At 33.2% G+C, this 57,671-nt stretch carries 58 protein-coding genes and 3 pseudogenes (1 of these 61 only partly in view); 19 read left to right on the top strand and 42 right to left on the bottom strand.

Annotation, left to right across the window (positions count from 1 at the left end; translation table 11 throughout):
• Nucleotides 1–73 precede the first annotated feature (73 nt).
• Both BHU61_RS04170 and BHU61_RS04165 read left to right on the top strand, forming a co-directional pair.
• Nucleotides 74–628, top strand: coding sequence for a TetR/AcrR family transcriptional regulator (locus BHU61_RS04170; protein ID WP_111714853.1), 555 nt, complete (start codon nt 74–76; stop codon nt 626–628).
• A gap of 22 nt (nt 629–650) precedes the next feature.
• A complete protein-coding gene (locus tag BHU61_RS04165) occupies nt 651–1,151 on the top strand; it encodes a phosphoribosylanthranilate isomerase (RefSeq protein WP_111714851.1) in 501 nt (166 codons plus the stop codon).
• Between the two features lie 151 nt (nt 1,152–1,302).
• Here the strand turns inward: BHU61_RS04165 and BHU61_RS04160 are convergent, their stop codons facing one another.
• From BHU61_RS04160 to BHU61_RS04145, 4 genes are all read right to left on the bottom strand, one after another.
• Nucleotides 1,303–2,040 (bottom strand): class I SAM-dependent methyltransferase, encoded by a 738-nt coding sequence (locus BHU61_RS04160; protein WP_170122446.1) that lies wholly within the window; start codon nt 2,038–2,040, stop codon nt 1,303–1,305.
• Between the two features lie 174 nt (nt 2,041–2,214).
• On the bottom strand, nt 2,215–2,673 hold the full coding sequence (locus BHU61_RS04155; RefSeq protein WP_111714848.1) for an NUDIX hydrolase: 459 nt from the start codon (nt 2,671–2,673) through the stop codon (nt 2,215–2,217).
• 84 nt (nt 2,674–2,757) lie between these two features.
• A complete protein-coding gene (locus BHU61_RS04150; RefSeq protein ID WP_111714846.1) occupies nt 2,758–3,144 on the bottom strand; it encodes a substrate-binding domain-containing protein in 387 nt (128 codons plus the stop codon).
• Between the two features lie 241 nt (nt 3,145–3,385).
• Nucleotides 3,386–3,778, bottom strand: coding sequence for a sporulation protein (locus BHU61_RS04145; protein ID WP_111714845.1), 393 nt, complete (start codon nt 3,776–3,778; stop codon nt 3,386–3,388).
• Between the two features lie 218 nt (nt 3,779–3,996).
• Here BHU61_RS04145 and BHU61_RS04140 point away from each other — a divergent pair, with 218 nt between their 5' ends.
• Both BHU61_RS04140 and BHU61_RS04135 read left to right on the top strand, forming a co-directional pair.
• Nucleotides 3,997–5,001, top strand: coding sequence for a cation diffusion facilitator family transporter (locus tag BHU61_RS04140; RefSeq protein ID WP_111714843.1), 1,005 nt, complete (start codon nt 3,997–3,999; stop codon nt 4,999–5,001).
• A gap of 12 nt (nt 5,002–5,013) precedes the next feature.
• Entirely contained in the window at nt 5,014–5,199 is a 186-nt protein-coding gene (locus tag BHU61_RS04135; RefSeq protein WP_099577929.1) for a 2-hydroxymuconate tautomerase, read from the top strand.
• Nucleotides 5,200–5,242: 43 nt separating this feature from the next.
• Here BHU61_RS04135 and imm48 read toward each other — a convergent pair whose 3' ends face one another.
• Both imm48 and BHU61_RS04125 read right to left on the bottom strand, forming a co-directional pair.
• Entirely contained in the window at nt 5,243–5,695 is a 453-nt protein-coding gene (gene imm48 / locus BHU61_RS04130) for an Imm48 family immunity protein (protein ID WP_099577927.1), read from the bottom strand.
• A gap of 87 nt (nt 5,696–5,782) precedes the next feature.
• On the bottom strand, nt 5,783–6,724 hold the full coding sequence (locus BHU61_RS04125) for an LCP family protein (protein WP_111714839.1): 942 nt from the start codon (nt 6,722–6,724) through the stop codon (nt 5,783–5,785).
• Between the two features lie 120 nt (nt 6,725–6,844).
• Here BHU61_RS04125 and msrA point away from each other — a divergent pair, with 120 nt between their 5' ends.
• A complete protein-coding gene (msrA, locus tag BHU61_RS13350; protein ID WP_133423106.1) occupies nt 6,845–7,360 on the top strand; it encodes a peptide-methionine (S)-S-oxide reductase MsrA in 516 nt (171 codons plus the stop codon).
• Between the two features lie 28 nt (nt 7,361–7,388).
• Here msrA and mprF read toward each other — a convergent pair.
• From mprF to glcT, 4 genes and pseudogenes are all read right to left on the bottom strand, one after another.
• A pseudogene (gene mprF, locus BHU61_RS13545) lies at nt 7,389–9,899 on the bottom strand (bifunctional lysylphosphatidylglycerol flippase/synthetase MprF); the annotation flags it as partial.
• Nucleotides 9,900–10,022: 123 nt separating this feature from the next.
• Nucleotides 10,023–11,180 (bottom strand): AI-2E family transporter, encoded by a 1,158-nt coding sequence (locus tag BHU61_RS04115; RefSeq protein WP_111714836.1) that lies wholly within the window; start codon nt 11,178–11,180, stop codon nt 10,023–10,025.
• 172 nt (nt 11,181–11,352) lie between these two features.
• Nucleotides 11,353–13,407 carry a glucose-specific PTS transporter subunit IIBC gene (gene ptsG, locus BHU61_RS04110; RefSeq protein ID WP_111714835.1) on the bottom strand — a complete coding sequence of 685 codons (2,055 nt, stop codon included), beginning with the start codon at nt 13,405–13,407 and terminating at the stop codon, nt 11,353–11,355.
• 160 nt (nt 13,408–13,567) lie between these two features.
• Nucleotides 13,568–14,422, bottom strand: coding sequence for a glucose PTS transporter transcription antiterminator GlcT (glcT, locus tag BHU61_RS04105; protein WP_111714833.1), 855 nt, complete (start codon nt 14,420–14,422; stop codon nt 13,568–13,570).
• 135 nt (nt 14,423–14,557) lie between these two features.
• Here glcT and BHU61_RS04100 point away from each other — a divergent pair, with 135 nt between their 5' ends.
• Nucleotides 14,558–15,532: a DUF1002 domain-containing protein gene (locus BHU61_RS04100; RefSeq protein WP_111714831.1), complete on the top strand. Its 975-nt coding sequence runs from the start codon at nt 14,558–14,560 to the stop codon at nt 15,530–15,532.
• Between the two features lie 76 nt (nt 15,533–15,608).
• On the opposite strand, the gene alsT is transcribed toward BHU61_RS04100, so the two are convergent.
• The 3 genes from alsT to parE all read right to left on the bottom strand — a co-directional run bounded on the left by alsT (nt 15,609) and on the right by parE (nt 21,692).
• Nucleotides 15,609–17,114: a glutamine transporter AlsT gene (alsT, locus tag BHU61_RS04095; RefSeq protein ID WP_111714830.1), complete on the bottom strand. Its 1,506-nt coding sequence runs from the start codon at nt 17,112–17,114 to the stop codon at nt 15,609–15,611.
• 148 nt (nt 17,115–17,262) lie between these two features.
• Nucleotides 17,263–19,674 (bottom strand): DNA topoisomerase IV subunit A, encoded by a 2,412-nt coding sequence (parC, locus tag BHU61_RS04090; protein ID WP_111714828.1) that lies wholly within the window; start codon nt 19,672–19,674, stop codon nt 17,263–17,265.
• Nucleotides 19,674–21,692, bottom strand: a complete 2,019-nt coding sequence (gene parE, locus BHU61_RS04085) for a DNA topoisomerase IV subunit B (RefSeq protein WP_240837664.1) — start codon at nt 21,690–21,692, stop codon at nt 19,674–19,676. Before parE ends, parC begins: the two co-directional genes overlap by 1 nt.
• A gap of 307 nt (nt 21,693–21,999) precedes the next feature.
• Here parE and plsY point away from each other — a divergent pair, with 307 nt between their 5' ends.
• A complete protein-coding gene (gene plsY, locus BHU61_RS04080) occupies nt 22,000–22,587 on the top strand; it encodes a glycerol-3-phosphate 1-O-acyltransferase PlsY (protein WP_111714826.1) in 588 nt (195 codons plus the stop codon).
• Nucleotides 22,588–22,595: 8 nt separating this feature from the next.
• Nucleotides 22,596–22,898, top strand: a complete 303-nt coding sequence (locus tag BHU61_RS04075; protein ID WP_111714824.1) for a HesB/YadR/YfhF family protein — start codon at nt 22,596–22,598, stop codon at nt 22,896–22,898.
• A gap of 20 nt (nt 22,899–22,918) precedes the next feature.
• Here the strand turns inward: BHU61_RS04075 and BHU61_RS04070 are convergent, their stop codons facing one another.
• From BHU61_RS04070 to BHU61_RS04060, 3 genes are all read right to left on the bottom strand, one after another.
• Nucleotides 22,919–23,347 carry an acyl-CoA thioesterase gene (locus BHU61_RS04070; protein WP_111714823.1) on the bottom strand — a complete coding sequence of 143 codons (429 nt, stop codon included), beginning with the start codon at nt 23,345–23,347 and terminating at the stop codon, nt 22,919–22,921.
• Between the two features lie 101 nt (nt 23,348–23,448).
• Nucleotides 23,449–26,157, bottom strand: a complete 2,709-nt coding sequence (acnA, locus tag BHU61_RS04065) for an aconitate hydratase AcnA (RefSeq protein WP_111714821.1) — start codon at nt 26,155–26,157, stop codon at nt 23,449–23,451.
• Between the two features lie 162 nt (nt 26,158–26,319).
• Nucleotides 26,320–27,873, bottom strand: a complete 1,554-nt coding sequence (locus BHU61_RS04060) for a glycine betaine uptake BCCT transporter (RefSeq protein ID WP_111714820.1) — start codon at nt 27,871–27,873, stop codon at nt 26,320–26,322.
• 307 nt (nt 27,874–28,180) lie between these two features.
• Here BHU61_RS04060 and mscL point away from each other — a divergent pair, with 307 nt between their 5' ends.
• Nucleotides 28,181–28,549 (top strand): large conductance mechanosensitive channel protein MscL, encoded by a 369-nt coding sequence (gene mscL, locus BHU61_RS04055; RefSeq protein WP_111714818.1) that lies wholly within the window; start codon nt 28,181–28,183, stop codon nt 28,547–28,549.
• Nucleotides 28,550–28,593: 44 nt separating this feature from the next.
• Here mscL and BHU61_RS04050 read toward each other — a convergent pair whose 3' ends face one another.
• The 5 genes from BHU61_RS04050 to BHU61_RS04030 all read right to left on the bottom strand — a co-directional run bounded on the left by BHU61_RS04050 (nt 28,594) and on the right by BHU61_RS04030 (nt 34,094).
• On the bottom strand, nt 28,594–29,220 hold the full coding sequence (locus tag BHU61_RS04050; protein WP_111714816.1) for an SCO family protein: 627 nt from the start codon (nt 29,218–29,220) through the stop codon (nt 28,594–28,596).
• A 109-nt stretch (nt 29,221–29,329) separates the two neighbouring features.
• Nucleotides 29,330–32,437, bottom strand: coding sequence for an AAA family ATPase (locus BHU61_RS04045; RefSeq protein ID WP_111714815.1), 3,108 nt, complete (start codon nt 32,435–32,437; stop codon nt 29,330–29,332).
• Complete coding sequence (locus tag BHU61_RS04040) at nt 32,427–33,542, bottom strand: exonuclease SbcCD subunit D (protein WP_111714813.1); 1,116 nt, start codon at nt 33,540–33,542, stop codon at nt 32,427–32,429. Before BHU61_RS04040 ends, BHU61_RS04045 begins: the two co-directional genes overlap by 11 nt.
• A 101-nt stretch (nt 33,543–33,643) precedes the next feature.
• Complete coding sequence (locus tag BHU61_RS04035) at nt 33,644–33,868, bottom strand: DUF2922 domain-containing protein (RefSeq protein WP_170122445.1); 225 nt, start codon at nt 33,866–33,868, stop codon at nt 33,644–33,646.
• A 22-nt stretch (nt 33,869–33,890) separates the two neighbouring features.
• Nucleotides 33,891–34,094, bottom strand: a complete 204-nt coding sequence (locus BHU61_RS04030; protein WP_111714810.1) for a DUF1659 domain-containing protein — start codon at nt 34,092–34,094, stop codon at nt 33,891–33,893.
• Nucleotides 34,095–34,188: 94 nt separating this feature from the next.
• Here BHU61_RS04030 and BHU61_RS04025 point away from each other — a divergent pair, with 94 nt between their 5' ends.
• Nucleotides 34,189–34,686 carry a DUF2621 domain-containing protein gene (locus BHU61_RS04025; RefSeq protein ID WP_111714808.1) on the top strand — a complete coding sequence of 166 codons (498 nt, stop codon included), beginning with the start codon at nt 34,189–34,191 and terminating at the stop codon, nt 34,684–34,686.
• A gap of 39 nt (nt 34,687–34,725) precedes the next feature.
• Here BHU61_RS04025 and BHU61_RS04020 read toward each other — a convergent pair whose 3' ends face one another.
• Complete coding sequence (locus tag BHU61_RS04020; protein ID WP_111714807.1) at nt 34,726–35,193, bottom strand: CcdC family protein; 468 nt, start codon at nt 35,191–35,193, stop codon at nt 34,726–34,728.
• A 14-nt stretch (nt 35,194–35,207) separates the two neighbouring features.
• Nucleotides 35,208–35,882, bottom strand: a complete 675-nt coding sequence (locus BHU61_RS04015; RefSeq protein ID WP_111714805.1) for a cytochrome c biogenesis CcdA family protein — start codon at nt 35,880–35,882, stop codon at nt 35,208–35,210.
• A 197-nt stretch (nt 35,883–36,079) separates the two neighbouring features.
• Between BHU61_RS04015 and BHU61_RS04010 the strand changes: the two genes are divergently transcribed.
• Complete coding sequence (locus BHU61_RS04010) at nt 36,080–36,817, top strand: hypothetical protein (protein WP_111714804.1); 738 nt, start codon at nt 36,080–36,082, stop codon at nt 36,815–36,817.
• A 55-nt stretch (nt 36,818–36,872) separates the two neighbouring features.
• Here the strand turns inward: BHU61_RS04010 and BHU61_RS04005 are convergent, their stop codons facing one another.
• From BHU61_RS04005 to BHU61_RS03990, 4 genes are all read right to left on the bottom strand, one after another.
• A complete protein-coding gene (locus BHU61_RS04005) occupies nt 36,873–37,103 on the bottom strand; it encodes a YneF family protein (RefSeq protein WP_096076599.1) in 231 nt (76 codons plus the stop codon).
• 124 nt (nt 37,104–37,227) lie between these two features.
• On the bottom strand, nt 37,228–39,210 hold the full coding sequence (gene tkt / locus BHU61_RS04000; RefSeq protein ID WP_111714802.1) for a transketolase: 1,983 nt from the start codon (nt 39,208–39,210) through the stop codon (nt 37,228–37,230).
• Between the two features lie 92 nt (nt 39,211–39,302).
• Nucleotides 39,303–39,539, bottom strand: coding sequence for a DUF896 domain-containing protein (locus tag BHU61_RS03995; RefSeq protein WP_111714800.1), 237 nt, complete (start codon nt 39,537–39,539; stop codon nt 39,303–39,305).
• Between the two features lie 88 nt (nt 39,540–39,627).
• Complete coding sequence (locus BHU61_RS03990) at nt 39,628–39,849, bottom strand: hypothetical protein (protein ID WP_111714799.1); 222 nt, start codon at nt 39,847–39,849, stop codon at nt 39,628–39,630.
• A gap of 145 nt (nt 39,850–39,994) precedes the next feature.
• Here BHU61_RS03990 and lexA point away from each other — a divergent pair, with 145 nt between their 5' ends.
• A complete protein-coding gene (gene lexA, locus BHU61_RS03985; RefSeq protein ID WP_111714797.1) occupies nt 39,995–40,612 on the top strand; it encodes a transcriptional repressor LexA in 618 nt (205 codons plus the stop codon).
• A 407-nt stretch (nt 40,613–41,019) separates the two neighbouring features.
• Nucleotides 41,020–41,229, top strand: coding sequence for a PspC domain-containing protein (locus BHU61_RS03980; RefSeq protein WP_111714796.1), 210 nt, complete (start codon nt 41,020–41,022; stop codon nt 41,227–41,229).
• Nucleotides 41,230–41,325: 96 nt separating this feature from the next.
• On the opposite strand, the gene BHU61_RS13345 is transcribed toward BHU61_RS03980, so the two are convergent.
• Nucleotides 41,326–41,481 carry a hypothetical protein gene (locus BHU61_RS13345; RefSeq protein WP_170122444.1) on the bottom strand — a complete coding sequence of 52 codons (156 nt, stop codon included), beginning with the start codon at nt 41,479–41,481 and terminating at the stop codon, nt 41,326–41,328.
• A 153-nt stretch (nt 41,482–41,634) separates the two neighbouring features.
• On the opposite strand from BHU61_RS13345, the gene BHU61_RS03975 reads away from it, so the two are divergent.
• Nucleotides 41,635–42,411 (top strand): metal-binding protein ZinT, encoded by a 777-nt coding sequence (locus BHU61_RS03975; protein WP_111714794.1) that lies wholly within the window; start codon nt 41,635–41,637, stop codon nt 42,409–42,411.
• Between the two features lie 43 nt (nt 42,412–42,454).
• On the opposite strand, the gene BHU61_RS03970 is transcribed toward BHU61_RS03975, so the two are convergent.
• The 8 genes and pseudogenes from BHU61_RS03970 to BHU61_RS03935 form a co-directional block, all read right to left on the bottom strand.
• Entirely contained in the window at nt 42,455–42,706 is a 252-nt protein-coding gene (locus BHU61_RS03970) for a hypothetical protein (protein ID WP_111714793.1), read from the bottom strand.
• Nucleotides 42,707–42,726: 20 nt separating this feature from the next.
• Nucleotides 42,727–43,107, bottom strand: coding sequence for a VOC family protein (locus BHU61_RS03965; RefSeq protein WP_111714791.1), 381 nt, complete (start codon nt 43,105–43,107; stop codon nt 42,727–42,729).
• A 20-nt stretch (nt 43,108–43,127) separates the two neighbouring features.
• On the bottom strand, nt 43,128–43,544 hold the full coding sequence (locus tag BHU61_RS03960) for a hypothetical protein (RefSeq protein WP_111714789.1): 417 nt from the start codon (nt 43,542–43,544) through the stop codon (nt 43,128–43,130).
• Nucleotides 43,504–44,583: a CAP domain-containing protein gene (locus tag BHU61_RS03955; RefSeq protein WP_111714787.1), complete on the bottom strand. Its 1,080-nt coding sequence runs from the start codon at nt 44,581–44,583 to the stop codon at nt 43,504–43,506. The genes BHU61_RS03960 and BHU61_RS03955 overlap by 41 nt, the downstream gene beginning before the upstream one ends.
• Nucleotides 44,584–44,666: 83 nt before the next feature.
• Nucleotides 44,667–45,650, bottom strand: a complete 984-nt coding sequence (gene guaC, locus BHU61_RS03950) for a GMP reductase (protein ID WP_111714786.1) — start codon at nt 45,648–45,650, stop codon at nt 44,667–44,669.
• 186 nt (nt 45,651–45,836) lie between these two features.
• On the bottom strand, nt 45,837–46,106 hold the full coding sequence (gene rpsN, locus BHU61_RS03945) for a 30S ribosomal protein S14 (RefSeq protein WP_099577858.1): 270 nt from the start codon (nt 46,104–46,106) through the stop codon (nt 45,837–45,839).
• A 15-nt stretch (nt 46,107–46,121) separates the two neighbouring features.
• A pseudogene (locus tag BHU61_RS03940) lies at nt 46,122–46,766 on the bottom strand (CobW family GTP-binding protein); the annotation flags it as partial.
• A 121-nt stretch (nt 46,767–46,887) separates the two neighbouring features.
• The gene (locus BHU61_RS03935; protein WP_111714784.1) at nt 46,888–47,826 is read right to left on the bottom strand and encodes a metal ABC transporter solute-binding protein, Zn/Mn family; all 939 of its coding nucleotides are present in this window, start codon (nt 47,824–47,826) and stop codon (nt 46,888–46,890) included.
• Between the two features lie 265 nt (nt 47,827–48,091).
• On the opposite strand from BHU61_RS03935, the gene BHU61_RS03930 reads away from it, so the two are divergent.
• Nucleotides 48,092–49,288 (top strand): GTP-binding protein, encoded by a 1,197-nt coding sequence (locus BHU61_RS03930; protein ID WP_111714782.1) that lies wholly within the window; start codon nt 48,092–48,094, stop codon nt 49,286–49,288.
• 33 nt (nt 49,289–49,321) lie between these two features.
• Nucleotides 49,322–49,471 (top strand): 50S ribosomal protein L33, encoded by a 150-nt coding sequence (gene rpmG, locus BHU61_RS03925; protein ID WP_096076614.1) that lies wholly within the window; start codon nt 49,322–49,324, stop codon nt 49,469–49,471.
• A gap of 342 nt (nt 49,472–49,813) precedes the next feature.
• On the opposite strand, the gene BHU61_RS03920 is transcribed toward rpmG, so the two are convergent.
• Nucleotides 49,814–51,292, bottom strand: a complete 1,479-nt coding sequence (locus BHU61_RS03920; protein WP_111714781.1) for a catalase — start codon at nt 51,290–51,292, stop codon at nt 49,814–49,816.
• Nucleotides 51,293–51,556: 264 nt separating this feature from the next.
• Between BHU61_RS03920 and BHU61_RS03915 the strand changes: the two genes are divergently transcribed.
• Nucleotides 51,557–52,996 (top strand): amino acid permease, encoded by a 1,440-nt coding sequence (locus BHU61_RS03915; RefSeq protein ID WP_111714779.1) that lies wholly within the window; start codon nt 51,557–51,559, stop codon nt 52,994–52,996.
• A 74-nt stretch (nt 52,997–53,070) separates the two neighbouring features.
• Nucleotides 53,071–53,387 (top strand): annotated as a pseudogene (locus BHU61_RS03910) (hypothetical protein).
• A 26-nt stretch (nt 53,388–53,413) separates the two neighbouring features.
• Here BHU61_RS03910 and panD read toward each other — a convergent pair.
• The 3 genes from panD to panB are packed head-to-tail and all read right to left on the bottom strand — an operon-like array spanning nt 53,414 to nt 55,476.
• A complete protein-coding gene (panD, locus tag BHU61_RS03905) occupies nt 53,414–53,797 on the bottom strand; it encodes an aspartate 1-decarboxylase (protein ID WP_111714777.1) in 384 nt (127 codons plus the stop codon).
• The gene (gene panC / locus BHU61_RS03900) at nt 53,798–54,652 is read right to left on the bottom strand and encodes a pantoate--beta-alanine ligase (RefSeq protein ID WP_111714775.1); all 855 of its coding nucleotides are present in this window, start codon (nt 54,650–54,652) and stop codon (nt 53,798–53,800) included.
• 2 nt (nt 54,653–54,654) lie between these two features.
• Nucleotides 54,655–55,476, bottom strand: a complete 822-nt coding sequence (panB, locus tag BHU61_RS03895; RefSeq protein WP_275542448.1) for a 3-methyl-2-oxobutanoate hydroxymethyltransferase — start codon at nt 55,474–55,476, stop codon at nt 54,655–54,657.
• A gap of 112 nt (nt 55,477–55,588) precedes the next feature.
• Here panB and BHU61_RS03890 point away from each other — a divergent pair, with 112 nt between their 5' ends.
• Nucleotides 55,589–56,452: an oxidoreductase gene (locus BHU61_RS03890; RefSeq protein WP_170122443.1), complete on the top strand. Its 864-nt coding sequence runs from the start codon at nt 55,589–55,591 to the stop codon at nt 56,450–56,452.
• A 44-nt stretch (nt 56,453–56,496) separates the two neighbouring features.
• Here the strand turns inward: BHU61_RS03890 and BHU61_RS03885 are convergent, their stop codons facing one another.
• Nucleotides 56,497–57,297 carry a Cof-type HAD-IIB family hydrolase gene (locus tag BHU61_RS03885; protein WP_111714770.1) on the bottom strand — a complete coding sequence of 267 codons (801 nt, stop codon included), beginning with the start codon at nt 57,295–57,297 and terminating at the stop codon, nt 56,497–56,499.
• Nucleotides 57,298–57,344: 47 nt separating this feature from the next.
• Nucleotides 57,345–57,671 carry the 3' portion of a homoserine kinase gene (gene thrB / locus BHU61_RS03880; RefSeq protein ID WP_111714769.1) on the bottom strand. The gene runs 558 nt beyond the window's last position, so only the last 327 of its 885 coding nucleotides appear in the window; its start codon lies off the right edge, out of view — the gene reads right to left on this strand; the stop codon is at nt 57,345–57,347.

Below are 57,671 nucleotides of genomic sequence, written 5' to 3'. Positions count from 1 at the left end.
TTATAAGAAAAACTCAATACTACTTAATTAAGTTCCACATAATTCAATTTTTGTTGCATAGGAGAAAATAGAAATGAAAAAATCTAATAATCCATCAGTAATTAGATCTCAACAGTGGCTATATAATAGTTTAATAATGCTAATGAAAGATAAACCATTTGATAGCATTACAATTGGTGAAATTACAAAAAATGCTGATCTTGATAGGACGACGTTTTATAGAAATTTTGACTCTAAAGAAGATATTTTGAATGTAGGCATTTCAAAAATTAAAAATAAATACATGGATGTATTAAAAAACACACAATCATTAAATATGGAATTTTTATCTCTCGCCTTTTTTAAAATTTGTTATGAAGAAATTAATTTATTAAGACTGTTACATTCTCAAGGACTGTCCTTTTTATTACTTAATCAGTTTAATGAAATATTGCCTCAACTCCATATATCTGTTAAGAATAAATTTAACTATCAAATAAGCGACGAACATCTTATTTTTGCTTTATATTTTAATACAGGAGGATTCTTTAATATTTTAATGAAATGGATGGAGGGTGGATTTGAAGAAAGTACTCAAGAATTAGTAGAGAGTTTCATTGAAATTACTAAATTTAATGTTTCTAAATAATCAACACCAAAGGAGAGAAAATATGAATAATCAGCTATTCAATGAATTTATTAAGGTTTGTAAAGATTTAAATAAGGTAGATATAAAACCTACTTTGATGGGATCTTTGGGGTTAGAATTAGTTAGTAATACAGACTGGCAACCGAGTGATATTGATATTCATGTTCCAGGAGATCCACGAGGTTGGGATGCACCTGATGAAGATAGAATATATAATTTTAATGTTATTTATTCAGTTATGAACAGGTTAGATTACCGTTTAGTAGATCGGCATGAACATGAATTCACTAATGGCATTATAAGTATAGAATATGGTTGTATTGATACCTTACCTGAGTTCGCTGGTATACCACTATCTGATTTACAAGATATGCATATAGATGGCGCTCATTTTTATGTCCCAAGTTTGGAGCAGTATTTGAAAATTTATGAGTCATCTTCTAAGGATAGTTATAGAAATAATAATAATAACAATAAAGATTTCGAAAAAATATTGTACTTAGAACGTGTACTTAATAAGTAATTGTAATTAGATAAAGTTACCATGCAAGATAATAATAAAAAGCCACCTCTCGAATAATTTCGAGAGGTGCTATATATGTCAATATAACAATGATATTAACGTATTGAGAACTGTGGTGAACGACGAGTGCCTTATACCCAAGCTTCTTACATTACGATTTTTTCGCTTTTATCACTAAAAACGGTGGTCTATGATTTACTTTCATAATATGTTCCTCATCCCAAAACTTTCGTGATATTTCTGTATTTCCAGTATCTATAACGCGTTCAATTTGAAATCCATTTTCAATCAAAGTATTCATTAACGTCCCTATCGTTCGATGATATCTTATGACTTCTGTATCTAACCACTCTATCGGCCTTGCGCTTTCTTCAAAATAATGATCTAATTTATAGTGATTAAACTTACTTTCTACATGTGACCAGATTTCTTCCTGCTTTGTTGCAGTTGTAACTGGATGTTCTGTTGAAAACTGTAATATCCCACCGTTATTTAGCATTCCAAATAGTTTTAGAACGAGTGCTTCATACTCTTCTATATAGTGAAATGCCAGACTTGATACTATCACATCAAATTTAATGTCTGTTTCATATGAAAGTATATCAGATACAACAAATGACACGCGTTCATCATTTACATGCTCTTTCGCATAAGAAATCATATTGTTCGAAATATCTAACCCTACAATCTGTTTTGGGTTCAATTCGAGCATATATTGAATAAATTTCCCCATACCACAACCAATGTCTAATACCGTTTTCCCTTTTATATCTGGCAACTCTTCTTTCATTACCGGCATTTCAATCATTTCGTTATAACTTAACTTATTGTTACGAATTTTTGTATAACCTTTGTAGAAATGCTCATTATCATAAATATTTTGTGACATTCTATTCATCTCCTAATTATACTTGGGCCCAGTAATTTAATTGTAACGATGACTACAAAAAAGAATAGACTTATATTATAAAAATATGTATGATGTATTATAGAAGTAACAAAAATAATTTTACAATAATTTACATAAATTTTAACAGCCATCGTTTATCGATGGCTGTTTTTCTTATTCATGATTAATAATATGTTCAAAAATTTTATTCTCACCTAACAACTTGTCTTTTAATACGGCAGGTTGAAGATTAATCTTTTCGATTTCATTTAGTGGAAACCATCGATACGCCATATCTTCTCCATTTTCACATCCGATTATAGATATTCCTCTATCCCATAATAATTTGGAGTGACAAAAATAATAAACGCCGAGCTCATGGAATGACTTTTCTTGTGAATGATATGTTTGTTCAATGAAAATAGCACTTTGTTCAATCGCTATGTCAGTAGAAAGTTCTTCAAATATCTCTCTTTTCAACGCTATTCTAGAATCTTCCAGCATTTGAACTTTGCCTCCCGGTGGTGCCCAGTAATTTTTGATGTTTTGAAGTAAAATATGATTATTTTCTATAATTAAAGCTGAAGCTCTGTATTTGAAACGCTTATTATCTTTAGTAAATGTGATGTCCATAAGTTACTCCTTGAGATTTATTAATATTTTCAATAAATCCGGCTAAATAAACGAATTCACTTCTTTTCGCCTATTTAGCCGAATTCAAGTTGACTTTCTAATAATCAATTTTGACGACAATTCCTCTGATGTTGCCGAGTCAGACAGTATTAATTCCACACTACGATCTCCCATTTGTAATAATGGCAGATCGATACTTGTTATGTTATTTACCTGTGATAGTTCACCGTTTTCGTAGGATATGAGTGCAATGTCTTCTGGCACTTTAATGCCTTGATTCTGAAACTCTGCATATAGTCCTGCACAGTGGGCATCATTGGTCACAATTAACGCATCAGGTAAGTTCGTTTGTTTCAGTATTTTTTGTGCGAGTTGTTTCTCTTCTGTAACATATGGATGATTATTTATTACTCTGGATACAGTGGTTACTGACACACCTGCTTCCTTTGCGATATCACGAATATTTGACATGAAGCAATTCCCCCTTGCTATGAAAATCGTTTCATACATTACAATCGACTTAAGAAAGAGGTGATTGTAATGTATGGCTGTTTATCACTGATTATTTTATGTGCCATTGAACGCTTATTTGTAAGTATTGTACCGGAAGTTGAAGATAAATATTAAGGCTTATGAAGGTATGTATAAAGCTTAATTGATAATAAAAATAGACAGGCGGCAATATTTGATTTGCGTCCTGTCTATAATAATATTAACTTGATTGTACACTTTCAAAATAAATTTGATCTTCATCATAATAATCTACTGCATTATCAACAAATACGTGTGTCATGATAAAGAATTCATGGTTATAGTCTTCTATTTCTTCGTGTGTATCAAATATAAATGGTACTTCTTCTGTTCCGTCATGTTGAAGAATTATTTTAGAAACAGGAAGATCGATTGTATGGAAGTCACTTGTTTCATCAGTATTTTCTTTTCTTTCGATTAAAATAAGTTCAATACGATCAATATCTTGCTCAGCTAAGTTTTCTAATTTTACGATACCAGCAATCTGTTCCTCAGGATGAAATGTTGTTTTCTTAACAAGTGTATCAACTTTTGCATCTCCAATTCCTATTGATGTAAGAAGTTCTTTAAACATGATATACCTCCTTATTGCGTATATGAATTTTTAATATAATCTCTCTTAAATTAAATTAATCGTACCATAATGCATGTTAGACTTAAAATAATATCCTTATTCTATTGAAATAATGTTTATTTCTTTTCAATTATGGTTACAGTTATACAACGATTATTAAGGTTTTTCACTTTAATTTCGGTTACAATATAATAATAAAATGAATAAAGGAGTTTTCTATGTCACGTTTATTTAATTTACTCAAAAAAGGTAGTAAGTCTTCTCTAATTGCAGCAATCGTAAATTTTATTCTAGGTTGTTTAAAGTTCGGAGCTTACGTATTTACTGGTAACGTCGCTATGTTCGCTGAAATGATGCATTCATTCGGTGATGCTGCAAACCAATTATTCGTATGGGTTGGTTCAGCGGTTTCTAAGAAAGAACCGAACGAGAAATTCCCATTTGGTTATGGTCGTCTTGTTAATATCGTTTGTTTATTTGCAGTGATTATCGTTGCAATTTTAGCGTACGAGACAATTTTAGAAGGGATTCACCATATTCAGCACCCTGCTGCTGCGGGTGATCACAATCCTACGCACTTCTTAATCAACGTCGGTGTATTATTAATTGGTGTTGTGTTAGAAAGTTCAGTTTTATATAAAGCTGGTAAAGAAGTGTTAGAAGAAGTTAATAAACCAACAACTGGTCTTCACCCTTTCACTACGAGTTATGCCAATTTAGCTAAAGCTAAGCCTGCAACGAAGTTAGTATTTATGGAAGATACTGTTGCAACGGGTGGCGGTGTTATCGCTTTAATCGCCGTTATTGTTTCTCGTTTTACAGGATTCACAATGATTGAAGGTATTGTATCTGTTATTATCGGTTTAGCGATGTTCTACGTTGTATTTAAAGTGTTTATGGAAAATGCAGCTGGTGCTATCGGTCGCGCTGATGAAGATATGGAAGTTTATGCTTCTAAAATCATTTTAGAACATCCTGAAATCTCTGATATTAAACGTTTAGTCGTTATGAAAGAAGGAGAAGATAAGCATATTGAAGCGACTGTGGAAACATTAGGTCATCAATTTAATCTACGTGAATTATCTGCAATCAAGAAAGATTTAGTTACAAAGTTATTACAACAACCACACGTTACAGATGTCAATATCGAAATCATGGAAGATGACGGTACGGATGACTGGATCAGTGGTAAAGGATCATCAGTAAATATAGTACACAAATAAGGAGAGAATTATATGCCATTTATTACAGTAGAATTACTAGAAGGTCGTTCAGAAGAACAGTTAAAGAAAATCGTTGAAGAAGTAACAGAAGTTGTTGCTACAAATGCGAACGCACCGAAAGAAAATATTCATGTATTTATTAAAGAATTGAAAAAAGAGCGCTATGCAGTGGCTGGTAAATTAAAATCAGAATCTTAATTCAAAGAAAAAACCTGTTTGTCCTTAGCGGACAAGCAGGTTTTTATTGTTCATTCGGATTGATTCGTGCAGCCATATTAATACGTTTCGGAGCAGGCTCAGGTTCTACAACTGCTTTTATATCATTTAGTATCATCGAATAATCATTTTGGAAGTCGACAACGCGTCCCCCATCTAAATATTGATCGAGTCCTTTATGGATAATGATATAGATTGATTCATTTTCTTCTTTGTTTGTGCAAGAGATAATATATTGTGTTAAAGCTTCAGCGTAATCAACTGGATAGCCGATAAATTCTGAGATTAATCTGACCATAACAACTTGTATTTCTTCTGCGCCAAAGTCATTTTTTTGTGCATAACCATTGAGTACACCGAAAGTATACGCCACCATTGCCTGATCATCTGCATCACTATGTTCATCGTATACAGGTGACGCTTGTAATGTATCAGCAACTTTCACAGCATACTGGTACATTGCTTCTAAATCATTCATTTTAAATCCCTCCATTTAATTCATAATTTATTTTATCATTGTTATATTATGAATGCATATAATAAAAACTCAGTCTTCTGACTGAGTTTATTCCTCTAGAAATTTCTTAATGGCTGCTTTATTTTTCTCTTTATCAATTTCTAATACTGCGCCAGCTTCAGGATAACTCATCTGAGTATAACTATCTTTCACTGGAATAACTAGTGTATTAGGGTCTTTACTCCCTCTAATTACAAACGAAGTGCCTGTTCTAAATATTTCTCCATCAGTCATGTCTGTATTGATATACCCTCTTGCAATACCAGCAAGTTTAGGTGTTTTTAAGATTACTGGAAGACTAACCATTTCTTTCTTTAAAGCACGGATTACTTGCTGTTGACGTCTAACGCGACCAAAGTCAGCTTCAGCATCATTTCTGAATCGTGCATAGCCAAGTAACTCTTTACCATTTAGATTGTGTTTACCTTCAGTCAGCGTGACACCGATTTTTTCTGACATATCCTTTTCAACATCAATAGGTACACCATTCGGTGATATTTCATCAACCATTGCAGAAAATCCTTTAAAATCAACAATCGCATAATGATCAATATCGATATCTAGATTCTGTTTAATCGTTTGGCGTAAAAGTTCCGGTCCACCTAATGTATATGCTGTATTAATCTTATAATTTCTGTAACCTGGTATTTCAGCATAAATATCACGCATCACGGAAATAACTTTCATCTTTTTATTTAAGTAGTTATACTGGCCAATCATGATTGAATCAGTTCTTGCAGATCCATCAACCGCACGGTCTTGACCTAATATTAATATATTAATTTTCCCATCTTTTTTATTTACACCATTAAATTCATATTGTTCATGTTTCGGTTCGTGTTTTTCTGCTTGTTTTAAACCACTTTCATAACTCGATTTTATGTATAAAAAACATCCTAATAAAATACAAATAATAAATAATAATATAAACGGTAACTTACGAATACGACGCTTTTTTCGGCGACGTACAGGTGGCGTTTGTCCATCCATAATAAAACACCCTACTTTCCATTCTCCAGTATATTAAACTTATAAAAAATAGGACTAAATTGCAAGCAAATACCTATGGTAATTGTACATTATTATCGTAAAATAATTAAAAGGAGGTAGATTGAAATGAAAACGATATATTTTGCCGGAGGTTGCTTCTGGTGCATGGTAAAACCTTTTGATTCATTTGATGGTATTGAAAGTGTAAAGAGTGGTTATATGGGTGGACATATTGAAAATCCAACTTATGAACAAGTGAAAACAGGTACGACAGATCATCTTGAAGTCGTTGAAATAATTTATGATGATGCTGTATTCTCATTTGATAAATTATTAGAGATTTTCTTTGCTCAAATTGATCCGACAGATGCTGGCGGTCAATATATGGACAGAGGCACACAATATAGTACTGCTGTATTTTATACTGATGAAACGCAAAAAATGAAAACAGTAGATTACATAGAAAGTATTCAAGATAGATTTGATAAGCCGATTGTAACTGAAATACGTGCCGCTGAAGTGTTCTATTTAGCTGAAGATGAGCACCAGGACTTCTATAAAAGAAACCCTGAACGTTACAAACAGGAACAAATTGATCGTGAAAATTACATAAGGACACAAAAAAATCTGAGCTAATGCTCAGATTTTTTGATCGATTGATGATTGCATTAATACGAATCATCTGTGTGATGAGTGAACTATCTTTTCGGTAGACTAAATATCTTGATTGCCAGTCAGGATTGAACTTTTCTTTATATTTACGTAATCCTTTAAAACTATAAAGTCTTGAGATAGAATCAAATATCTTACCTGCCAGTCGTTCACGATAAAATGCATGTTTATGACTGCCTACGTTTGATAGTGGTGCCATTCCCATATTAAATGAATGATAGCCCTTCTCTTTCATTAATAGCATTGTATTTAAATATAGACCATCCATCATTTGGAGTTCATTATCTTTCCAGCGTATCATGTCTACTGAGAATGAATGATTATAATGTGTTGGCATGAATGAGACGAAGCCAATGATTTCAGCATCATTTCTAATCACTCCGATCGGTGCTTTGCTTAAATAATCAGGATTAAACTGCCCTACTGAGAAATTCATTTCGTTACGTCCATTTAACCATTCATTCGAAACTTCTTGTAATTGTGCAATTAAACAATCATCAAATGGAGGCTCTAGCACTTCGTAGCGATATCCTTCTGTTTCGAATTTATTGACAGTTGCTCGAAATGCACGTTTTTTCTTTCCGCTGATTGTAAAGTCTTCAAGCGGAATGACTGCTTCCTCACCTAGTTTAAAGAATATATTTCCGAAATCATGATACATCGGTAACAGATGCGGTTGAACCTGATAGAATGCCACGTCATAACCATAATATTCTGTCTTATCATAGAACTGTGTCAGTAAACATTGAAAAGATGCCTTATTCCCTATTGGATCACCTAATACGATAATACTATCATTTTTAAATTGAAACATGACAAATGCATCACGCTCATCATTTGTAAAGAATAATTTGTCTCCAGTGAATGCCAGATGACTTACAAAATTCCCGCCATAAGACTGAATAATTTTGTCTATCTCCTCTGTTGACATTTGCATATCAACTTTAGTTTTAAATTTTTTATTGAAAAGATAAGAGAGTGTATACGTCACACCTGCAAATAATACGATTAAAAGCAGGAAATAATATTTTAGTAAGTTACTATCGAAATCAATATTTTCTGTGCGAATCAAACCTTCTAATTGTAATGAAAGTAACCATCCGTTGATTGATAATAACACGATTGATGAAAGAATGGTTAATCCAGCTCTTTTTAATGTTATTGGTCTTCTAATCGAACTGACATTCCGATTGCCGATAAACAATAGTATTAACACAATAAATAGCCAGATATAAATGAGAAAGTTTCCATATGTCAGATATACGACAATCAGTAAAATACTTACTGCGACCATACTCATTACATGCGAGCGTCTTGTGTCATGCATAATACCCTTAGCATTAATGATTAATATCAGCGCAGCCACTCCATATAATGCGGCTAGAAATAAATACGTATTATGTTTCACATCATAGATAGCTTCTATGATTACTAAACCGTTACTTAAAAATAATAAGAGACCAGTAATACCAACAATAACTCCTAATGCAATTGCGGGAAGTTTTACAATTACGTCACGTAAAATGCTTAAAAACAAATTGCTTGTCTCAATTGCTGGTCCAACATATTTATGATCTTCAAATCGATCTTCAAATTGTTTTCTCGCCACACCTCTATACTCGAAAGTCGATAATGCAAGTGCAAGCAGGAATGGTACAAAGTAATAAACTACGCGATAAATAAGTAAAGCAAGTAATACTTGTTCTTCTGTAATTCCAATAGCTTTAAAACCTACAAGAATCATTAAATCAAATGCACCAAATCCACCTGGTACGAGTGATATTAATCCTGCTAAAGCTGCTACAACAAATATGCCGATGACAACTGCAAATGGTACGGGATTACCAATACATTTAAAGATTAAGTACATTACGCCACTCGCTGCAATCCACTCCAATGCAGAGACTAAAGTAAATTTTAATCCTAATAATTTATCCTGATTGACCGGTTTTATAAATGTATATACTAAAAACACAGGTAAGAATAAAGCAGTGATAATTAATGCAATGTTATACCATGGGTAGTGATCAAAGGCATGCGTGTTATTAAATAAATTGAATATGATACCTAGACTTAAAATGCTCATTCCCGAAATCATTGATATTAACAACAAGGAGATTGCTTTAACTAAAGTTCTTTCGTCATCAGCATAATTTCTATAAACTAGTAATCGCAGTCCAGCACCAATTATGCCTCCGAATCCAATTACAGCGTTTAATGCATTCGCTATAAAACTTGTGTTCAATAACTTTTTCTTAGGAATTGATAAATTTAAATTTTTAGCCAATACAAAGTCATATAACGATAACAACATTACTGCTAAAAACCCTGATATAATCAGACCAGCGAGTTCATAAGACTGCAACGATTTAAACGCAATATAGGTTGCTTTATAATCAATAGATGATAATTCACCGATTAATTTATAAAAAATAAAAACAAATAGTAAAGATATAAATAATATTTTTAGTTTGTTTTGGTGGTAATTTAAAAATGTTTTCATATTTACCCACTTTCTATGTTAAAAAATGTATTTAAATATTGTTTATGTAAAAAAACGATATTACTATTGTACATGTAAATAACATTTTTGCAAAATCACAAAAAAATGAAGCATAAACAAGAGTTATGCTTCATTTTTATTAATCTCATATGGACCATGTGCATCCTGAAAATATTTATTATATCGTATTTTAAATTTATGGAAGAAAAATTGTACTAAAACTTTCATAATTGCGTATAGCGGAATACCAAGAATAACACCGATGATACCGAGCATGTTTCCTGCACATAGCAGAACGAAGATAATTGTAAGTGGATGAATCTTCATCGTTTTACCCATAATACTTGGAGAAATAAAATGACCTTCTAAAAATTGTACCGCCATCCACACAACAGCTAACTTCAATAGCATAAGTGGTGAGTCAACAAGTGCGATGATGATTGCCGGACTGATGGCAATCATAGGTCCTAAATAAGGCACAACACTTGTAACTGCAGCAATACACGCTAAGATAAGTGCATATTCCAGTCCTATAATTTTATAACCGATAAACAGTAACACTCCTATACAAAAAGCAACAATCATTTGTCCCTGAATATATGAACCAACCTGGACATTCATCTTCTCCAGAATTTCATTGAAATCACTGCGATAGCGTGGGGGTAATAATTTGATCAAATAGCTTTTAAATTGTTTACCGTCTTTAAGTAAAAAGAATAATACAAAAGGAAATGTCATAATTACCACTGCTACACTAGCAATTGTGCCGATAATAGATTTTAAACGAGATGAAAAGCTACCGAGATAATCCCCTACTTTATTAGGTAGATCACTTAAGTTCGTATTCACCCACTTCTGAATATCCTGCATATATGGAGCAATGCGTGAATTAGAAGCAATATCATTAAACTTATTAAGGAGATGTTTCATATAATCCGGAAAGTTTGCTACTAGACTTAATATTTGCTGTTCAATTAAAGGTATTAATACAGTAATAAGTATTGTGAATACACCGATAATCAATAAAAACAAAATAATAATCGCATAAAGTCTTTTGACCCTATTGCGTTCCAGTAAATCTACGATTGGATTTAATAGATAAAAAAGTATAAAAGCTAAAATGATTGGACCAATAATCGTATTAAAGATAATGAGAAGTGGTTTAAATACAAATGATACTTTAGCAAAAACAAAGATTAATATCCCTACTAAAATAAGGACACATAATGAAAAGATGAGATTTTTTCCACCTAAAAAACGCATAAATCGATTATCCTGCATAGATTGTTTCCTCCTTATGTTTTTTATTTTGATTTTAACAAATTAATTAAGGTTTACATAATCAAGTTATTGTATTCTTTAGTGTTAAATATAATATCAAATTTAACCATAATTATCATAAAAAAGCAAATTAGGGACCAGCGCATGCTAGTCCCTAATCGTTTCAATATAATTATTTGATATCTAAAATTGCATCTCCTGCAACTGTATGACCATATTTAATATTGTGCATTGATTTGTCTGTTAAGTTTGTGAAAATGATTGGTGTGATATCACTATCAGCATTTGCACGAATATATTCTAGGTCTACTTTTAATAATGTTTGACCTTTCGTTACATGATCACCAGGTTTAACTAACATTTCAAAACCTGCACCTTTTAATCCAACTGTTTCTAATCCGAAGTGGATTAAAACTTCAATACCATCATTACTTTCAAGACCAAGTGCGTGTTTTGTCGGGAAGTCCATCTTAACCTCACCGTCAAATGGTGCAACAACTAATCCTTCTTCTGGTTTAATCGCTACCCCGTCACCCATCATTTTTTGACTGAATACTTGATCAGGTACCGTTGAAAGTTCAACCACTTCACCAGTAATTGGTGCATAAATTGAAGTTGCTGTAGATGTTGAAATATTTGATGTTGCTGGAACAGCTTCAATTGTTTCTTCTGCTTTTACAGCACCTGGGTCTTCGATATGCACTTGTTCTGGACGTGTAACTTCACCAGACATAATACGTGCCATTTCATGTTTAATCTGATCTGACTTTGGACCGAAGATAGCTTGCATGTTGTTTCCAACTTCTAATACCCCTGCAGCACCTAACGCTTTTAATTCTGGTACATCAACTTTAGATTTATCTTTAACTTCCACACGAAGACGTGTAATACAAGCATCTAAATGTTTGATATTTTCTTTACCACCCATTGCATCTAACACACTGAAAGGTAATTCATCATTAGAAGTTACTTTATTCACAACCTCTTCATCTTCTCTTCCAGGTGTTTTTAGATTCAATTTTACAATAAAGAATCTAAATACTGAGTAGTAAATAACTGCATATACTAATCCCACAGGAATTACTAACCACCAAGGTGTTCTGCCTTGTAAAATACCGAAAGTGAAGAAATCAATAAATCCTCCTGAGAACGTATAACCTAAATGTAAATCCATTAAATACAAGATTAAGAATGATAATCCATCTAATACTGCATGAATAAAGAATAATACTGGTGCAACAAATAAAAATGAAAATTCTAATGGCTCAGTAATACCTGTTAAGAAAGATGTTAAGGCTGCAGACGCCATTAAACCACCTACGAATTTTTTCTTTTCAGGTTTAGCAGTATGATATATTGCTAAAGCTGCTGCTGGTAAACCAAACATCATGACTGGGAATTCACCCTGCATAAATGCACCTGCTGTTAATGGGACTTTATCTTGAATTTGAGCCATGAAAATATTTAAATCACCATGAACAACTTTTCCTGCTGCATTTGTATATGTTCCAAATTCGAACCAGAATGGTGCATGGAAGATATGATGAAGACCAAATGGAATTAGTAATCGTTTAATCATACCAAATGCGAAGACTGCTAATGCTTTATTTTCTTCCATTAAGTAAAGTGATAAGCTATTCATTCCACTTTGTATTGCCGGCCAAATAAAGAACATTGCAATCCCTAGTATAAAAGCACTAAAAGCTGTAACGATTGGTACAAAGCGTTTTCCGGCAAAAAATCCTAAAAATGGCGGTAGTTGGATATTATAAAATTTATTGTATGCCCAAGCAGCTAAAATACCAATAATAATACCACCAAACACACCTGTTTGTAATGTTGGAATACCTAATACAGTAGCATAACCAGGACTAGAACCAACATTTTCAGCATTAATGCCTCCAATTTGTCCCATTGTAACGTTTAACACTAGGTAACCAACGAATGCTGCTATAGCTGCAACACCGTCACCACCAGCTAAACCTACAGCGACCCCGAGTGCAAAGAGCAGTGGCAAGTTATCAAAAATAATTCCACCTGCGGCTTGTAACATAGAAGCAACTTTGACGATAATGTCATTGCTTAAAAACGGGAAAAAATTAACTAATGATTCAGTTTGTAGCGCAGCACCAATCCCTAAAAGTAAACCGGCTGCTGGCAAGATTGCTACCGGTAACATCAATGCTTTACCGATACGTTGTAATTGACCGAATAACGTTTTGAACATATTTTATTCCTCCTAAAATGTTTTGTTTAGATTGTTAGATGTGATAAGAAGAAGATAAAAGCAAATTTACATACATATTCATAAAATACTAAGCTAACAAAAAAGGCATAAGTATATACTGGTCCCTTTGTACCAGTAATAACTCATGCCTGCTTATCAGTTACACGTTATCTACTTCAGTATTAAATGCTTGAATATGCATAGTAAGATATACAAGCTCTGATTCATAAACCGGCTTGTTTAAATGCGTCTGCATCATCTTAACAACCTTTACAGCCGTATTGTAACACAATGGATATTGTACTTTCAATAGGTTTTCTAACTTTTTTTGTTCAGGCATACGATCATCAGCCATCACGCGTTGAACAGCAAAACTAATATGTCTAACAAATCTTGAATAAGCTATAGAATCCTTATCTATATTAACTTTCAAATCCTGTTCTATCATATGAATCGCTTTTGTAATCACTTCGGCCATCATATTCATATCACGAAGCGAATGATTATTAACGGATGAATGGATATGTAACGCAATAAAACCTACTTCCGTTCTTGGAAAATTAACTTGTAGCTTATCATTTAACATTTGAACAACTTGTTCAGCAATTAAAAATTCTTTCTGATATAGTGCTTCTGTTTCTTTTAAAAATGGATTTGCAACAAAAATACCATCTTTATAACGTTTCAGAGCAAAAATGATATGATCCGTTAATGATAAAATAATTTTATCGTCCATCTGTCCATCTGTTCGCTTATCGATAAATTCCACAATCTCGATGACTGTTGCAATAACATGGTCATCTGTTAACGTCATTAAATCTTTATAGCGTTCTTTTTCCTGTTCCGTTTTAAGTTCGAACATTTTTTCTATCTTGTTTAAATCCTGATCTATAATTGTATGCCCAGCTTTTTTATTGAAGCCTATACCTTTACCGATCAATACAACTTCCTTATTATTTTTAAGTGCAATTAACACATTATTATTCAACACTTTTTCGACAATATATTGTCCCATATTAAATACCTCATTCCAAAGACCTATGTGTTCAATTTAGTTACATGGTAAAATAATGTTAGCTATATATATAGCTGCTATATTATAAGTAAATATAGTGAAACTTAATATTAAATAAAAATTGGAGGGATTAAGTTGAAATTATACAAAAAGTTATTATTCATTTCAATAGCATTATTACTACTTGTAGTTCCATTTAAAAATGCTGACGCTGTTACTGAAGAAGCCTGGTCTGAAGCTGTTACTGTTTACGGTGCTGCCCTTGAACAAAATAGTGATCTGCAAAGTAAAACTAAATCATTACTCGGCACAGATGATAGTGATAAGACAACATATGTCCATGCTGCAGATTTAACAAAATATTTAGGCTTACAATCTAACGATAGTGTTTTAAAATCTAGTATTCGAATCAAAAAATTATCAGCTGGATCTGGTCTTTCTTTAAATATAAACCAATCAGCAGGTAAAATCACTAAAATTACCGAAGATACTTACAAAAATGCATTACTCACTGCTGGTGTAACGGATGCTGAAGTTACGATTGCAGCAGCAGAAGATGTTACTGGTGAAAGTGCGTTAGCTGGTGTATATAAAGCATTTGAAGCTCAAGGCGAAACAATTGACACTGCACAGACGCAAGCCGCTCAAAATGAATTGAATTCAATTTCAAATATTAATGCAGAAAATGCCGGCAAAGAAGGGTTCTCTCAAGAACAATTAAATAAAGCAATCGCCGAAGCTAAAGCGGAAATTGCCAAGCAAGGTGCTAACTTAAATACGACTGAAATTAAAAATATCGTTGTACAGAAGATTGAAAACAATGGACTGAATAACATTATTTCTGACAACCAAATTAACATCATCGTTAACTTCATTAATAATGCACAAAATTCTGGTGTATTCAGTGGAGAAAATAAAGATAAGTTTATCAATGGTGCAAAAGACTATGTCAATGAGATTAAAAATTCAGATGGCTTTAAACAAGCTACTGATAAAGCAAAAGATATGGGGAAAAGTATCCAGGATTCTCTTGAAAAAGAAGGCGTATGGGATAAATTTATGAACTTTATTCAATCCATTATCGATGCAATTATGGGATTATTTAAATAATGTTATATAAAAAGAATCAGCGGATGATTTCATTCGCTGATTCTTTTTGTCTTTATTTAGAAAATTGTTTTACTATTTAATTTTTTTTAATCTCTTTCGTTTCTAGATTATCCTGTTCAGGATGATATTCGTAAGGATTCTCTCCCCATGTTTCAACAGATGATAAATCTGCTTTAACATGTTTTGTCTTAAACACTGGATTTAAACCTTTTTTGCGTTGTTCTCCGTAATCTTTTGCAACTTCGAATACAACATGTGCTAATCCAATGATTGCTGTAATATTTAAGATGGCCATTAATCCCATAAATAAATCAGCTGTAGACCAAACTGTTTCAACTTTAATAACAGCTCCGAAAAATACCATGAGTACTACTAACAATCTGAAGATAAACATTACTGTTTTATTTGTTGTCAAATATTCGATGTTTGATTGTCCATAATAGTAATTACCTAACACAGATGAATATGCAAATAAAAATACTGCAATCGTTAAAAATACTCCGCCAAATGAACCGATATGACTGTTTAAAGCTGCTTGAGTAACTTCAATCCCTTGAGGTGCTTTCTCACCAAACTCTAAACCACCATATAATAAAATCATTATTGCAGTAGCCGTACATACTAGCATCGTATCAAAGAATACACCAAGGGATTGTATTAACCCTTGTTTAACCGGATGACTTACTGCTGCAGTAGCTGCAGCATTTGGAGCAGAACCCATACCTGCTTCATTTGAGAATAATCCACGTTTAATACCTTGCATGATGGTAAATCCTAAAGCACCACCAAATGCTGGTTCTAAACCGAATGCACCTTTTACGATTTGCATAAGCATCGGTATAACGTCACCTATATGTGTGATTAATACAAACAATACGATAACGATATAAAGAATCGCCATTAAAGGAACAATTGCTGTTGACACGTTAGCAATCCAACGTACGCCACCAAAGATTACAAGTGCCGTAATCACAGCCAGGATGATTCCTGTCCAGAATGGATCAAAATTATATTGTTCTTTAAAACTTGCAGCAATCGTATTTGATTGTACCGTATTAAAGACAAAAGCAAATGTTGCGGTAATAAGTATTGCAAATGTTGTACCTAACCATTTTTGACCTAATCCATGTTCCATATAGTAAGCTGGTCCCCCGCGGAAACCACCTTTTTCATCTTTAACTTTATATACTTGCGCGAGTGTCGCTTCAAAAAATGCACTTGCAGCACCAAAGAATGCAATGACCCACATCCAGAAAACTGCACCTGGACCCCCTAAGACAATTGCAGTTGCAACACCAGCGATATTACCAGTACCTACTCGGCTTGCTGCACTTATAGCAAAAGCCTGAAAAGATGAAATACCTTTTTTCCCATCTTCGAGTGTTTCAGGTTTCTCACCGATTACCCTAAACATTTCAGGTAACCATCTAAACTGAACAAATCTTGAACTTAAACTAAAGAAGAATCCAGCAAGTAATAATAAACCGATTAAAAATTCAGTCCATATTAAATCATTACCAGCAGTGACAATCGATTTAAACCACTCTGGTATCATTGCATCAAAATCAACATTCGAAAACATATAAAACCTCCATATTCTTTAATAAAAATAATACAAAGTTCATTTTATCATAGAATATGAAGGTTTCAATTTTTATTTTTTTATATATAAATTTATTTATTATATATTAATAAGCTATCAAACAATATTTAACCGTAAAATTTAATACTTACTCATCAGCAATCATAAGATTAAATGCATCAATCTGTCCAAATTCTTTTTCATCTACGATAAAGCTACCGTTTGTATATCGATCAGCATTACGTATTGTTTTTGTATTAGACTGATATGTTTCATTTGAAGCAGATAATGTAAAGTTTAAATCATCGGTTATGATATATGCATTAACTACTTTATGCGGATTAGATTTGAGCTCTTTTAAGATAACAACGCCTCTATTCGCTCGCTTACTTTCTTCAAATAAATCTATTTTCATCTTTTTCATTGCCCCACGTTGCGTCGCAATAATAAGATCACTCTCCGGATAAAGAATTTCAGTTGAAACAACTTTATCATTATCTTTGAGATTAATTGATTTTACGCCCGCAGCTTTAATACCAATATTATTGATTTCAGCTAAGGAATAATGTAATGCAAAACCATTTTGAGTAACTACAAGTATATGTTCTTCACCTGTGATAGATTGTACAGTAATTACCTGATCATCATCTTTTAACTTCATACAGACAATCGGTCTTGAATAACGTGTCACATTAAAATCATTAAGCAATGTCTTTTTAATCATTCCATTTTGTGTCGCTATCATTATACTTTGTTCCTGATTAAAGTCAGTAACATTGATCATTCCTACAACATATTCATTTTGCGTGAGTGGGACAATTTGTGATAAATGTGTACCAAGTTCCTTCCATTTCACATCAGGTAACTGATGAACTGGTATGTAGATATAGTGCCCTAAGTTTGTAAACACAAGCAGTACATCCTGCAGATTACTCTCTTTATAATCAAGTATTGAATCTCCTTCTTTAGTTCCGAGTTCATTTAATCCACTTGCTCCAAAACTTCTTGGTGAAGTACGTTTAATATAACCGTCTTTCGTAATACTTACAATTGCTTCTTCGCTAGGAATTAAAATCTCTTTAGAAATCTTAATTTCCTGAATCTTGTCTTCAATAGTACTTAATCTAGGTTCACTAAAGTCTTTTTGTACAGCTTTAAGTTCACGTTTAATCACCGACATTAAGTGCTTTTTATCGTTAAGGATTTTTTCAAGCTTTTCTAAAGTTGCCTTTAATTCATCATGTTCATTTTCTAATTGCACGATATCCGTATTCGTTAAACGATATAACTGTAACATCACAATGGCTTCAGCTTGTGCTTCTGTAAAGTCATATTTAGTTTTTAAATTTTCTTTTGCATCGCTTTTGTTTTTAGACTGACGAATCGTTTCAATCACTTCATCTAAAATCGACAATGCTTTAATGAGACCTTCAACAATGTGCATTCGTTTTTTAGCCTGATCTAGCTCAAACTGACTACGACGTAAAATAACTTCCTGTTGATGCTTGATATAACTTTGTAGCATCGCTTTGACACCTAAAAGACTTGGGCGTCTGTCACTGATTGCTACCATATTAAAGTTATAGGCAACTTGTAAATCAGTATTTTTATATAAATAGTTTAATATACCTTCTGCATTAGCATCTTTCTTAAGCTCAACGGCAATTCTCAAACCATTTCTATCTGTTTCATCACGAACTTCAAGAATGCCTTCAATCTTCTTATCAGCTCTTAATTCATCAATACGTTTAACAAGCGTACTTTTATTCACTTCAAAAGGAATTTCAGTAATAACAATCTCTTCTCTGCCGCCACGTAATTTTTCAATCTCAACTTTACCACGTACAATCGCTTTACCTTTACCCGTTTCATATGCTTGTTTTATACCTGACTTACCTTGAATAATACCACCTGTCGGAAAATCTGGTCCTGGCATGACTGTCATAATTTCTTCAGTAGTAACATTAGGATTATCGATGATCATTAATGTGGCATCGATTACTTCACTCAAATTATGTGGTGGTATATCAGTGGCATAACCTGCAGAGATACCTGTTGACCCATTGACTAATAGATTAGGATAATTTGCAGGTAGCACCATAGGCTCCATTGCAGTATCATCAAAGTTTTGTACCCAATCAACAGTATCCTGATTAATATTACGTAATAATACACTGGCAAGTTTAGATAATTTTGCTTCTGTATAACGCATTGCTGCAGGAGGATCATTATCGATGCTACCGTTATTACCGTGCATTTCAACGAGTACGTGACGTAATTTCCAGTCCTGACTCATACGGACCATGGCATCATATACTGAAGTATCACCATGTGGGTGATAATTACCGATAACGTTACCTACTGTTTTAGCACTTTTTCTGAAGTTCTTATCATAAGTATTACCTTCAGCATGCATCGCAAATAAAATACGACGTTGTACTGGTTTTAGGCCGTCTCTGACATCTGGTATTGCACGATCCTGAATTATATATTTACTATAGCGTCCAAATCGATCACCTATAACATCTTCTAAAGGTAAGCTTTGTATATTTTCCTGCATTACGCTATACCTCCTTCAGATAAATCTACATCTTTAATCACAGCAACATCCTCTTCTTCTTCAAGTAACAATAACTCATCACTTTCAAGTATACTGGCATCTTCCTGCATACCAAATTCAACATTTTGTTCAATCCAGTCACGTCGTGGCTCAACTTTATCACCCATTAATGTTGATACACGTTTGGCACTTCTTAGTTCATCATCTATTTCAACACGAATTAATGTGCGCGTTTCAGGATTCATCGTTGTATCCCAAAGCTGATCGGCATTCATTTCACCTAAACCTTTATATCGCTGTAAAATAAATCCTTTACCTACTTTTTTCTGTACATCTTTTAATTCATCGTCCGTCCATGCATATTCAATCACTTCTGTTTTACCTTTACCTTTTGAAACTTTATATAAAGGTGGTAACGCTATATAAACTTTTCCTGCTTCAATAAGCGGGCGCATATATTTAAAGAAGAATGTAAGTAATAATACCTGGATATGTGCACCATCTGTATCTGCATCTGTCATGATAATCACTTTATTGTAATTGCTATCTTCAATATTAAAGTCGTTGCCGACACCGGCACCGATCGTATGAATAATCGTACTGATCTCTTCATTCTTTAATATATCTTCAAGCTTAGCTTTCTCTGTATTAATGACTTTACCACGCAATGGCAGTATCGCTTGAAATTTTCGATCGCGTCCTAGTTTAGCAGAACCGCCGGCAGAGTCACCCTCTACTAAATATAGTTCATTTTTCTCTGTATTTTTACTTTGAGCAGGTGTTAATTTACCTGACAATAATGTTTCTTTACGCTTATTTTTCTTACCATTTCTAGCCTCTTCACGTGCTTTGCGTGCAGCATTCCTTGCTTGAGCTGCTTTTACAGCTTTTTTCACAAGTACCTGGCTCAGCTTACCATTCTCTTCAAAATAATACGGTAGCTGTTCAGCAAGCATCGCATCTACTGCACTTCTTGCTTCACTTGTCCCAAGCTTAGATTTCGTTTGACCTTCAAACTGTAAAAGATGTTCTGGAATCTTAACAGAGATAATCGCAGTCATACCTTCTCTAATATCATTACCGTCCAGATTTTTATCTTTTTGTTTTAATTCACCAATCTTTCTCGCATATTCATTAAATACACGCGTCATCGCTGTCTTCATACCAACTTCATGTGTCCCGCCATCTTTCGTACGTACGTTGTTAACAAATGAAAGTATCGTCTCTGAATACTGATCATTGTACTGGAAGGCAACTTCCACTTCAATCTCATTTGATGTACCGCTGAAATGCGCCACTTCATGTAAGGTTTCTTTACCTTCATTAACAAATTTCACGAAATCACTTAAGCCATCTTCAAAATAAAAATCATCGTGACGTTCCGGAACTACACGATTATCCGTGATTGAAATATGTAAGTCTTTTAATAAAAATGCTGACTCACGTAGACGCTCGCTTAACGTTTCATAGTTAAATTTCGTCGTTTGCTTAAAAATTGAGGGATCCGGTTTAAATGTTACACGCGTTCCTGTTTTTTTTGATGTCCCTATTTCTTCTAAAGTAGTTACAGCCACACCACCACTTTCAAAACGTTGTTTAAAAATCTTACCATTATTATGAATCGTTACTTCTAACCATTCACTTAAAGCATTTACTACAGAGGCCCCTACACCGTGTAGACCACCTGTCGTTTTATATCCACCCTGTCCAAACTTACCTCCGGCATGCAATACAGTAAAAATTACTTCAGGTGTCGGTTTACCTGTCTTATGCAGACCTGTCGGCATCCCACGCCCATTATCTGTTACTGTTACAGAATCATCTTCATTCAATATCACATCTATTTTATTACCATGACCATTTAACGCTTCATCGATAGAATTATCTAAAATTTCATATACAAGATGATGAAGCCCTCTTGTGTCAGTAGAACCGATATACATACCAGGTCTTTTTCTAACTGCTTCTAAACCTTCTAAAACTTGTATCGATTCATCATTATATTGATTTTTCGGCAAAATATTACCCCCTACAAACATACGTTCGTTTAATTTATACACATTCACTATTTTATCTAATCCCTATATTTTTGCAAGTATTTATACAAAAACATAAAAGTTTACATAATATATTTATAGTAGTAAATAGTTGTGCTCTATTCAACTTTATCATAAACATTATAAAAACGGTACGGGCTATCATAGATGAATTAAAATAATAGCGATGGAATTTCGATAATTATTTTCTATTTCATCTGAATAAGCTATAATAATAGTATGATTTTATGAATAACTATTAGTACCTGCTAATATAAGGAGAGATTTTATGGTTATCGCGATGATGTTAATCGCAGCATATTTAATCGGTAGTATCCCTACAGGATTAATTATTGGTAAATTATTTTACAATATAGATATTAGACAACATGGCAGTGGGAATTTAGGTGCAACGAATACGTTTAGAATCCTCGGTAAGAAGGCAGGAATATTCGTAACGATCTTTGATGTTTTAAAAGGTACGATACCCGCACTATTCCCAGTTATATTTAATCAGAATGTTCATCCCATTATCATTGGTGTTGCAGCAGTTATCGGCCATGTATATCCAATATACTTAAAATTTAAAGGTGGCAAAGCTGTTGCTACAAGTGCAGGTGTGATCCTTGGTACAAATCCGGTGCTATTCTTAATCATTGCTGTCATCTTCTTTAGTTTATTGTTTACAACGAAAATGGTGTCACTAACAAGTATGCTAACAAGTATCGCAAATTTTATCGGTTCACTATTTTTTGATGATAAAATTTTAATGGTTGTATCGTTTATCATTATGATTGTTATCATCGTTAGACATAAATCAAATATAGAACGTATCATGAACGGTTCAGAACCTAAAATAAATTATAAGAAGAAGTGAGGTTTATCATGCAGATAAATTTAAATGATACAGCAGTTGAGTGGTTTAAATCAGAATTTGATTTCCCAGAAGGTTCAGGTTTAAAGTTTTTTATTCGTTATGGTGGCTCATTTCAATTAAAACAAGGCTATTCACCAGGATTTATGGTTGATAAACTACAAAATGTCGGCTATCAGGATGAAAAAGGTGGACTCGTCTACTTTGTTGAAGAAACGGATCTATGGTATTACAAAGATGACACGATGAATGTTGTGGCAGTAAATGATGAAATTAAGTATAGAATAGCTCCAAAAAAGCTGGGTCAATATTGACCCGGCTACTTTTGTATATTTTAAAGTTCACCCATTGCAACAAACTCCAGATACTTGGCATGCCACTCTGGATAATAGCGATCTAATCGTATTGGTCGATCGCTACCTTTTTTTAGTACGACATGTGTTGTTTGTCCTGTGGCAGCAATCTCCCCATTCTCTTTAATCACTTCGTAAGCATAGACAGTTTTTAACTTTGAATAAGCATGTATCCATGTTTTGATTGTTATCTTTTCAGGATAAGTAATTGAGCGTTTATATTTTACATTTACATCTAATACAGGTGAGATTAGATCATCTTTTTCCATATCTGCATAGCTGAATCCAGCTTTTGCAATAAAATCTGTTCGAGCAACTTCAAACCATATTAAATAATTTGCATGATAAACGACATCCATTTTGTCTGTTTCTGCATAACGCACTTCTATTTCTTTTTCTGTATAATACAAATTATCCACCTTCTTATAAATGATAACTCTATTGTACCAAATGTTTAGTACTTGGTACTAAAAAAAGACCTATGAATTTTTAATTCATAGGTCAATTATTTTTATTGCGTTAACTTATCTCTTAAAACCATTTGTAGAATACCACCATGACGGTAGTAATCTAATTCTACTTCTGAGTCAAATCGTGCTAAAGCATTGAATTCAACAACAGTTCCATCAGTTTTCACTGCAGTAACTTTCACTTCATCACGTGGTTTGATACCTTCATTGATTTCAACTGAGAATGTTTCAGAACCATCTAACCCTAATGCATCTGCAGAATCACCTTTTAAGAATTGTAAAGGTAATACACCCATCATCACTAAGTTAGAACGGTGAATACGCTCGTAACTTTGAGCGATCACTGTTTTTACGCCTAAAAGATTAGTACCTTTTGCAGCCCAGTCACGACTAGAACCCATACCGTAGTCATTTCCAGCTAACACGACTAATCCTTTACCATCTGCCTGATATTTCATACAAGCATCGAAAATCGGCATTACTTCACCCGTTGGCCAATACGTTGTAAATCCACCTTCTGTACCTGGTGCGATTTGGTTTTTAATACGGATATTTGCAAATGTACCACGCATCATTACTTCATGATTACCACGACGAGAGCCATATGAGTTAAAGTCACGGATTTCAACGCCATTTTCTCTTAAGTATTTTCCTGCTGGTGTATCTTTACCGATAGCACCTGCCGGAGAAATATGGTCAGTTGTAACTGAGTCACCAAATTTACCCATAACCGCTAAATCTTTAAGTGGTGCAATACTTCCTGGTTCTTTAGATAATCCCTGGAAGAATGTAGGATTTTGAATATATGTCGATGTCGGATCAAAATCATATAAAGGTTGATCAGTTGATTCAATTTGGTTCCACATTTCATTTGAATTAAAGACATTTTCATATTCTTTTCTAAATAATTCTGGTGTTACAACAGCATTAACTTCATTTTTAACTTCATCAATCGTTGGCCAGATATCTTTTAAGAATACATCTTTACCATCGTGACCTTTACCGATCGGATCATTTTGTAAATCGATGTCAACAGTACCAGCTAACGCGTATGCCACAACAAGTTGCGGTGAAGCAAGGTAGTTTGCTTTCACTAATGGATGAATACGACCTTCAAAGTTACGGTTACCAGATAATACAGAAGTTACTAATAAATCTTCTTTTGAAATTGTTTCTTCAATTTCAGGTAATAACGGACCTGAGTTACCGATACATGTCGTACATCCGTAACCGACAGTATTAAATCCTAATTGATTAAGATACGTTTGTAATCCTGAATCTTCAAGATATCCTGTAACAACTTTAGAACCCGGTGCTAATGAAGTTTTCACATAAGCAGGCACTTGTAATCCTTTTTCTACAGCTTTTTTAGCAACTAATCCAGCACCTAACATCACGTAAGGGTTTGATGTATTTGTACAAGATGTAATCGCCGCAATTGCGATATCTCCCGTTTTCATTGTGATGGATTTACCATCAGCAAGTGTAGCCGATGCAGTTTTATCAAATTCAGCTTTATCTAATCCATGACCTTGATTGCCCGCTTTAGCAGTAACGGATTTCACAAATTCTTTTTTCATATCGCTAAGTTTGATTAAATCTTGAGGACGTTTCGGTCCTGATAATGAAGCTTCCACAGTTGAAAGATCTAAATTTAATGTATCAGTGTACGTAGGATCTTCTTTATCTGTTGTAAAAAACATGTCATTCTTTACTAAATATTCTTTTACAAGCTGGATATGTGCTTCATCACGACCTGTTAAACGCATATAATTTAAAGCTTCTTCATCAACTGGGAAGAAACCACACGTAGCACCATATTCAGGGGCCATATTAGCAATTGTCGCACGGTCTGCAAGTGGTAAGTTCACTACACCTGGGCCGAAGAATTCAACAAATTTACCGACAACACCTTTTTTACGTAATTCCTGAGTCACACGTAACGCTAAGTCAGTGGCAGTTGCACCTTCAGGAAGTTCTCCCGTCAGTTTTACACCAATTACTTCCGGTACAGGGAAATAAGATGGTTGACCAAGCATACCCGCTTCTGCTTCAATTCCACCTACACCCCATCCAAGTACACCGATACCATTGATCATCGTTGTATGTGAGTCAGTACCTACTAACGTATCAGGGAAAGTAACTTGTTCACCATTTACGTCACGTACGTGAACAACGTTCGCTAAATATTCTAAGTTTACTTGATGTACGATACCTGTTGCTGGCGGAACCGCACGATAGTTATCAAATGCTTTTGTCGCCCAGTTTAAGAATTGATAACGTTCTTTGTTACGTGCAAATTCTAACTCCATGTTACGTTTTAATGCAGTTTCATTACCATAGGCATCCACTTGTACAGAGTGGTCAATTACTAAATCTACAGGTACTTCCGGATTAATCTTCGTAACATCCCCACCAACGTCATCCATTGCTTTACGAAGTGATGCTAAGTCAACGACCGCAGGCACACCAGTAAAGTCCTGTAAAATAACACGTGATGGTTTAAACGGCACTTCAGCGTTTGGATCATTCTTTTTGCCCCATTTTACTAAATGCTTAATATGATCCTCGTTAATTACACGACCATCATATTGGCGTAACACTGATTCTAGTAATACACGAATAGAATAAGGTAAATTTTTAATTTCTCCTAAACCTAATGATTCTAAAGATTTTAAACTATAAAACGTGTACGATTTACCATTTAATTCAAATATCTGTTTTGCAGTTTGTTGTAAATTTGAATTCATATTCGTTCCCCCTAAAGATTATTAAAGCCTTTACAACCCTATTTTAATCAAAATAGAATGAGAAGTAAATATTATCACATTCCAAATAAGCTATACCAGTTTATAAGTTTTACTTATGATAAAAAGACAGTTCAAGTAAAATAACCTGAACTGTCTTTACTATTATTTATTTTTCTGAGGATTGACCTCATAAGTTTTATTTCTAAACTTTTTATCGGGTTTCAACGTTAACCCAAGCCTCATTCTTTCTTTATTTCCGTCTTTATAGACAGAAACTAACATCAACATTAATACAAATGAGAATGGGAAAGCTGCAATGATCGCTGCGCTTTGCAATGCAGAAAGACCACCTGCATAAATTAACACAAGCGCGATTAAAGATTGCGCAACACCCCAAATCACTTTAATATAGTTTGCTGGTTCTAAAGAGCCGTTTGTAGACTGCATACCTAATACAAACGTCGCAGAATCTGCTGACGTTATAAAGAAAGTACAAATCAATGATAAAGCTATCAATGATAAGCCCATCGCCATCGGCAAATGTTCAAAGATTGCAAACAATTGAGTTTCAACGACCATTTCACCAATTTTCGGAACATCCTTGAATACTTCAATACCTGTTACACCAAACACACTAAACCATAGTGCACTGATAATAGTAGGAACGAGTAATACACCGATTAAAAATTCACGAATCGTTCTTCCTTTTGAAACACGTGCGATAAAGATACCAACAAATGGGCTCCAGCTCATCCACCAGCCCCAATAATAAATTGTCCAGCTGTTCATCCAGTCATGTTTATTTTTATCAAGTGGCGCAACATCAAAACTCATACTTAAGAAATTCTGTAATAAATTACCGATTGATGTTGAAAACATATTTAAAATTAATACTGTTGGACCTAAAAATAATACTGCAAATAATAATAATGTTGCGAGCGTAATATTTGCATTACTTAAAATTTGGATACCTTTTGATAAGCCACTCCACGCACTTATCAAGAATAATATTGTAACGATAATAACAATGATTAATTTCACGTTAAATGTATTTGGAATATTAAAGAGATAATGCAAACCACCATTGATCTGCTGAGCACCCATACCAAGTGAAACTGCAACCCCTACTACTGTTGCAAATACTGCAAGTACATCAATGATTGTTCCAATCCATCCATCAACCTTATTCCCTAACACAGGACGTAGTGTTCTTGAAATTAATCCTGGTTCACCTTTTCTAAATTGTGCATATGCAAGTCCAAGCGCTACAACGCCATATGTTGCCCACGCATGAAATCCCCAGTGGAAAAATGTATAACGAAATGCATCTTTCATCGCTTCATCCGTCTCTGGTTCAGCAACAGGTGAGGTAATAAAATGACTTAAAGGTTCTGATGCACCATAAAAGACTAAACCGATCCCCATACCTGCACTAAATAACATTGCAAACCATGAGATTGTACTAAATTCAGGTTTATCCTTTGGTTTACCTAATTTAAGTTTACCGATCGGACTTAATATTAAGAATAAACATGTAAAGACAAATATAGAAGTCACCATAACATAATACCAACCAAAATATTTAGAAATCCATTGGTTAATATTACCTGTTATTTTACTAAATTCTTCTGGAATAGTAATACCTAAAATCACTGTAACGGCCACTAAAGCTAGTGCAATAAAAAATACAGGTGTTAATTTTCTACCTTCTTTCATTAAAAAACTCCTCTCTAATTATTAAAAACAGTCTATAGTATAACAAAGAGAAAAGTTAATTTCAAATAAATAAATATTAAGAAAATATCAAAATGAAAAATTTAAATCGTTTTCATTGCTATTTCTTTATAATCTAAAAATTTTATTTCTCATCACCTCATTTCAAATATACTTATTATTTATAATTGAAAGAAATATTATTTGTAAAATGATAAAAATTTAATAAAAATTAATTTAATAAATAAATAGAGATTGATTTTTTATATTTTTGATTGTAAAATAGAATTATTATAGGAGGTGACTATACATGTCATTAATAAAAGAATTTAAAGAATTTGCTATTAAAGGAAACGTTCTTGATTTAGCAGTTGCAGTGGTAATCGGTGCAGCATTTGGTAAAATCGTATCTTCATTAGTAGCAGATGTTATTATGCCAATAATCGGTCTTATCTTTGGTGATACTGATTTCGCATCAAACTGGGCTTATAAAGGTATTAAATATGGTGTCTTCATTCAATCTATCGTTGATTTCTTAATCGTTGCCGCAGCCATCTTCTTATTCGTTAAATTAATCAATAAATTAACACGTAAGAGCGATGTTGAAGAAGTTGAGGAAGCAGTAGAAGAAAATACTGTATTATTAACTGAAATTAGAGATTTATTGCGTTCTAAATAATATTAAAAAGAGATTGCGATTGCAATCTCTTTTTCTTATCTTTTTTACTTTTTATAAGGTCCTTCTTTTATCATTGTCTTCACATCTTCAACAATTTCTGCTTTCGGAAATTTTTTATCTCCAGTATCTTTTCCTGCATAATCTTTCATAATTACACCATTTTGGTCAACTAAGTAAAACGATGTACCATGTGTCGCCTGATCATTGTCAGCAGTCGGTGGAACGACAATCGTTTTAAAATTCTCTTCTGCAAACTGTCGGATGAACTTTTCATCATAATCAGTAACAGCTGTCCACACACCTTTTGGCGGATTATACTGATTAATATATTTTTTCAATTTTTCAGGCGTGTCTTTCTTTGGATCCACACTAAAACTAATAATTCCGTAGTCTTTAGGAGATACACCCTCTTTTTTCAGTTCATCTGCAACTTGACTCATATTATAAGTCATCGGTGGACAAACAGTTTTACAGTTAGTAAAGATAAAATCTACTAACCAGACTTTGCCTTTCAAATCTTTCTCAGAAATTGCTTTACCTTCTTCATTTGTCCCTGAAAATTCAGTAATGGTATTCCCAAATAAAGACTTCGGTACTATTCTTGAATTACTACAAGCCGCAAAAATAAATAAAGTAGTTAAAATAATTGTAAAAATTCGTAATTTTTTCATAATTCCCTCCTATTTATCAAACATTAATATAACAAATAATAGGTGTAATGAGTATATGAATACAACGAAAGTTTTGTCATAATTATTACAATTTTTAAGATTCCTGAAATTATTGAATGATAAATGTGGCACTGCTATCAAAACCGTTCGACTCAATCTTTAATATTGCTGGTATTCTTTCTTTGAGTAATTGTACATGACTAATCATTCCAACGAGTTTACCTGATGTTTGCAGATCGATTAATGCGTTAACTGCTACTTCTAAAGTTTCATCATCCAACGTTCCAAAACCTTCATCAATAAACACAGATTCCAGATGAATCCCCCCAGAAATTTGCATCACAAAATCTGATAAGCCTAATGCTAGGCATAATGAGGCAATAAACGTCTCTCCTCCAGACAATGAAGATATATTTCTCGTTTTATTCGCATTATAATCAAATACATCTATAACAAGGCCTTGTCTGCCACCACCTCGCTTTTCAGCACGACGTCGTAACTCATAACGATTACCCGTCATCTGTCTTAGTCGATTATTAGCTAATAGCAATGTCTGTTCCAGATAATACATTAATACATAAGTTTCAATATCTATCTTCTGAGCATTATTTCCATTTAAAGCATCGCTCAATAATACAAGTGATCTTACATCTTTCATTGTTGATTCATAATAAGTAAGTCTATCTTCAAGCTTTATAAACTGGTTTGTATAATTCTGATATTTCTCCTGCATAGAACCAACATTTGAAACCAGTTCATCTATCATTTCTCTCATTGTTTCTAGTTCCTGATGCAAATTATCCAGATTAGGTGATTTACGATTGTCAATAATCTGATTGAATCGATCTATTTCATTGGATAGTGTAAGTCGCTTATCATGGAACGCTTTAATTTCTTTCTCAAATTGTTCAATAATAACACTAATATTTTTATCAGTATACTTTAGTTTAATTGCTTCAGGGATTTGATATTGTTCTATTCTTTCATTGTAAAGTTGAATTGATTGAACGATTTCTTCTTTTTGTCTGTTCAAACTCTCAACATTTTGATGAATAACCAGTTTTTCTTTTTCGTCTTGTGCGATATTATCTTTACATTGTTCAAAGGACGATTCATAAGTTGAGATTTCATTTTTATAGGTATTGAATCGTTTGATAAATGACTCGTGATTATCCGTATTCGTATCTTGCAGAAACTTTGAAAAATCAGATGCGTCTGTGTGATATTGTTTCTCGACCACAGTAACTTCCTCTTGAATTGATTTAAGTGATTCAACAAATTGAACTGTTTCATCGTGTGCTGCGTCAAGCGTATGTAATTGCTCTTGATACTTTAAATTAACATTTGTTAGTTCCAGAAGTTCATTATCTGCACGTTTTATATCATGAGAAAGTACCTTAATATTAGCTTGTACCTGTTCCTGTATTGCCAAATACACTGCATTACCTATATTTTCGATTGTTATATTATCAATCCATTCATTTAATGCACCAATTTCGATTGTATTAAATTTCGATTTATCTTCATCATGAATATGAGTAATTGATGGAATTTTTTCAAGTTCATTTATGTAAATTTCAATAGAAGTACTCAATTTTTGCTGACGTTGTTTCATTTGTTCTAGTTCTATTTGGTATTTATGTGCTTCTATATGTGATGTATCATCTAGATTGTGAATAACATTCGCACAAACCGGACATTTATCCCCAACATTTAATTGAGATTTGATGTTTTCTATTTGTTCAACATCCTGTACTTTCTCACTACTTTGTAAATCATTTAATTTACTTTTTAATGATTTTATTGATTCATCGATATTTTGATAGGATTCCTTAGTTGATAGCAAACGGTCTAATTGTTGTATAATTTTTGATAATGTAACAATCTGCATCTTAACTTTTGTGATTGTATTGTCCAGTGTGGTAATTTTTGAATCATTTTCAAGTACTTGCGTTTGTATCAACTGTTTTTCTCTTTCATAGTTTTGCGCATCATTTACTTTTTCTTGTATTGATTCAATCTTATTTGTTAAAGTGGTTATTTTTTCTTTACTTTTACGAATATCTTGCTGTAAATTTTTATATTTTGAATGTGTATAACGCTCATTTTGAACAACATATTTTTTCTTTTCAGTGATATCTTCATAACTTTGTTGAAATGTTTCTTGTTGCTTACGTAATACTTTCAACCTTTTTTCTATTTCCTGAAATTGAATGTTAAGGCGCTTTATGTTTTGTTCTACTATTTCTCTTTTCTTAATATGAGAAAATAAATCATTTTCAATCATCTTATAATGATCAAACTGAATAAGGTATTTTAAATCATTTTGCTTGTCATTAATATTTTTTTCGTTTTCCATTAAACGAATACGTTCCGCTTCATGTTCCTTTAATTGTATGATACTATCATTTAAAATTTCTGCGTCACTTACTTCTTTCTCTTTTTCCTTTAACAAATTACGTTTAATTTCAAGCGTTTCTTTAGACTTTTTAATTTCATCATTCATCGTTAATAAAGCAGATTGAATTGCATCACGTTTATCGGTATAAGTTTTTGCCCCATTTTGATCGATTAGTCCATTGAACATGGCAAACTGGACACCTATTTCAGATTCTAATGCCAGCATTTCTTTTTGATCCTGCTGAACTTTTTCTCGCAGTTGTGCAGACAACTTTTGAATGTTCGTCGTATCGAAAAGTGTACGTAATATATCTGACTTTTCTTTTGATCCCGAGACAAGTAATGATTTAAATTCACCTTGTGGTAATATAAAAATTTTTCTAAATTGATGGGCATCCAGCTTTATAATATCTTTTATCTTTTCTTTTCCAGCAGTCAGTCCAGATGCTAGCAATCGTTTCTCGTTTGCATCGATTTCATAAACATTGAGCTGAGTTGGTTTCTTCGTCTTATTACCATTTTTTATAAAGGATATGTCTCTGTAAATTTCATATTGTTTGCCCTGCATATAAAAGTTATAGATAACTTCTGTGGGTTCATCATCCTGTGCATTTATATTTCTTAAATTTGATTCCTCACGATCACTCGTCGACGCGACACCAAATAATGCGTACATCATCCCATCAAATATCGTCGTTTTTCCTGCACCGGTCTTACCACTGATTAGAAACAGCTGATGATTTTGAAGGCTTTTAAAATCGATTGTTTCTTCCTTAAAAGGACCAAATGCTTTTAACGTTAATGTATTAGGTCTCATCTGAATCACCTCCTGCTGTCAGTAATGAATGAAGCGTATCAATTTGTTGATCATTTAACGTTTCTTCCGTCATTTCTTGATAGAATGTCGCTATGAGATCCATTGTATTTAGACTTGTAACATCCTTACTCATCGTAAATGTATTATTTGCTTTCAATATCGGTTTTAATTCGAGTAAATTCGGATAAATTTGTTTTAATTTAGCCATAGGTTCATTAACCGCTTCCATCTCACTAAGTTCAAGCCTTAAATATGCATGCTGATTACACTTAAGCTGTAAATGCATCGCCTCATTAAACGTTCCTTGTGCAACCTCTAAATCTCTTTCATATTTTAGAGGTTTAAAATTTACTACATTTTCATTTAAATCAAATATTCTATAACCCTTACGTTGGCCAATTTCAGAGAAAGAATAACGCATTAAACTCCCACTATAAAAAACTTTCTCATCTTTTATTGCGTCTGGTGTATGCAGATGACCGAGCAGCGTATAGTCAAATTCATCAAATAATGATTTATTCACATGCTCGACAGTCCCGATAACGAGTTCTCTTTCAGATTCTGTTACCGCACCACCAGCAACAAATAGATGACTGATCAATATGTTTTTCTTATTTTTATCCATATTGTTTTCTATGTTTGATATTATCTTCTGATATGTATCCTGATGCGTTCTTATCGATTCATCATTGAAATACTGACGGGCATATGCCAGATCAATATAAGGGACTAAGTAGAAATGAACACCATCAATGATTACAGGTGTTAAACTATCTTCAATCGTAGTTGAAAGATAATATTGGAACTGCTTAAAATAATTTCTTGCATGACCTAAACGTTCAGCACCATCGTGATTTCCGCTTACAGCGAGCACCGGAATTTTTCTATCTACATTTACTGATAGTAAAAATGACTCATATACCTGCATTGCTTCCTTTGATGGTATTGAACGATCATATATATCACCTGCTATGACAAGTACATCTATGCCCTCTTCATCAATTCGTTCTATGAGCTGATTTAAAATCATCTGCTGATCATTTAGTAAAGAAAACTGATTGATTGTTCGTCCAATATGTAAATCTGCGATATGCATTATCTTCATACTTTTTCACCTCAGCATTTATTATACAAAAAAACACATCCCTGATATAGGGATGTGCCGATGGTATATTCAACAAGTATGCATTTATTAATATGTTATTATTACTTTTCCTCTAAATCAAAAAGAATCGTTTCAACTTTATCGACTAATTTTGCTGATTTTATCGATACTGGAACACCTGCTGTCGTAATAAAATATTTACTATTGACGATGCTCTCCATTACAGATAATACCGTTTCACGTGTCAAATCCTGTTTCGGCTGATTCACTGTAAATGTGTAGTTTTTTCCAGTATCCGTTAAAAAGTTCATTTGTAAGCTTTTCATCATTTATTCCTCCCGCTAATAATTAAATCACTGCTTTCGTTTCAACTTTATCAATCTTTACATAATCTTCACCAGTCAATTCAGACATTAATGTTGCAAAGTTTTGTAAATCACTATCAAGCAAATCCATACGCACTTGATTAAAACGTCTTGTCTTAAATACTTCTTTACCATCTTCTTTTACACCTGTAACATACATAAGATTTAATACAACTTCTTTTAACATGTTCTCACCTCCTTTACACTTTATATATCGAATAAAGATTATTAGATAGACACATATTTTTTAGTTCTATATAATGTGTTTAGAGGTGAACGACATGAACGACTGGTTTATGATATTTATTTTCTTATGGACAGTATTCTTTATTTCTATGCTGGCAATCGGTGGTTTCTTTATGTTCCGTAAATTTTTAAAGCGTATGCCAAAAGAAGATGGTAAAAGTGAGCTTGACTGGCAAGATTATTACATTAATAAAGCTTTACCACTCTGGGGAGATGATGCTAAAAGTTTACTCAATGAACTGGTTTCTCCTGTACCGGAACTATTTCGTGATGTTGCAAAAGAACGTATCGCAGGACGTATCTCAAAAATTGCGTTAGACGAACAAGCCGAAAGTATAGAACTTGATCATATATTACGCGGATACATCATCGCTACACCAAAACGTGATCACCCTTTTATGAAAAAGAAACTCAATCAATTAGGAATTGATTATTCGCCCTACGAAGATTACTTTAAGTATGCGGATGATGAGAAACAAAAATTCTCTATATTTGATCATTCAGAAATAGTGAAAACTGAAAAACAAAAATAAGCCGAGCAGTGATCATTCACTACCCGGCTTATTTTTATGTCAATCTTTAATTAAAGTGCGCTCTAACTTCTTATATTTAATATACATCGCAATACGCCATGGCACAATCATACTGAATGCCAGTAAGAAGAACATACCAGCTAATTCACCTGGATGAATCGTACTACTTAAGTAAAATTTCATCACACTACGAATAATCAGTAAAGAAATTAAAATGAGCGGAAATAACTTCGATCGTTTCATATAAATTAAGTTATCTTTAACAACAAAGTTAGAAGTATAGATTAAGAAAATCGAAAAGAACATTCCGACGACAACCGCTTCTAATATTTCCATCGGTGTCAATCGAAAGTAAGGTACTACATACATCAACGCTCCCGTAGACATAAAAAACGGTGGAAGAATAATTTTCTTAACATTTGTGGGATAATTTTGAGCCTTCATTCTAACTATAATAACTGCCGTACCCATAAATAATGCTACGAGCATCGATATCACAAAATACATATCCATCCTTCTTTCTAACTAAAAAATTGGGTGATTGCTGTTAACTTATCAAAGAATAATAACAATCCCATAATAATCATCATTACTCCACCAATTTTAGTGATTATCTGACTATATTTCTTTAATATATTAATTTTTGTGATAAAGAATGTCAATAAGAAAAATGGAATACAAAATCCAAGAACATAGGCAATCATATAGATCAGCGCTAACGATTGATTAACAGCTGCCATAGAAAAAATAGTTCCGATAATCGGACCCATACATGGAGTCCAGCCTGCCGCAAATGCAATGCCTATCAGTAACGTTCCGATAAAGCCAGTCGGTCTATTCTTAAATTCAAATTTACGATCTTTCATTAAAAACTGTGGGTTGAAGATGCCTAGTACCACTAAACCAAATATTATACATAGTAGTCCTCCAACCATACGAATCGTATTATCATACGACTGTAGAAAATCTGAAACAAAACCTAATCCCACACCTAACGAAATATAGACAATAGAAAAACCAATTAAAAAGAATACAGTGTGTAATAAGGCTTTTTTATCCATTTTATTATCTTTTAGATCATTATAACTTACACCAGTAATATAAGATAAAAATGCAGGATAAATCGGCAGAACACACGGTGAAATAAAACTAAGTATACCAGCGCCGAAAGCAACGGCTATCGTAATATCTCCCATAATCAACCTCCATTCTCAATCATTTTATCAAATATTTGCGCATCTTAATGCTAAGATTTTGAACGAAATGTGACATTCATAGAATCTTGAGTCTATTTCATTAATATTTATCACACCAAATACATTAAACAATCAGAAGATTATCATGTTCAAATTAAGAAAAAAATGCTATATTTACATTAACAGGAGGACTTGCTATGAAAAATAAATATCTCTTATTATCGATGACTTCACTTTTATCGGTATCCTTGTTAGCAGCGTGTGGAAAAGATGCACGTGATGAATCAGAAGTCAATAAAGCAAAAGTTGCATTTGAAACGAAAAATAAAGAATCAACTGACGAAGATAAAAAGGTAACAGACAAAAATAAATCTAAAGCTGCACTTGAAAAAATCAAAGCTGCAAAAGAACGCGGTAAAAATAAAAAGAAAAACAGTAAAAATGATATTGAAGAAGCAGATAATAAAGAAATTGCTTCCAGTGATACAGATAAAGAAACACAATCAGAAAGTAATGATACAACTGAAAAATCTACTTCTGAAAGTAAAAGCGATTCTAAAAAAGAGTCTACTAAAACGTCATCAAAGAAAAAATCAACTGCATCAAGTCGTTCAACATCATCAAGCAATTCATCTAGTAACACATCTAACAGTAATACCAGTTCAAATACTTCTACATCAAGACCAGCATCAAGTACGTCTCAACCTGCTGTGACACGTCCTGCAACACAATCACCAACGACAAGACCATCAACACCGACAGTGACTGTACGACCAACGACACCGACAGCACCAACGACAACACGTCCAACAACACCAACGACAACACCAAGACCAACACAACCGACGACGACTCAACCGGCTACAACACAACCGGCAACACCTGAGCCACCTTCATCTAATGATGGATTTATCGAGCCGATGCCAGGTCAATAATAAAAAGCATGAGGAAATTCCTCATGCTTTTTTTGTAAAATAAATTACTGTCTTACTATTTTAAATTTTGATTCATATTGCGGTTCATCATTTGCATCATTTGGTTAATTTTCTTTTGTGAAGGTTTTTGACCCATTTGCATCATCATCATGCGTAACATTTCTTCATTGATTGGTGGATTTTTCTTTAAGTAATCCATCATGTATTTACGTGCTAAGAAGAAACCACCAGCTGCACCTGCTGCTAATGCTAAAATAATTAATAATATCCAAATCCAAGTATCCATTCACTTCACCCACTTTCTCATTCTTTTAAAAGTTTACTAGATTAAAGTCTAATTTTCAATAGTTATTTATCATGAATAAAGAAGACTGAACTGAGTCAGTCTTCTTTAACAACGATCATTAATATTATAAGTCTAAAATTTCTCTAACAATATTGTCTACTGTAAATCCAAATTTCTCCATAACTAATTCGCCTGGGGCACTTGCACCAAATGTATCAATACCTATCACTTTACCATCTAAGCCAACATATTTGAACCATGTAGCAGTGGCAGCCATTTCAATTGCAACACGTTTCGTTAAATCTCTTGGCATCACTTGTTCTTTATAATTATCATCCTGTAAATCAAATACACGTGTATTCGGTACTGAAACAACTTGTACCCCTTTACCTTGTGCTTCTAAAGCTTTTGCTGCTTCAACTGCAAGACCAACTTCTGATCCAGTAGCGATCAGTAAATACTCAGGTGTTTCAGATTGATATACGACATAAGCACCTTTTCGTACACCCTCTTCTAGAGCATCTTCAGAAACATCAGTAACGTCTAAGTTCTGACGTGTTAATACTAATGCTGTAGGTACATCTTTTGATTCCAAAGCAATCTTCCATGCAATGCGAGATTCATTACCATCTGCCGGACGAATCACATTCAGATTAGGGATTGCACGTAATCCTGCTAATTGTTCAATCGGCTCATGTGTTGGTCCATCTTCACCAACTGCAATTGAATCATGCGTAAATACGTATGTTACAGGTAGTCCCATGAGCGCTGATAATCTTACAGCAGGTTTTAAATAGTCACTAAATACGAAGAATGTCGCCCCGTATACTTTTAAACCACCGTGAGCAGCCATCCCATTTAATGCAGCTCCCATCGCAAATTCTCTAACACCGAACCATATATTTTTACCTTCAGGAGATTCAGCTGAGAAATCAGCAGTATCTTTAACATTTGATTTATTTGATGATGCTAAGTCTGCAGACCCACCAAAGAATGATGGTACTGTTTTAGCGATTGCCTGAATCATGTCTCCAGATGTACTTCTTGTAGCAGCAGATTTACCTACTTCATATTTTGGTAATTCAGTATCATAACCTTCTGGAAGTTCACCTTTAATCGCTAATTCAAATTGAGCTGCAAGTTCTGGTTGCTTTTCTTTATATTCTGCAAATTTATTATTCCATGTTTCTTCTGCTTCATTTGCACGTTTTAACATCGTTTCATTAAAGATGTCATATACAGATTGTGGTACTTCAAATTTTAAGTTTGCATCTAATCCATATGTTTCAAATGCTAAAATTCTCTCTTCATTACCAAGTGGCGCACCATGCACACCATTTGTTCCCTGACGGTTTGGTGAACCATAACCGATGATTGTCTTAACTTCAATAATTGAAGGTTTGTCTGAAGATTTTGCCTGCGTAATCGCTTTATCAATCGCATCACAGTCATTACCATCTTCAACTAAGATATGCTCCCAGCCATAAGCTTCAAAGCGACCTTTTACATCCTCAGAGAATGCTTTGTCAAGATCTCCATCTAAAGAAATATCATTTGAATCGTATAAAGCAATCAGTTTATTTAATTTAAGATGACCTGCTAAACTTGCAGCTTCATGAGATATACCTTCCATTAAATCTCCGTCTGAAACAAGTGCATACGTATAATGATCCACGATATCTATATCTTTGTTATACGTAGCAGCTAAATGCTTCTCAGCCATGGCAAAACCAACACTCATCGCAAATCCTTGACCTAATGGTCCAGTTGTAATTTCCACACCTTCAGTATGACGAAATTCCGGATGTCCTGGTGTTTTAGAATCCCATTGTCTAAAGTTTTTCAGTTCCTCTAGTGCTAATCCACCAGAAACATGTAATAAAGAATATAATAATGCCGATCCGTGACCAGCAGAAAGAATAAATCTATCTCGATTGAAGAAATTCATTGAGCTAGGATTAAAGTTCAGGTGACGCGTCCATAATGTATAAGCAAATGGTGCAGCACCCATCGGTAAACCCGGATGACCAGAATTTGCAGCCTCAATCTGATCGATACTTAATGCTCTGATCGTGTCAATTGCAAGTTGATCTTCTTTTGTAAACATATTTATTTCTCCTTTATAATATATTTTAAATTATTCAACTAAACTAATACATAATTATCTAGTATATTAATTACTCATTAATATACTATTTATTATTCTCTTAAATTATTGTTTCTTTGAATTTCTTTCACTTTCTCAGGCGTAACATCATTGCCTTCAGGATCGATTACCTTTGCGTTCTCTATTGTTTTTTGAAAGCTATTTCTGAAAGTCTGAAGATATTCTTTACGTAATAACGTTTGCTCTCTACCTTCTTCTTCAGTTAATCCTTCAGTTTTCTTTTTTTGTGCTAATTCATTTATTCTATTCATTTTTTCTTGTTCTAACATACCCTCATTCCTTTCCATTTAAAGATACCAAAAAAAGCGCGTGAAACCAACTGGTCACACTCGCTTAATTAAAAAATTATATGGACGTTTAATTTACAACACCTAAAACCTCTCCATTTTGCACTGGATCATGTATCGTTTGTTCTTTATCATTACGAACATCATTTTGTTCGCTTACTTGTTCTGTAATGCCTGGTGAAGTTTGTTCATAAATATAATGAGATTGCGTCATATATAAAAGGCCGAAGACTGTAATTACAATAAATAATAGAAAATACATCATAAATTCCTTTGAAATAGTAACTGTCATAGTTAATTCCTCCTAGAACATTTGTTTGTATTTATACTTTAACAGAACATTTGTTCTGTGTCAATAAAAACACGAACAAATGTTTGTTACATGCGAACGTATATGCTATAATACAAATAACACCAATGCTAAGGAGTGTTTATAAATGAGAGAACTAACTAAAAGGCAAGAAGAAATATATGAATATTTAAAACATGTTGTATCAACTAAAGGATACCCACCTAGTGTTCGAGAGATCGGAGAAGCGGTTGGTTTAGCTTCATCTTCGACAGTTCATGGGCATTTATCTCGATTAGAAGAAAAAGGATATATTAAAAGAGACCCAACTAAGCCACGAGCGATAGAAATAGTACAGGATGAAACACCTACTGATTATTCAGAAACCATTCACGTTCCGGTTATCGGTAAAGTAACAGCAGGGGTCCCTATTACTGCGATTGAGAATGTTGAAGAATACTTTCCATTACCTGCTCACTTTACAAGTAGTCATAATAGTGACATCTTTATTTTAGATGTTGTTGGTGAAAGTATGATAGAAGCTGGTATATATGATAAAGATAAAGTGATTGTTAGAAGACAGTCTATTGCAGAGAATGGGGATATTATCGTTGCTATGACTGAAGAAGACGAAGCAACTGTCAAAAGATTCTATAAAGAAAATAATCGTTATCGATTACAACCAGAAAATAGTTCAATGGATCCAATCTATTTAGATTCTGTAACTGTTTTAGGCAAAGTTGTTGGGTTGTTTAGAGAATTTTAAAAATAAGAGCGCATGACTAATGTCATTCGCTCTTATTTTCGTTTATATTATTTTACATTTAGATAATAATTATTTTACTATTACGATTATTTACGTCCAATGATTTCTTTTACTTGTTCTAATATGTCTTTATGTTCTTTTGATTTTGTTTCCATCGTACTATCCCCTTATCTCATTCTTATAATGTATATTCATTATAAAAGGCTTACTTATAAAATATACCCAAAAAGAAATGAATCAAACATCGATGTATTTGTTTTTAATACAGGAAGTAACAATTTATATTAAATTAACTACTAATATTTTACAATAATTCATGAGAACATACAAATATTTCACTTTTTCCACTTCAGAAATTTTATAACTTTCCTTTTCCTTGATATAATATAGTTAAGGAGGCGAATGACATGCATAGAAAATTAGCACGTTCTACAACTGATAGATATTTGGCTGGTGTATTAGGCGGTTTTGCTGAATATTTAAACATGGATTCAACACTACTCCGTGTTATCTTTATTCTTGTTTCATTCTTAACTGTACATATCCCAACATTTACAATCTATCTTATTCTTGCACTCTTTATGCCAAAAGACGTTGATGTTATCGATCGTTACTAATTAAAAATTTATTAAATTAAACAAAGCTTAAGACAATGTGTATTCGCACATTTGTCTTAAGCTCTTTCTCTGCTTATTCATTTTAATATTTGCTACTTATTCCCTCTTATTTAATAACGCCACAGTCCCAAATCCTAATACGAGCAATAATATCGTTATTTTATCATCAATGATCATTAAGCCATAACGACATATGAATAATATGAATGCATAAATAAACAAAACGAGTATCTTGATATGATAGTTAGACATTTCAACCCTACTTTTCTATATTATATGATGTTCATCATACCATCTTTTTTTAATATATTTAACTTTTTGTTTAAATAGTAATAATTCCTATTTACTTTTATATTGTATTGCTTTAGTATTGAATCGTAATGATTACGAAAAAGGAGAATTATTATGAAACAAAGTATATTAACAGGTTTAGGCATCTTATCATTAGGTGTATTATTAGTGGGCTGTCAGGATGCTAACACTGAAAATGAAAAAGAACAAACACATAAGACTGAGACAAATTCTAACGCAACGCATGAGAAAACGACTTCTAAAGAGCATGCAAATGACCATGAACAAGAACAAAGCGAACATGCTCACGATCATGGTCATTCACATGGTGGTCATGCAATGACGAAAGAAGAAGAAAATATTTATAAAGGTATTTTTAAAGATGAACAAGTTAAAGATCGTCCATTAACAGATTGGGAAGGCGATTGGCAATCCGTATATCCTTATTTAAAAGATGGAACGCTAGATGATGTATTTGAGCATAAAGCAGAAGAAGATGATTCAAAATCTGCTAAGGAATATAAAGCATATTATACAACAGGCTATAAGACTGATGTAAATCGAATTAATATCGGTGAAAAATCAATATCTTTTTATAAAGGAAAAGAAAAATCGACAGGTGAATATACATATGATGGTAAAGAAATATTAACTTATGAAGCAGGCAACCGTGGTGTACGATTTATCTTTAAAAAAGTGAGCGGTGATGATGCTGCACCAAAGTTTATACAATTTAGCGACCATATTATCGCACCTGAAAAAGCATTACACTACCATATATATATGGGTAATGATCGTGCACAGTTACTCAAAGAAATGGATAATTGGCCAACATATTATCCAAGTGATTTAAAAGGTGAAGAAGTAAAAGAAGAAATGTTAGCACATTAATAAAAAACCAGGAACTTATCCTAATATGATAAGCTCCTGGTTTTTATTTTCCTATCCAGAAGTTGAATGTATGCATTGAAATAATTAATATCACAATGATAAGATTTAATCCAACAAATAGCTTTCTATGACTTACATTACCAAATAAAGCACTCATATATAAACCAAGTAAGGTCGTTACATACAAAAGCATCTGTACATATAAATTAATTTGACCTCTTCCATGAATAAATGGTGTAAATATCAATAAAAGTGAACTCATTAATAATAATAATATTACAATAAAACGATACATAATAATTCCTGCCTTTATTCCTACATTACGATAACATTGAATAAATGATCATCTAAATCTGAAAACATTATACCATAATAACCATTTTTCTTACCTGGAGGACTCAATACTTTCCCACCATTTTGTTCTATTAATCTTGCCAATTCATCAACTGCTTCATCACTCTCCATATCAAAAGAAATAATCGTTTCAGGATAATCAGATCTCCTTCTACTTTCACGTCCCATAAAGCCTTCCAGAACATCTTTTCTAAATAAACAAATTACTTGTTTCCCTACCATTATTCCAGCTAATGTATCATCATTTGAACGCTCTTCATTAATCTCAAAACCAATATTTCTAAAAAATTCAGTTGATGCTTTCACATCTGCAACAGGTAAATTAATCCAGTATGATTTCATTTATTCTCCCTCTGCTCTTTTTATTTGTGTAAATTAATAAGTGGTACACTTGATTTTATCACTTGGTTCGAAACAATTAAATGTTTTAACTCATCTGCGATATCAAGCTGATCTAGATAGTCAAAGTCTAACCAGGCATATGGTGCACGAACTCTAAATTCTTGTTTATTTTTAGCGTTAAACACAAATGCAGTATCATTGGCCATCGTTTTCGATAACCATGTCTTGAATTCTTTTTTCTCTTCAACGACAAACAATATACCCCCAACTTTAATATCGTGATTTAATTTACGTGCAAATTGTTCTGCAGTATCTTTAATTGTTGATTGACCTGATTTTACGACACTTGGTAATTTCATTTGTTTATTTCCGAAATCCTGTACTAATATTTTGTCTTCAGTTGTTATCAATAATGAAGCAGATATTTTTTCTTTCATTTGAAACTCCTTTTGAAAATAAATTTTTTTTTTTATATTGCGTAATATAGTTTTCAGCATAATATGGCTGATTGTTGTCATTGAATGCTATTCCTACGCCTAAACTCAAATAATTCTGTTTCAGAATATTTTTTCTATGGCCTAAACTATTCATCAATCCATGATGCGCTTCGATGGGTGATACTTGACCGTAAGCGATATTTTCACCAGCGACACTATAATTTAAATTTGCTTTTTTAATACGGTCAAATGGTGTTTCATTCTGTTTATTTGTATGACTGAAATAATGATGTTCAGCCATATCTTTTGCGTGTGCAGATGCAACTTTTGCAATTTCTGGATGTACATTTAGTATTTGCTTACCAAACATTTTTCTTGTTGCATTTGTTAACTCAAAGTGTAACCTTGCATAATCTTTCTCTAAATTATCATTTGGATAAGCATAATAATTTTGCTTCAACTGATCAATTGACTTATTAATAATTTTTATTCCACTTACTGTATTATTACGATACTTATCATAATAAATTGTAACAAAGTACTGTCCATACTGATAAATCGCACTTTCTTTATTGTCTAAAGCAAGTTGATAATCTTTACCTTGAAAAACTTCCAACGGCTGACCTAGTTTTTTCTCAACATTTTCGCGTGTCAAACCATACTTTATACCATTATCAGTAACGATCATATTCTGATTGGAATAGACACCACTCACCTTACCATTTAAATACATAACCAGCATAAAGTCATCATAATCTCTATGATAGACCGTCCAGTACTGTTGGTATTCATTTAACAATTGTTCATGCGGTTTACCTAAAATATGATTGACTTGTGATTGGGTCATCCCCATTTTAATTTTTCCGACATTTATATTTTTTGCTTTTTCCGGCTTTTCAGTCAGTAAATGATTTTCTTTAATCATTTCACGTAGTTCAGACTTTATATTCAAAATAATATTATCGGATAATTGAAGAAAACTAATCGGAAAAATAAGTATAAATATTATTACTAGGCATAATGACAATATTTGCTTCATGTAACACCTCTATAAATTAAAAACATACACAGCGTGTATGTTTTTAATTATATCAAATTTAATTCTTTTTCTGTACGAATTGCTTAATAATCAGTATCTCCATTAAATATAGAGTTTCTCACAATAACATAATCTACCGTTGTTATTGCTTTAAGGTCTTTTCCACCTGCGTATGAAATTGATGATTGTATATCCTGTTCCATTTCTATGAGTTTCTCTTTTAAGGAACCTTTATGTTCAACGAATAGCTTTTTACCTTCGACATTTTTACGTATGCCCTTTTGAAATTCTGATGCACTACCAAAATATTCTTTATAGTGTTTACCATCTTTTTCAATCATTTCTCCTGGTGATTCTTCATGCGCCGCAAGTAATGATCCAATCATCACCATGGAAGCACCAAAACGAATGGATTTAGCGATGTCGCCATGCGTACGAATGCCACCATCGGCAATTAATGGTTTACGCGCAGCTTTTGAACATAATCTTAATGCTGCAAGTTGCCATCCACCTGTTCCGAAGCCAGTTTTTATCTTTGTAATGCACACCCGACCTGGTCCGATACCAACTTTAGTAGCATCTGCTCCTGCATTTTCAAGTTCACGAACCGCTTCTGGTGTACCAACGTTACCTGCTATCAGGAATGTTTCCGGTATCAACTTTTTAATATGATGAATCATTTCAATGACCTGATCAGAATGGCCATGTGCAATATCAATTGTGATATATTCAGGTACAATATTTTCATTGGCCAGCGTTTTAATAAAATCATATTCGGATGATTTTACACCTACTGAAATCGATGCATATAAACCTTTTTCGTGCATATTCTTGATAAATGGTAATCTTGCTGCCTCATCAAATCGATGCATAATATAAAAATAGCCATTTTGAGCAAACATCTCAGCAAGTTCTTCATTGATAACTGTCTGCATATTTGCCGGTACAACTGGGATTCGAAAACGTAATGGACCAAACTGAATTGATGTATCACATTCAGAACGACTTTTTACGATACATTTATTAGGTATCAGTTGAATATCTTCATAATCAAATACATCCTGCATATTTAAAACCTCTAATCATTTGTTATATTTTATGAATAATATAGAATTTTTCATTAATAAAATTTTATTATTATCATTTATCCAATGGAAACTTTACTACTGTTTAGAATAAAAGTAAAGTGATATACAATGAAAAGACGAATGAATTAAATTAACTCATTCGTCTTTGTTCTTGTTTTATATTGATTACCAGCTCGCTTTTTTAACACCTGGAATTTGTCCTTTATGTGCTAGTTCTCGAAAAGCTATTCTAGACAATCCGAATTTACGATAAACACTTCTCGGTCTTCCAGTTACTTGGCAACGTGTAGTAAGTCTTGAAGGTGCTGAGTCCCTTGGTAATTTTTGAAGACCTTCGTAATCTCCTGCTGCTTTTAATGCTTCTCTTTTCTCTCTATATTGTTCTACTAATGCTTGTCTTTTAGCTTCTTTTGCAATTTTTGATTTTTTAGCCATAATTTCTCCTTTAATTTATATTTTTCTGATTTGCCATCCATAAGGATCAGCAAAACTTTCCCACGCTTCATCAATTTCATTCATTTTTAATAAACATGCATCAAGTTCTGCTGTTATTTTTTCTTGTTCTAAATCTGTCCCGATAATCACAATTTTTGTATGTCTGTCACCATATTCCAAATCCCAGCCCTGTAATACTTCAGGACGTTCACTTAATATTCTATCTTGTTCATCTTTTGGCATTGCAGCTACTCAAAATGTTACTGGATTAATTTCTACTGACGGCCCTGCTTGTGAGAATAAACATGCGACAGTATTATAATTTGCGAGCCAAGCTATTCCTTTTGCTCTGACAATTGATACATCCATTGATTGTGACCAATCATAAAAACGTTTCGGATGAAAAGGTAATGTTCTATGATAAACAAATGAACTTATACCATACTCCTCTGTTTCTGGTGTATGCGTATGATGTCCTCCTTCTGTAAGTTCTTTAATCCATCCTGCAGAATTAGCAGCCGTTTCAAAATCAAATAAATTGGTATTAAGTATCTCGCTCGGATCTACTTGTGAATGACTTGTTTCAATAAAGCGCGCTGTGGGTTGAAGTGTTCTTAAGACCTGGATTAGTTTTTCTTTGTCAACTTCATCATTTAAATCTCCTAAATCATAATTATTACGATTTATAATATAGCATACCATACTATGCATGTAAAATAAAAAATTTGAGTCCGGCTATACCGAACCCAAATTTCAAAGATTAATTTACTTTATAAAACCTTTATTTATTGTTAAGTGCTTTATCTAATGAATCAATATTTGTTTTCATGAGATCCTGATATGTTACATCTTTTTTATCCTTATCTGTTAACACAGCCATATTGTGGAATGGCACAGCAGTAGCATTCGTTTTATCTTTAATAATATCAACTGTTTTTGTAGGAATATTTTGTTCATATAGGATTACTGTTGCTTTTGATTTATTAATATGATTAATCATGTTAATAATATCACTTTGAGAAGGTTCTTCATTATTCATACCTGAAACCCCTTCCTGTTTAAAGCCGTAACGTTTAGCAAGATAGCCTATTGAATCATGTGAAATAAAAACTGTATCCTGCTTTTTAGTTTTTGTAATTGTTTTTAGCTGTTTATCTATTTCATCGATATCTTTTACAAGTTTTTCATAGTTTTTTGTGTATTCTTTTTCATGCTCTTTATCCTTTTTAACTAATTCATCTTTAATCACTTTTGCAAATGATTTATTCATTTCTGGATCAAGCCAAACATGTGGGTCATGTGCGCCATGGTCATGCTCATGGTCCGCTTCATGATCATGATCATGTTCCTCTCCCGCTAATAAATCATGCTCATCGATATCTTTTGCAAGTTGAACTGTCTTATCCTTTTTGTTAATAACTTTCGCTATTTTAGCACTCACCTGATCTAATTCATCACCTGAATAAAAGAAAAGGTCACTTTTTGCAATACGCATCGTATCTTTTTGTGTTGGTTCATATGTATGTATATCGATACCATTTGGATAGATACTCGATACAGTGACATGATCACCACCAATTTGTTCTATCATGCTTTTAAATGGAAAGACAGTAGTATAAACCTGTAGTTTATCGCCAGACTCTTTCTCACTACTTTTATTACCACATGCAGCCATCAATACTAATGTTGCAATTAATAATAATGAAAATAACTTCTTCATACGTTCATCTCCTATTTCGTAATCATTACGCTTTAACATTCTAAACCTTATTTAATAAGAAATCAATCACTAATTTTTTATTTTTTAACCCTAAGTCATTTTAATCCAATATAAAGGTCTATATAAATACATTTTATTATAGCAAGTAATATCTCCATTATATAGAAGAAAAAGTATTAAGAAAAATTTAATAAAAAAGCTTTACAAAAATTCATTCAAGGCGTATCATTATAAATCGTAAAGATTACGAATTGGAGGCAAGATTTTGAAAGTACCTATTACAGTATTAAGTGGTTTCTTAGGTAGTGGTAAAACGACGTTGCTCAATCATATCCTTACCAATAATGAAAATAAAAAAATCGGTGTAATTGTTAATGATATGAGTGAAGTGAATGTCGATGCTGACTTAGTACACATGTCACGTACAGACGAAAAAATGATACAACTTCAAAACGGTTGTATATGCTGCACATTAAGAGAAGATTTATTAATCGAAATCGATAAATTAGTTAAAAACAATCAGTTAGACTATATTGTTATTGAATCTACAGGTATTTCAGAACCTGTACCTGTTGCACAAACATTAACTTTAAATGATGAAGTGCTCAATATAAATCTAGCTGATAATACAATTTTAGATACGATGGTAACCGTTGTAGATGCCAATCGATTCTGGGACGATTATGCATCTGGTGATTCTTTAATAGATCGTAAAATGGCGAACGACGAAACTGACACACGTGAAGTCATCGATTTATTGATCGATCAGATTGAATTTGCAAATGTCATCCTTTTAAACAAGTGTGACCTTGTACACGTTGAAGATTTAAAAGAATTAGAAGCATTACTGCATCAATTGAATCCTGATGCTAAAATTTATCGTACTGAGCATTCAAATATTACATTAGATAACATCTTAAATACACGACTATTTGATTTCGATAAAGCCAGTCAGGCAGCAGGCTGGATAAAAGAATTAAATGAAGAACACACACCTGAAACAGAAGAATACGGGATAGCTTCATTTGTTTATAGAAGACAGCGTCCATTCCATCCAGAGCGATTTATGCATTTCCTAGAACATTTCTCATTAGATATTATTCGTTCAAAAGGTTTCTTCTGGCTAGCATCTCGAAATAATATGTGCGGTTTACTTTCTCAGGCAGGAAATTCTATGCAAATACAAGGTGCCGGTGAATGGATTGCAACTTATAATGAAGCAGATATTAAAGCAGAAATGCTGGAAGACCCTACATTGAAAGTCAGATGGCATCATGAATTTGGTGACCGTCAAACTGAGCTCGTATTCATTGGCATTGAGATGAATAAAGAACAAATTATTCAGGATTTAGATAATTGCCTGTTAACTGATGATGAGATGAAACAAGATTGGTCAACATTTAATGATCCGCTTCCACAGTTCACAGTTGCCGAACCAGTTGAAGCCGATGTTGTTTTATAAAATATTAAATAAAATTTAAAGGAGAGCATAAAAATGAGAGTAAATGTAACTTTAGCTTGTACAGAATGTGGAGATCGTAACTATATTACAAAGAAAAATAAAAGAAATAATCCTGAGCGTATTGAATTAATGAAATACAGCCCAAGATTAAAAAAATACACTTTACATCGCGAAACAAAATAATTATCGTTAAACGTGCAATATTATTGCGGTTATATATCAATACGACACAAGGCATCCGGTTGCGGATGCCTATTTTAATTACATTCATGCTGTCTGAACATATTATTGATCATAATTATAGAGATTAAATAAGTAAGTGACTTCAAACTTCTTTTGACGACACTTACTCAAACCTTTTTTTCATTTTCGTTAAGTAAGTGACTTCAAACTTCTTTTGACGACACTTACTCAAACCTTTTTTCAATTTCATTTAGTAAGTGACTTCAAACTTCTTTTGACGACACTTACAATTAAAACAAACAAAACCTGCACCCAAATTGGGTGCAGGCTTTAAAAATACTTCTATTCCCCTACTAAATCAACTTCATTAATATCAATATTCATGGCAGCTGCTACACCTTGTCCGTATAATGGATCTGCTTTATAGCAGTGTCTGATATGACGATGTTTAATTGGTGTTGAAACATCTTTCATTTCATTAGCTGTATTGATAAATAAACGTTTTTGTTCTTCTGGAGATAAAATATTAAATAATCTTCCAGGTTGTTCGAAATAATTATCATCATCTTCTCTAAAGTTCCATTCGTATACTGCACTATCAACTGCTAGTGCAGGTTTTTTATACTTTGCATCATCCTGATGGTGTTGATACTGATTAGGATAATAATTTGTATGGCTACCTAAATTACCATCTACACGCATTGCACCATCTCTTGAGAATGGACATCCACCAGTAACTGCTTTTGGTGCGTTTACTGGAATTTGATGATGGTTAACACCTAAACGGTATCTTTGCGCATCACCATATGAGAATAATCTACCTTGTAACATTTTATCAGGTGAAAAATCTAAACCTGGGATAATATTTGTCGGAGCAAATGCAGCTTGTTCCACTTCAGCAAAATAATTCTCAGGATTTCTATTTAATTCAAATTCCCCAACTGGTATTAATGGGTACTCACCTTTATACCATACTTTCGTTAAATCGAATGGATTATCTTTATGATTTCCTGCTTGTTCTTCAGTCATCACCTGAATATACATTTTCCATTTAGGGAAGTCACCCGCTTCAATCGCATTGTATAAGTCACGTTGACTTGATTCACGATCTGTCGCAATAATTTGTGCTGCTTCCTCTGAAGTTAAATTTTCAATGCCTTGCTCAGTTCTGAAATGGAATTTCACCCATACACGCTCTCCAGCATCGTTATACATACTGTAAGTATGAGAACCAAATCCATGCATATGACGGAACCCTTTTGGAATACCACGATCACTCATTAATATTGTAACTTGGTGTAAAGCCTCAGGTAATGATGTCCAGAAATCCCAGTTACTTTCCGGATTATGCATATTTGTTCTTGGATCTCTTTTAACAACGTGATTTAAACTAGCAAATAACTTAGGATCACGGAAGAAGAATACCGGTGTATTATTACCGACTAAATCCCAGTTACCTTCTTCAGTATAAAATTTTAGTGCAAATCCACGGATATCACGTTCTGCTTCTGCTGCACCACGTTCACCTGCAACTGTTGAGAATCGAGCAAACATTTGTGTTTGTTTACCAACTTCACTAAAAATATTAGCATTTGTATACTTTGTGATATCATGTGTTACTGTAAAAGTACCATAAGCGCCACTACCTTTTGCATGCATTCTTCTTTCAGGAATAACTTCACGATCGAAATGTGCCATCTGCTCTAAAAAGAAAATATCCTGCATTACTAAAGGACCACGAGGCCCTGCTGTCATAGAATTTTCTCTATCGCCAACTGGTGCACCAAACAAACCTCTTAATTGATTATTATTTTCTGTCATATAATTTTTCCTCCTTGTTGATAACGATTAGAATAGGTCTTATTTATAATTATTATAATCTAGAAAATATAATAATGCAATTTAATTGTTTCTTAAATTTTTTTACTAGTGAAAATGCCGTCATAAATGGATTTCTTTTTGCTTTAACGCATAAAAGCATAGACGCATTAAAACTTTTGCTTGATAAATTTTTAGAATAGTCATACAATATAAAACATATTACTTTTATCTTTATAAATCAACGAAAGAAAGTTAGGTGTTGTTATGGAAAAGAAACAGATGGACAGAGATTTAAAAACGCGTCATATATCCATGATTGCGATCGGAGGCTCTATTGGTACAGGTCTATTTATGGCAAGTGGTGCTGTAATTTCACAGGCTGGTCCTGGTGGTGCTATTGTCGCTTATGCAATTATCGGAATTATGATTTATTTTCTGATGACAGCACTTGGAGAACTTGCAACATTTTATCCAGTATCAGGTGCATTTAATGCTTATGCAAGTCGTTTTATCGATCCTGCTGCAGGATTTACTGTAGGTTGGTTATATTGGATTATCTGGAGTTTAGTAACTAGTGTTGATATTTTAACCGCTTCACAAGTTTTAAGTTACTGGCAAATTTTTGGAGGTCTTCATCCTTTTATATGGTGTCTTGTATTTTTAGCTTTATTATTTGCATTAAATGCATTTTCAGTAAAATCATTTGGTGAAGCTGAATTCTGGTTCAGTATTATTAAAGTGGCGACAATTATAATCTTCTTAATCATGGGATTGTTATTAATCTTCGGGATTATCGGTGGAGAACCGATCGGATTTAAAAATTTCACTATCGGAGATGCACCGTTCCATAATGGTATTCTTGGTTTACTTGGGGTACTCGTTGTTGCTGGTTTCTCTTTTGGTGGTACTGAAGTAGTAGCAGTAACTGCAGGAGAATCAGAAAATCCACAAGAATCGATGCCGAAAGCAATCAAGCAAGTTTTCTGGAGAATTTTGTTATTCTATATCGGTTCTATATTTATTATCGCTTGTATCATTCCTTATACGGATCCGAGATTATTAAATCAAAATAGCGATGTTGCGATGAGTCCATTTACGATTATCTTTGAAAAGGTCGGCATTCTGTTTGCAGCATCAGTTATGAATACTATTATCTTAACAGCTGTATTAAGTGCTGGTAACTCAGGTTTATATGCAACAAGCAGATTACTCTTTTCTTTAAGTCAGGATGGTAAGGCTCCTCGTTTCTTAGGGAATTTAAATAAGAATAAAATGCCGTTCAATGCGTTACTTGTAACAACAGCATTTATCATTATCATATTAATTTATGCCAATATAAATATGGGTGGTTATGGTAAGCTACTGAGCATGGTCGGTTCACTTGTCTTGATTGTTTGGTCAATTAGTATTATCAGTCACATAAGATTACGTCAGGCAATAAAAGCACAAGGAAAAAGTGTTGATCAGCTGTTACCATTTAAAGCACCACTATATCCAGTCGGTCCGATAATTGTTCTCATAACAATTGCATTTTTGATGATTGGTCAATCATTTGCTGATATTCAGGCAATGAACTGGGTTAAAGTGTTTGAATCATTCTTACCGTTAATTATTGCGTTAGCCGTATATTTCTCTTATAAAGTTATACGTAAAGTTAATGTTATCCCAGCACAAAAAATTAATTTAGATGAACATCAGCTATAAAATCACCCTTTACAATGTACTGTACATTGTAAAGGGTTTCTTTGTATAATTATAGTAACAAAGGAGTGATTAAGATGAGTGCAGGACAAACGAACCTATTTGATAATGTATTAAAAACAGATGAAAAATTTGTTATTGTCGTACAAGGTGTCTACGAAAAGAATGGACAAATCATCAAAAAAATATTAAGAGAATATCCAAGTTTAGATAGTACAGCAATGCACCGTCTATTTGAACATTTAAAAGATACTTATCTCTCTGAACCATTTGAAGATCATATGGTATTTTATGATATATCAGTATATACAATGAAGATTATGCAGCTGATAATCTATTTGCACATACAAAACGACTACGCGGAAGCAATACATGGACACATACGCCAAAATAAAGAGACGTCTTTTGACGTCTCTTTATTTATAAAACGATTGTATGTGCAGTTTCATGCAGCAATGATTTAATCTTATTATTCTCATCCATTATCGCAACTTTAGGTTCGTGATGTTTCAATTCTTCTTCGTTTAATTGTGCATAAGAAATAATGATAATAATATCATCAACTTGTACTAAACGGGCTGCAGCACCATTTAAACAAATAACGCCACTTCCTCTTTCTCCTGAAATAACATACGTTTCAAGACGCGCACCGTTATTATTATTTACGATTTGTACTTTTTCATTTGGTAACATATCAACTGCATCCAATATGTCCTGATCTATTGTAATACTGCCAACATAATTTAAATTTGCTTCTGTAACGCGTGCACGGTGAATCTTACCGTTCATCATTGTTCTAATCACTTATTTATCATCCTTTAAAATAATATTATCAATCAATCGTGCTTTGCTGTATTTCACTGCTAATGAAATGAACACTTGTGTATCAATTTTTTCAACTTGTTTTAATTCAGGGTAACTATAAATTGCAACTTCATCAATCTTACCAGCTGTATGCGCTGTTAAATATTTTTTTATTGCAGATTCAATTACTTCAACATTTCGCTCGCCGTTATCAAACAAAGTTTTTGCAATTTGTAAACTTTGTGAAAGTGCCACAGCTTCTAATCTTTCTGTTTCAGTTAAATACACATTTCTCGAGCTTTTCGCTAACCCATCCTGTTCACGCACTATATCTATCCCTACTATTTCAACAGAATGATTCATCTCTGTAACCATTTGTTCTATAATCGCAAGCTGTTGTGCATCCTTTTTACCGAAGTAAGCTTGATCTGGCTGAATTATATTAAATAATTTATTTACAACTGTAACAACACCATCAAAATGTCCAGGTCGTTTCGCACCTTCTAATACTTGCGCCATTGCACCTACTGTCATTTGTATTTGCAATGGACTTGGATACATTTCTTCTGGTTCTGGCGCAAATACATAATCAATACCGTTCTCAGCTAATAATGCTTGGTCCTGATCGATTTGTCTTGGATAATCATCATAATCTTCATTCGGCCCAAATTGTAATGGGTTTACAAATACACTTGCTATGACAACATCGTTCTCACTTTGTGCACGTTTCATTAATGTCATATGACCTTCATGTAAAGCACCCATCGTTGGCACGAGTCCGATTGATTTTTGTTCAGTTTTTAAAGATTTTACAATTGCTTGCATTTCTTTTATCGTCTTTACTTTTACTGTCAATTTTAAACCTCACCTTTATTTAATTCATCCATAATTTTTGCTTTGTATGTGTATTCCTCACTTGGGAATACGCCTGATTTTACTTCTTCATTAAATTGTTTTATCGCATCTACGCCTGTCGAGAAGTCACCATAAACTTTAACAAATTTCGCACGGTGATCTTGTTCATATTGTAATATATCATGATATACAAGTACTTGCCCGTCCGTACCATTTCCTGCACCGATACCGATAATCGGAATATTCACCGTCTGACTAATTGTTTTAGCTAAGTCGCTTGGAATCACTTCTAATACGATCATGATGGCACCTGCAACCTCCATCGCTTTACAATCTTCAATGAGTTGTGTTGCGGCATCTTTAGTCTTCGCTTGTACACTATAACCCATAACACCAACAGATTGTGGCGTTAATCCTAAATGCGCGACAACTGGTATCCCAATTTGTTTACAACGTGCAACGAAATCTGTTAAATGTGCACCTTCTGCTTTAATTGCATTGGCATTTGTTGTTTGATATAACGTTAATGCATTATTCAAATCTTGTTCCATACTAATGCCGACACTACCTATCGGCATATCGACAATCACAAATGTATTCGGCGCACCACGACGCACTGCTCGTCCGTGATGAATCATGTCATCTAGTGTAACCTGCACTGTCGTTTCATATCCTAACACTGTCATACCAAGACTATCTCCAACAAGTATTGTATCAATACCTGCTTTTTCAACTTGTCTTGCACTCGGATAATCATATGCAGTCAGCATCGTAATCTTTTCACCGTTCTGTTTCATCTTGTATAAATCTTGAGTCGTTCTCAAATTCTTCACACCTTTTTTCATAGTATATACATTATAGTGTGTAAAGGAGTATGTGTATAGTTTAATATAATAATATATTAATGAAATAATTTATTATACGAGGAGAATTATGATGAAGAATATAGCAATTATTGGTGCTGGTGCTGTCGGAAGTATTATACTGCATCTAATATCAAAAGATAAATCTCTTAATATCGATATATTTGCGACAAATAAGAGAGACATCAACTTACAAATAGATAATAAAAAAATATCGTTACCCTACAAAACACAAATGCTAAAAGAATCATCTAAAAAATACGATGTCATATTTATTACAACAAAAGCATATACATTAAAAGACATCGTACCCTATATTGAGAATATAACGCACCCTGAAACAATTATTATCATTTGCCAGAATGGTTACTCTCAAACAGAGCGAATAACGCATCCTAACACCTTCCATGCAGTCGTCTATATTAGCGGACAGAAAAAAGATGATATCGTAATATATTTTAGAGATAATCGACTTGTATTGCCGAACAATGCGCATACTAATAAACTGCAATCGATATTTCTAAATACAGACCTTGATATAACGATTAGCGATAATTATCTTCAACAAATCTGGTTTAAACTGCTTGTTAATCTTGGCATCAACTCAATGACAGCATTAACGAAAAATACCGCACAAGTATTAAAAGTAGAGGAAGTTAATCAAGTTTTAAATCAGTTATTAAAAGAAGGTATCGCAGTGGCAAATAAAGACGGATTGACATTTAATGAAGATACGATAGATGAAATATTAAATATATATAACGGCTATCCTGATCATATGGGCACATCGATGTACTATGATGTACAAGAAAATGCATTAACAGAATTTGAGTTTATTCAGGGATATATTTATACACGTGCAAGACATCATCAACTAAATACCCCTTTACTAGACATCGTTTATGCACTCTTAAAAGGATATCAATATAACCGTTGAAAAAAACGCAGGTCATAATAAATTTGATGACCTGCGTTTTATTATTATAAATATTGTTTAACAATACGTGCGATTCCATCCTGATTATGATCGTCAGTTATAACATCCGCGATTGCTTTTATATTGTCATTTGCATTACCCATTGCAACACCAAGTCCTGCAAATTCAAGCATATCCTTATCGTTATTACTATCTCCGAAAGCCATAACCTCACTTGGTTGAATGTCTAACTTATCAACGAGCTGTTTTAAAACTTTACCTTTAGATACATTTTTATTCATAAACTCAAGGAAGAATGGTTTAGAAGTCGTAGCATGGATATCATCGTTAAATCTACCACCGATTGTCTCGTTCATCGCACTAATTTTATCGATATCATCAACACCCATTAATTTCGGAACATTTATCTGTACAAATGTTTTCAAATCATCAACAGGCTGCATCGGCAGACCTGTTAATTCATGTTCAACATTCATGTATTCATGTGTGCCTTCATAAACGATTGTGTTATCGATATATGTTAAAACAAAGACATCACGTGCCTTTAAATAATCATAAACTTCATCGAACGACGCTTTGCTGACATATGTCTCTGCAATACGTTCTCCTGTTTGCATATCTGTTACTTCAGCCCCATTATAACTTAAGATGTATGATCCATATTCAGCAAGTTTTAAAGTTTTTGCAGCAACAAGCATACCACCAGTTGGTCTTCCAGATGCAAGTACCACTTTGATGCCTTTTTCCTGTGCCTCTATTAATACTTCTTTCGTTGAATCTAGAATAGTATTGTTAGATGTTAAAAGCGTATCATCCATATCTAAAACAATCATTTTATATTGCATTTTCTTCACTCCATATCATTTAATAAAGTTATCGTATCATAAAATAATTATTTTTCGTATGCAATAACACCATTAACATCAACTTGAATGTGTTTAACTTCACAATTTTGTAACTGATTGAGTTGTTTAAAGTTTTCATTGAAATGATCTGGATGACATACGACAAAGATGGACGGGCCTGCACCACTTAAAAATGCAAAACAATCTCCGGTAATTGCTGCTCTCACCATTTCATAATGTGGCACTAAATGTTTACGATATGGTTCATGGTATACATCCTGCATCATCATTTGACCAGCAGTAACGTAATCTTTTGCGTACAATGCTGCAATGAGCATATTTCCAATTGCACCTGCTTCAACAGCTTTACTATA

Origin of the sequence: Macrococcus epidermidis (assembly GCF_003259695.1) — a bacterium.
GTDB classification, from domain to species: Bacteria; Bacillota; Bacilli; order Staphylococcales; family Staphylococcaceae; genus Macrococcoides; species Macrococcoides epidermidis.
Note: the sequence above shows the minus strand (reverse complement) of the source record. Positions and strands in the feature narration are given on the sequence as shown.

Excerpts from the sequence above, each read along its gene's own strand:
- BHU61_RS03885 (WP_111714770.1), bottom strand. The coding sequence starts at position 57,297 with ATGCAATATAAAATGATTGTTTTAGATATGGATGATACGCTTTTAACA.
- glcT (WP_111714833.1), bottom strand. The coding sequence starts at position 14,422 with ATGGGACAATATATTGTCGAAAAAGTGTTGAATAATAATGTGTTAATT.
- BHU61_RS03990 (WP_111714799.1), bottom strand. The coding sequence starts at position 39,849 with ATGACAGTTACTATTTCAAAGGAATTTATGATGTATTTTCTATTATTT.
- BHU61_RS04075 (WP_111714824.1), top strand. The coding sequence starts at position 22,596 with ATGCAGATAAATTTAAATGATACAGCAGTTGAGTGGTTTAAATCAGAA.
- lexA (WP_111714797.1), top strand. The coding sequence starts at position 39,995 with ATGAGAGAACTAACTAAAAGGCAAGAAGAAATATATGAATATTTAAAA.
- BHU61_RS04050 (WP_111714816.1), bottom strand. The coding sequence starts at position 29,220 with ATGAAAAAATTACGAATTTTTACAATTATTTTAACTACTTTATTTATT.
- BHU61_RS04150 (WP_111714846.1), bottom strand. The coding sequence starts at position 3,144 with ATGTCAAATATTCGTGATATCGCAAAGGAAGCAGGTGTGTCAGTAACC.
- BHU61_RS04020 (WP_111714807.1), bottom strand. The coding sequence starts at position 35,193 with ATGTATTTTGTGATATCGATGCTCGTAGCATTATTTATGGGTACGGCA.
- BHU61_RS13345 (WP_170122444.1), bottom strand. The coding sequence starts at position 41,481 with ATGTCTAACTATCATATCAAGATACTCGTTTTGTTTATTTATGCATTC.
- BHU61_RS04115 (WP_111714836.1), bottom strand. The coding sequence starts at position 11,180 with ATGCAGGATAATCGATTTATGCGTTTTTTAGGTGGAAAAAATCTCATC.
- BHU61_RS03955 (WP_111714787.1), bottom strand. The coding sequence starts at position 44,583 with ATGAAGCAAATATTGTCATTATGCCTAGTAATAATATTTATACTTATT.
- alsT (WP_111714830.1), bottom strand. The coding sequence starts at position 17,114 with ATGTTTTCGAATGTTGATTTTGATGCAATGATACCAGAGTGGTTTAAA.
- mscL (WP_111714818.1), top strand. The coding sequence starts at position 28,181 with ATGTCATTAATAAAAGAATTTAAAGAATTTGCTATTAAAGGAAACGTT.
- plsY (WP_111714826.1), top strand. The coding sequence starts at position 22,000 with ATGGTTATCGCGATGATGTTAATCGCAGCATATTTAATCGGTAGTATC.
- BHU61_RS04060 (WP_111714820.1), bottom strand. The coding sequence starts at position 27,873 with ATGAAAGAAGGTAGAAAATTAACACCTGTATTTTTTATTGCACTAGCT.
- ptsG (WP_111714835.1), bottom strand. The coding sequence starts at position 13,407 with ATGTTCAAAACGTTATTCGGTCAATTACAACGTATCGGTAAAGCATTG.
- BHU61_RS04170 (WP_111714853.1), top strand. The coding sequence starts at position 74 with ATGAAAAAATCTAATAATCCATCAGTAATTAGATCTCAACAGTGGCTA.
- tkt (WP_111714802.1), bottom strand. The coding sequence starts at position 39,210 with ATGTTTACAAAAGAAGATCAACTTGCAATTGACACGATCAGAGCATTA.
- BHU61_RS04135 (WP_099577929.1), top strand. The coding sequence starts at position 5,014 with ATGCCATTTATTACAGTAGAATTACTAGAAGGTCGTTCAGAAGAACAG.
- BHU61_RS04155 (WP_111714848.1), bottom strand. The coding sequence starts at position 2,673 with ATGGACATCACATTTACTAAAGATAATAAGCGTTTCAAATACAGAGCT.
- BHU61_RS03995 (WP_111714800.1), bottom strand. The coding sequence starts at position 39,539 with ATGTTAGAACAAGAAAAAATGAATAGAATAAATGAATTAGCACAAAAA.
- BHU61_RS04040 (WP_111714813.1), bottom strand. The coding sequence starts at position 33,542 with ATGAAGATAATGCATATCGCAGATTTACATATTGGACGAACAATCAAT.
- BHU61_RS04145 (WP_111714845.1), bottom strand. The coding sequence starts at position 3,778 with ATGTTTAAAGAACTTCTTACATCAATAGGAATTGGAGATGCAAAAGTT.
- BHU61_RS04010 (WP_111714804.1), top strand. The coding sequence starts at position 36,080 with ATGAAAAATAAATATCTCTTATTATCGATGACTTCACTTTTATCGGTA.
- BHU61_RS03890 (WP_170122443.1), top strand. The coding sequence starts at position 55,589 with ATGAAGAATATAGCAATTATTGGTGCTGGTGCTGTCGGAAGTATTATA.
- BHU61_RS03975 (WP_111714794.1), top strand. The coding sequence starts at position 41,635 with ATGAAACAAAGTATATTAACAGGTTTAGGCATCTTATCATTAGGTGTA.
- BHU61_RS03915 (WP_111714779.1), top strand. The coding sequence starts at position 51,557 with ATGGAAAAGAAACAGATGGACAGAGATTTAAAAACGCGTCATATATCC.
- BHU61_RS04140 (WP_111714843.1), top strand. The coding sequence starts at position 3,997 with ATGTCACGTTTATTTAATTTACTCAAAAAAGGTAGTAAGTCTTCTCTA.
- BHU61_RS04165 (WP_111714851.1), top strand. The coding sequence starts at position 651 with ATGAATAATCAGCTATTCAATGAATTTATTAAGGTTTGTAAAGATTTA.
- rpsN (WP_099577858.1), bottom strand. The coding sequence starts at position 46,106 with ATGGCTAAAAAATCAAAAATTGCAAAAGAAGCTAAAAGACAAGCATTA.
- rpmG (WP_096076614.1), top strand. The coding sequence starts at position 49,322 with ATGAGAGTAAATGTAACTTTAGCTTGTACAGAATGTGGAGATCGTAAC.
- BHU61_RS03980 (WP_111714796.1), top strand. The coding sequence starts at position 41,020 with ATGCATAGAAAATTAGCACGTTCTACAACTGATAGATATTTGGCTGGT.
- BHU61_RS04030 (WP_111714810.1), bottom strand. The coding sequence starts at position 34,094 with ATGTTAAAAGAAGTTGTATTAAATCTTATGTATGTTACAGGTGTAAAA.
- BHU61_RS04125 (WP_111714839.1), bottom strand. The coding sequence starts at position 6,724 with ATGGATGGACAAACGCCACCTGTACGTCGCCGAAAAAAGCGTCGTATT.
- BHU61_RS03935 (WP_111714784.1), bottom strand. The coding sequence starts at position 47,826 with ATGAAGAAGTTATTTTCATTATTATTAATTGCAACATTAGTATTGATG.
- BHU61_RS04160 (WP_170122446.1), bottom strand. The coding sequence starts at position 2,040 with ATGTCACAAAATATTTATGATAATGAGCATTTCTACAAAGGTTATACA.
- BHU61_RS04025 (WP_111714808.1), top strand. The coding sequence starts at position 34,189 with ATGAACGACTGGTTTATGATATTTATTTTCTTATGGACAGTATTCTTT.
- BHU61_RS03965 (WP_111714791.1), bottom strand. The coding sequence starts at position 43,107 with ATGAAATCATACTGGATTAATTTACCTGTTGCAGATGTGAAAGCATCA.
- BHU61_RS04035 (WP_170122445.1), bottom strand. The coding sequence starts at position 33,868 with ATGAAAAGCTTACAAATGAACTTTTTAACGGATACTGGAAAAAACTAC.
- parC (WP_111714828.1), bottom strand. The coding sequence starts at position 19,674 with ATGCAGGAAAATATACAAAGCTTACCTTTAGAAGATGTTATAGGTGAT.
- BHU61_RS04015 (WP_111714805.1), bottom strand. The coding sequence starts at position 35,882 with ATGGGAGATATTACGATAGCCGTTGCTTTCGGCGCTGGTATACTTAGT.
- guaC (WP_111714786.1), bottom strand. The coding sequence starts at position 45,650 with ATGCAGGATGTATTTGATTATGAAGATATTCAACTGATACCTAATAAA.
- BHU61_RS04005 (WP_096076599.1), bottom strand. The coding sequence starts at position 37,103 with ATGGATACTTGGATTTGGATATTATTAATTATTTTAGCATTAGCAGCA.
- BHU61_RS03920 (WP_111714781.1), bottom strand. The coding sequence starts at position 51,292 with ATGACAGAAAATAATAATCAATTAAGAGGTTTGTTTGGTGCACCAGTT.
- BHU61_RS03960 (WP_111714789.1), bottom strand. The coding sequence starts at position 43,544 with ATGAAAGAAAAAATATCTGCTTCATTATTGATAACAACTGAAGACAAA.
- BHU61_RS03970 (WP_111714793.1), bottom strand. The coding sequence starts at position 42,706 with ATGTATCGTTTTATTGTAATATTATTATTATTAATGAGTTCACTTTTA.
- BHU61_RS04045 (WP_111714815.1), bottom strand. The coding sequence starts at position 32,437 with ATGAGACCTAATACATTAACGTTAAAAGCATTTGGTCCTTTTAAGGAA.
- imm48 (WP_099577927.1), bottom strand. The coding sequence starts at position 5,695 with ATGAATGATTTAGAAGCAATGTACCAGTATGCTGTGAAAGTTGCTGAT.
- acnA (WP_111714821.1), bottom strand. The coding sequence starts at position 26,157 with ATGAATTCAAATTTACAACAAACTGCAAAACAGATATTTGAATTAAAT.